Origin of the sequence: Chryseobacterium sp. Mn2064 (assembly GCF_049319685.1) — a bacterium.
Lineage (GTDB): Bacteria > Bacteroidota > Bacteroidia > Flavobacteriales > Weeksellaceae > Chryseobacterium.
In genome coordinates this window covers 1094938-1152608 of sequence record NZ_JBMOUE010000002.1, presented here as the reverse complement: position 1 = coordinate 1152608, position 57671 = coordinate 1094938, and the positions used below count along the sequence as shown (strand labels likewise).

Annotated in this window: 53 protein-coding genes, 3 pseudogenes and 1 riboswitch (2 of these 57 only partly in view); of the genes and pseudogenes, 26 read left to right on the top strand and 30 right to left on the bottom strand. The window is 35.5% G+C overall.

Going from position 1 to position 57671, the window contains the following annotated elements:
- Together ACL9RH_RS12295 and ACL9RH_RS12290 are read left to right on the top strand one after the other, a co-directional pair.
- Window positions 1-56: the 3' end of a biliverdin-producing heme oxygenase gene (locus ACL9RH_RS12295; protein WP_422693652.1), read on the top strand. The gene continues 496 nt to the left of window position 1, outside the view; only the last 56 of its 552 coding nucleotides appear in the window; the start codon falls outside the window, past its left edge; its stop codon occupies window positions 54-56.
- A 116-nt stretch (window positions 57-172) separates the two neighbouring features.
- Entirely contained in the window at window positions 173-1099 is a 927-nt protein-coding gene (locus ACL9RH_RS12290) for a malate dehydrogenase (protein WP_103293761.1), read from the top strand.
- 531 nt (window positions 1100-1630) lie between these two features.
- Here the strand turns inward: ACL9RH_RS12290 and ACL9RH_RS12285 are convergent.
- The 11 genes and pseudogenes from ACL9RH_RS12285 to ACL9RH_RS12235 all read right to left on the bottom strand — a co-directional run bounded on the left by ACL9RH_RS12285 (window position 1631) and on the right by ACL9RH_RS12235 (window position 15852).
- Complete coding sequence (locus ACL9RH_RS12285) at window positions 1631-2299, bottom strand: hypothetical protein (RefSeq protein WP_422693651.1); 669 nt, start codon at window positions 2297-2299, stop codon at window positions 1631-1633.
- Between the two features lie 187 nt (window positions 2300-2486).
- Window positions 2487-2778, bottom strand: a pseudogene (locus ACL9RH_RS12280) (RHS repeat-associated core domain-containing protein); the annotation flags it as partial.
- A 273-nt stretch (window positions 2779-3051) separates the two neighbouring features.
- Window positions 3052-3504: a hypothetical protein gene (locus ACL9RH_RS12275; protein WP_422693650.1), complete on the bottom strand. Its 453-nt coding sequence runs from the start codon at window positions 3502-3504 to the stop codon at window positions 3052-3054.
- A gap of 666 nt (window positions 3505-4170) precedes the next feature.
- A pseudogene (locus tag ACL9RH_RS12270) lies at window positions 4171-4510 on the bottom strand (RHS repeat domain-containing protein); the annotation flags it as partial.
- Window positions 4511-4665: 155 nt separating this feature from the next.
- Window positions 4666-5163: a hypothetical protein gene (locus tag ACL9RH_RS12265; RefSeq protein WP_422693649.1), complete on the bottom strand. Its 498-nt coding sequence runs from the start codon at window positions 5161-5163 to the stop codon at window positions 4666-4668.
- 637 nt (window positions 5164-5800) lie between these two features.
- Window positions 5801-5998: pseudogene (locus tag ACL9RH_RS12260) on the bottom strand (RHS repeat domain-containing protein); the annotation flags it as partial.
- A gap of 73 nt (window positions 5999-6071) precedes the next feature.
- Complete coding sequence (locus ACL9RH_RS12255; protein WP_422693648.1) at window positions 6072-6608, bottom strand: hypothetical protein; 537 nt, start codon at window positions 6606-6608, stop codon at window positions 6072-6074.
- A 2-nt stretch (window positions 6609-6610) separates the two neighbouring features.
- On the bottom strand, window positions 6611-9988 hold the full coding sequence (locus ACL9RH_RS12250; protein ID WP_422693647.1) for a DUF6443 domain-containing protein: 3378 nt from the start codon (window positions 9986-9988) through the stop codon (window positions 6611-6613).
- A gap of 6 nt (window positions 9989-9994) precedes the next feature.
- The gene (locus ACL9RH_RS12245; protein WP_422693646.1) at window positions 9995-12976 is read right to left on the bottom strand and encodes a hypothetical protein; all 2982 of its coding nucleotides are present in this window, start codon (window positions 12974-12976) and stop codon (window positions 9995-9997) included.
- A gap of 5 nt (window positions 12977-12981) precedes the next feature.
- Window positions 12982-14601 (bottom strand): T9SS type A sorting domain-containing protein, encoded by a 1620-nt coding sequence (locus ACL9RH_RS12240; protein WP_422693645.1) that lies wholly within the window; start codon window positions 14599-14601, stop codon window positions 12982-12984.
- Window positions 14602-15468: 867 nt separating this feature from the next.
- Complete coding sequence (locus ACL9RH_RS12235; RefSeq protein ID WP_422693644.1) at window positions 15469-15852, bottom strand: winged helix-turn-helix transcriptional regulator; 384 nt, start codon at window positions 15850-15852, stop codon at window positions 15469-15471.
- A gap of 124 nt (window positions 15853-15976) precedes the next feature.
- Between ACL9RH_RS12235 and ACL9RH_RS12230 the strand changes: the two genes are divergently transcribed.
- Entirely contained in the window at window positions 15977-16987 is a 1011-nt protein-coding gene (locus ACL9RH_RS12230; RefSeq protein ID WP_422693643.1) for a zinc-dependent alcohol dehydrogenase family protein, read from the top strand.
- Between the two features lie 126 nt (window positions 16988-17113).
- Here ACL9RH_RS12230 and ACL9RH_RS12225 read toward each other — a convergent pair whose 3' ends face one another.
- From ACL9RH_RS12225 to ACL9RH_RS12200, 6 genes are all read right to left on the bottom strand, one after another.
- Window positions 17114-17662 (bottom strand): hypothetical protein, encoded by a 549-nt coding sequence (locus ACL9RH_RS12225; protein ID WP_422693642.1) that lies wholly within the window; start codon window positions 17660-17662, stop codon window positions 17114-17116.
- Between the two features lie 121 nt (window positions 17663-17783).
- Window positions 17784-18944 carry a tetratricopeptide repeat protein gene (locus ACL9RH_RS12220; RefSeq protein WP_422693641.1) on the bottom strand — a complete coding sequence of 387 codons (1161 nt, stop codon included), beginning with the start codon at window positions 18942-18944 and terminating at the stop codon, window positions 17784-17786.
- 8 nt (window positions 18945-18952) lie between these two features.
- Window positions 18953-19213: a hypothetical protein gene (locus ACL9RH_RS12215; RefSeq protein ID WP_422693640.1), complete on the bottom strand. Its 261-nt coding sequence runs from the start codon at window positions 19211-19213 to the stop codon at window positions 18953-18955.
- Between the two features lie 154 nt (window positions 19214-19367).
- On the bottom strand, window positions 19368-19904 hold the full coding sequence (locus tag ACL9RH_RS12210; RefSeq protein WP_422693639.1) for a GNAT family N-acetyltransferase: 537 nt from the start codon (window positions 19902-19904) through the stop codon (window positions 19368-19370).
- Window positions 19905-19919: 15 nt separating this feature from the next.
- Window positions 19920-20312 carry a VOC family protein gene (locus ACL9RH_RS12205; protein WP_422693638.1) on the bottom strand — a complete coding sequence of 131 codons (393 nt, stop codon included), beginning with the start codon at window positions 20310-20312 and terminating at the stop codon, window positions 19920-19922.
- Window positions 20313-20351: 39 nt separating this feature from the next.
- Window positions 20352-21137, bottom strand: coding sequence for a hypothetical protein (locus tag ACL9RH_RS12200; RefSeq protein WP_422693637.1), 786 nt, complete (start codon window positions 21135-21137; stop codon window positions 20352-20354).
- A 104-nt stretch (window positions 21138-21241) separates the two neighbouring features.
- Between ACL9RH_RS12200 and pafA the strand changes: the two genes are divergently transcribed.
- Complete coding sequence (gene pafA, locus ACL9RH_RS12195) at window positions 21242-22888, top strand: alkaline phosphatase PafA (RefSeq protein WP_422693636.1); 1647 nt, start codon at window positions 21242-21244, stop codon at window positions 22886-22888.
- A 67-nt stretch (window positions 22889-22955) separates the two neighbouring features.
- Here pafA and ACL9RH_RS12190 read toward each other — a convergent pair whose 3' ends face one another.
- On the bottom strand, window positions 22956-24086 hold the full coding sequence (locus ACL9RH_RS12190; RefSeq protein WP_422693635.1) for a tetratricopeptide repeat protein: 1131 nt from the start codon (window positions 24084-24086) through the stop codon (window positions 22956-22958).
- Complete coding sequence (locus ACL9RH_RS12185) at window positions 24083-25720, bottom strand: helix-turn-helix domain-containing protein (RefSeq protein ID WP_422693634.1); 1638 nt, start codon at window positions 25718-25720, stop codon at window positions 24083-24085. Before ACL9RH_RS12185 ends, ACL9RH_RS12190 begins: the two co-directional genes overlap by 4 nt.
- A gap of 182 nt (window positions 25721-25902) precedes the next feature.
- Between ACL9RH_RS12185 and ACL9RH_RS12180 the strand changes: the two genes are divergently transcribed.
- From ACL9RH_RS12180 to ACL9RH_RS12170, 3 genes are all read left to right on the top strand, one after another.
- Window positions 25903-27198 carry a T9SS type A sorting domain-containing protein gene (locus ACL9RH_RS12180; RefSeq protein WP_422693633.1) on the top strand — a complete coding sequence of 432 codons (1296 nt, stop codon included), beginning with the start codon at window positions 25903-25905 and terminating at the stop codon, window positions 27196-27198.
- A 168-nt stretch (window positions 27199-27366) separates the two neighbouring features.
- Window positions 27367-27543, top strand: a riboswitch (cobalamin riboswitch).
- 33 nt (window positions 27544-27576) lie between these two features.
- Entirely contained in the window at window positions 27577-29403 is a 1827-nt protein-coding gene (locus tag ACL9RH_RS12175; protein ID WP_422693632.1) for a TonB-dependent receptor plug domain-containing protein, read from the top strand.
- Between the two features lie 19 nt (window positions 29404-29422).
- Window positions 29423-30475: a hypothetical protein gene (locus ACL9RH_RS12170; RefSeq protein ID WP_422693631.1), complete on the top strand. Its 1053-nt coding sequence runs from the start codon at window positions 29423-29425 to the stop codon at window positions 30473-30475.
- Window positions 30476-30646: 171 nt separating this feature from the next.
- Here the strand turns inward: ACL9RH_RS12170 and ACL9RH_RS12165 are convergent, their stop codons facing one another.
- The 9 genes from ACL9RH_RS12165 to ACL9RH_RS12125 form a co-directional block, all read right to left on the bottom strand.
- Window positions 30647-32065, bottom strand: coding sequence for a CCA tRNA nucleotidyltransferase (locus ACL9RH_RS12165; protein ID WP_422693630.1), 1419 nt, complete (start codon window positions 32063-32065; stop codon window positions 30647-30649).
- Window positions 32066-32098: 33 nt separating this feature from the next.
- Window positions 32099-32446: a nuclear transport factor 2 family protein gene (locus ACL9RH_RS12160; protein WP_422693629.1), complete on the bottom strand. Its 348-nt coding sequence runs from the start codon at window positions 32444-32446 to the stop codon at window positions 32099-32101.
- Between the two features lie 105 nt (window positions 32447-32551).
- Entirely contained in the window at window positions 32552-33100 is a 549-nt protein-coding gene (locus tag ACL9RH_RS12155) for an L-threonylcarbamoyladenylate synthase (RefSeq protein ID WP_422693628.1), read from the bottom strand.
- A gap of 249 nt (window positions 33101-33349) precedes the next feature.
- Window positions 33350-33778, bottom strand: a complete 429-nt coding sequence (gene tnpA / locus ACL9RH_RS12150) for an IS200/IS605 family transposase (RefSeq protein WP_422693627.1) — start codon at window positions 33776-33778, stop codon at window positions 33350-33352.
- Window positions 33779-34135: 357 nt separating this feature from the next.
- The gene (locus tag ACL9RH_RS12145) at window positions 34136-34648 is read right to left on the bottom strand and encodes a DinB family protein (RefSeq protein ID WP_422693626.1); all 513 of its coding nucleotides are present in this window, start codon (window positions 34646-34648) and stop codon (window positions 34136-34138) included.
- A gap of 34 nt (window positions 34649-34682) precedes the next feature.
- Window positions 34683-35129 carry a GNAT family N-acetyltransferase gene (locus tag ACL9RH_RS12140; RefSeq protein ID WP_422693625.1) on the bottom strand — a complete coding sequence of 149 codons (447 nt, stop codon included), beginning with the start codon at window positions 35127-35129 and terminating at the stop codon, window positions 34683-34685.
- Window positions 35130-35194: 65 nt separating this feature from the next.
- On the bottom strand, window positions 35195-36334 hold the full coding sequence (locus ACL9RH_RS12135) for a cystathionine gamma-synthase (RefSeq protein WP_422693624.1): 1140 nt from the start codon (window positions 36332-36334) through the stop codon (window positions 35195-35197).
- 128 nt (window positions 36335-36462) lie between these two features.
- Window positions 36463-36786: a gliding motility protein GldC gene (gene gldC / locus ACL9RH_RS12130; protein ID WP_422693623.1), complete on the bottom strand. Its 324-nt coding sequence runs from the start codon at window positions 36784-36786 to the stop codon at window positions 36463-36465.
- Between the two features lie 32 nt (window positions 36787-36818).
- A complete protein-coding gene (locus ACL9RH_RS12125) occupies window positions 36819-37802 on the bottom strand; it encodes a gliding motility protein GldB (protein WP_422693622.1) in 984 nt (327 codons plus the stop codon).
- A 233-nt stretch (window positions 37803-38035) separates the two neighbouring features.
- On the opposite strand from ACL9RH_RS12125, the gene ACL9RH_RS12120 reads away from it, so the two are divergent.
- From ACL9RH_RS12120 to ACL9RH_RS12095, 6 genes are all read left to right on the top strand, one after another.
- Entirely contained in the window at window positions 38036-38563 is a 528-nt protein-coding gene (locus ACL9RH_RS12120; protein ID WP_422693621.1) for a GNAT family N-acetyltransferase, read from the top strand.
- Between the two features lie 3 nt (window positions 38564-38566).
- On the top strand, window positions 38567-39097 hold the full coding sequence (locus ACL9RH_RS12115; protein WP_422693703.1) for a GNAT family N-acetyltransferase: 531 nt from the start codon (window positions 38567-38569) through the stop codon (window positions 39095-39097).
- Between the two features lie 12 nt (window positions 39098-39109).
- Complete coding sequence (nadE, locus tag ACL9RH_RS12110) at window positions 39110-39904, top strand: NAD(+) synthase (RefSeq protein ID WP_422693620.1); 795 nt, start codon at window positions 39110-39112, stop codon at window positions 39902-39904.
- A 107-nt stretch (window positions 39905-40011) separates the two neighbouring features.
- Window positions 40012-40518, top strand: coding sequence for a ribonuclease domain-containing protein (locus ACL9RH_RS12105; RefSeq protein WP_422693619.1), 507 nt, complete (start codon window positions 40012-40014; stop codon window positions 40516-40518).
- Window positions 40515-40712, top strand: coding sequence for a hypothetical protein (locus ACL9RH_RS12100; RefSeq protein ID WP_422693702.1), 198 nt, complete (start codon window positions 40515-40517; stop codon window positions 40710-40712). Before ACL9RH_RS12105 ends, ACL9RH_RS12100 begins: the two co-directional genes overlap by 4 nt.
- Complete coding sequence (locus ACL9RH_RS12095) at window positions 40709-41020, top strand: barstar family protein (RefSeq protein WP_422693618.1); 312 nt, start codon at window positions 40709-40711, stop codon at window positions 41018-41020. The genes ACL9RH_RS12100 and ACL9RH_RS12095 overlap by 4 nt, the downstream gene beginning before the upstream one ends.
- Before the next feature lie 342 nt (window positions 41021-41362).
- Here ACL9RH_RS12095 and ACL9RH_RS12090 read toward each other — a convergent pair whose 3' ends face one another.
- On the bottom strand, window positions 41363-41845 hold the full coding sequence (locus ACL9RH_RS12090) for a cytidine deaminase (protein WP_422693617.1): 483 nt from the start codon (window positions 41843-41845) through the stop codon (window positions 41363-41365).
- A gap of 99 nt (window positions 41846-41944) precedes the next feature.
- Here ACL9RH_RS12090 and namA point away from each other — a divergent pair, with 99 nt between their 5' ends.
- From namA to ACL9RH_RS12025, 13 genes are all read left to right on the top strand, one after another.
- Window positions 41945-42997, top strand: coding sequence for an NADPH dehydrogenase NamA (gene namA, locus ACL9RH_RS12085; protein WP_422693616.1), 1053 nt, complete (start codon window positions 41945-41947; stop codon window positions 42995-42997).
- Window positions 42998-43023: 26 nt separating this feature from the next.
- The gene (locus tag ACL9RH_RS12080) at window positions 43024-43302 is read left to right on the top strand and encodes a DUF2752 domain-containing protein (protein WP_422693615.1); all 279 of its coding nucleotides are present in this window, start codon (window positions 43024-43026) and stop codon (window positions 43300-43302) included.
- Between the two features lie 422 nt (window positions 43303-43724).
- Window positions 43725-44129: a type VI secretion system tube protein TssD gene (tssD, locus tag ACL9RH_RS12075; protein WP_422693614.1), complete on the top strand. Its 405-nt coding sequence runs from the start codon at window positions 43725-43727 to the stop codon at window positions 44127-44129.
- 140 nt (window positions 44130-44269) lie between these two features.
- Window positions 44270-46201, top strand: a complete 1932-nt coding sequence (locus ACL9RH_RS12070) for a type VI secretion system Vgr family protein (protein WP_422693613.1) — start codon at window positions 44270-44272, stop codon at window positions 46199-46201.
- Between the two features lies 1 nt (window position 46202).
- Window positions 46203-46373 (top strand): hypothetical protein, encoded by a 171-nt coding sequence (locus tag ACL9RH_RS12065; protein WP_422693612.1) that lies wholly within the window; start codon window positions 46203-46205, stop codon window positions 46371-46373.
- Between the two features lie 96 nt (window positions 46374-46469).
- Window positions 46470-48017, top strand: a complete 1548-nt coding sequence (locus tag ACL9RH_RS12060) for a phospholipase effector Tle1 domain-containing protein (RefSeq protein ID WP_422693611.1) — start codon at window positions 46470-46472, stop codon at window positions 48015-48017.
- A 362-nt stretch (window positions 48018-48379) separates the two neighbouring features.
- A complete protein-coding gene (locus ACL9RH_RS12055) occupies window positions 48380-49327 on the top strand; it encodes a DUF2931 family protein (protein WP_422693610.1) in 948 nt (315 codons plus the stop codon).
- 31 nt (window positions 49328-49358) lie between these two features.
- Window positions 49359-50393, top strand: coding sequence for a hypothetical protein (locus tag ACL9RH_RS12050; protein WP_422693609.1), 1035 nt, complete (start codon window positions 49359-49361; stop codon window positions 50391-50393).
- A 22-nt stretch (window positions 50394-50415) separates the two neighbouring features.
- The gene (locus ACL9RH_RS12045) at window positions 50416-51447 is read left to right on the top strand and encodes a hypothetical protein (RefSeq protein ID WP_422693608.1); all 1032 of its coding nucleotides are present in this window, start codon (window positions 50416-50418) and stop codon (window positions 51445-51447) included.
- A gap of 2 nt (window positions 51448-51449) precedes the next feature.
- Entirely contained in the window at window positions 51450-51938 is a 489-nt protein-coding gene (locus ACL9RH_RS12040; RefSeq protein ID WP_422693607.1) for a DUF4280 domain-containing protein, read from the top strand.
- An 11-nt stretch (window positions 51939-51949) separates the two neighbouring features.
- Entirely contained in the window at window positions 51950-54652 is a 2703-nt protein-coding gene (locus ACL9RH_RS12035) for an OmpA family protein (protein WP_422693606.1), read from the top strand.
- On the top strand, window positions 54652-55734 hold the full coding sequence (locus ACL9RH_RS12030; RefSeq protein WP_422693605.1) for a hypothetical protein: 1083 nt from the start codon (window positions 54652-54654) through the stop codon (window positions 55732-55734). Before ACL9RH_RS12035 ends, ACL9RH_RS12030 begins: the two co-directional genes overlap by 1 nt.
- Before the next feature lie 172 nt (window positions 55735-55906).
- Complete coding sequence (locus tag ACL9RH_RS12025) at window positions 55907-56620, top strand: hypothetical protein (RefSeq protein WP_422693604.1); 714 nt, start codon at window positions 55907-55909, stop codon at window positions 56618-56620.
- A 107-nt stretch (window positions 56621-56727) separates the two neighbouring features.
- Here the strand turns inward: ACL9RH_RS12025 and ACL9RH_RS12020 are convergent, their stop codons facing one another.
- Window positions 56728-57671 carry the 3' portion of an endonuclease gene (locus ACL9RH_RS12020; RefSeq protein WP_422693603.1) on the bottom strand. It continues 589 nt past the right edge of the window, so only the last 944 of its 1533 coding nucleotides appear in the window; the start codon falls outside the window, past its right edge; the stop codon is at window positions 56728-56730.

The window sequence follows — 57671 nt, the reverse complement described above, 5'->3', positions numbered from 1 at the left end:
ATGAAGTGCTTTCCGGTGCGAAAAAACTCTATACGTTTTTATTGAACGTGAACTAATTTATTTTAATTCTAATTAAATTCCTGAAAAATTGCGCATTTTTTCAGGAATTGTTAAATTTGGGGAGTTTCAAATTTAAACTTAACTAACAAAAAATAATTTAAAAAGTAACAATATGAAAGTAACTGTAGTAGGTGCAGGCGCTGTAGGTGCAAGCTGTGCAGAATACATCGCAATGAAGAACTTCTGTTCAGAAGTAGTTTTGGTAGACATTAAAGAAGGATTTGCTGAAGGTAAAGCAATGGATTTGATGCAGACAGCTTCTCTTAACGGATTCGATACAAAAATTACCGGTACAACAGGAGATTACAGCAAAACTGCAGGTTCTCATGTAGCAGTAATCACTTCAGGAATTCCAAGAAAACCTGGAATGACAAGAGAAGAATTGATCGGTATCAATGCGGGTATCGTAAAAGAAGTTACTGAAAACTTAGTAAAACATTCTCCAGAAGTAATCATCATCGTGGTTTCTAACCCAATGGATACTATGGCTTACCTTGTTCACAAAACATCAGGTCTTCCTAAGCACAAAATCATCGGAATGGGTGGTGCATTAGACTCTGCAAGATTCAAATACAGATTGGCTGAGGCATTAGAATCTCCAATTTCTGATGTAGACGGTATGGTAATCGCTGCTCACAGTGATACAGGGATGCTTCCATTATTGAGCAAAGCGACAAGAAACGGAGTTCCTGTAACAGAATTCCTTGATGAAGAGCAACAAAAATACGTTATTGAAGAAACTAAAGTAGGAGGGGCTACTCTTACTAAATTATTAGGAACTTCTGCTTGGTATGCTCCAGGTGCAGCTGTTTCTGTAATGGTTCAGGCTATTGCTTGTGATCAGAAGAAAATGATCCCTTGTTCTTTAATGTTGGAAGGAGAATACGGACAAAACGATATCTGCTTAGGAGTTCCTGCTATTATCGGAGCAAACGGAGTAGAAAAAATCGTAAACGTAACTTTGACTGCTGAAGAGCAATTGAAATTCGCTGAAGCTGCTAATGCAGTAAGAGAAGTGAATGGAGATCTTAAGTTTTAATGATTAACCGGCTTTAAAGCAGGTTACAATAAATAAAAAACAGGCCGTTTCAATTGGGAAACGGCCTGTTTTGTTTTCTTTTGCTATTCTTGCCATTTTACTATATTTTTTGATTACCTGAACGAATATATGAAGCAATTTTCAAAAGTCAATCACTCCTGAAAATAATGACCGGTTTTGACAAGTTTAAGACCCACTTTCTTCGATCGTTGTTCGAGTGTCCTTCGGATGAGCTTCGGAAAAATGATTCTTTTTCCGAAGAAGTCTCGAAGGAAGTCCGAAGCACATTCGAACCATTAAGGTATAAATAACTTTACATTTTTGGCGGGTAATCATTATAAAATTCTATTGTAAGCCACTTTTACTATGGAACAATGAGATGTGAAGCTTGATTTGACAGAATTACGCTTTGAAAATTTTCTTCTTAAAGTACTTTTTAATAATTACTAAAGATTCTCTGTATTTTAGGTTTAATCCACCAAAAATTTAAACCTACCGAATTAATTATTGAGCGATTAAATTGTTTTTAATTTACTTATCAACTAAAATGATATTGACCTTATTTGAACTAATCTCTCCCGAGAAAATTTTATACTTTTCTGGCTCTTTATTTAAAATTTTAGTATATTTCCTTACCATTTGCGAAGGAATATTTAAATGGAGCTGAAGATTATACTCTTTTTGATTTTTTATATCATAGAATAAAGATCCATCATCTGTAGCAGATCGATAAATGGGCAAACCAATTTTAGTACATAAATTCACGTTTCCTTTTGGAGGGATATTTACAATTCTTTTATATATATCATGATAAATGCTCAGCTCATAATCATGTTTGAAATTTAATTGGTGTAATTCTTTAAACTTTATTAGTTCTTGCGTAGATGTACTAATTTGTCTTGCGTTCTTTTGATAGCCGTAAAAGCCTGACGTAGGATATAATAGATTTTTCCCATCAAATATTCTGATATTTAATAAACCAAGAAAAGGTTCATCAATAGCTTCGTTTTCGCCAGTACTAAAGCCTGTAGAATCTGCCAAAACTTTATAGTATTTTGTTGAGTTATTTTTAATTTTATAACATAAATTAACTCTATTTTCTGATGTTAATTCTATTCTTTTATCAGGAATTTCTATTTCTAAATCCTGAGCTAAAATCCAATCGGTAAATAATAGAAATATTATAAAAAAGAATCTCATTAAAAAGCATTTGTAGGTTTGTAATTAAATATATGATATTTTGTAGCTTACTCCCTATAAAACCTTAGGTTTTCATCGGCCGAAGATCTCCCATTCGTTTCCTCATTAATAATCTCTAAGAACTTCTCTATCATCCGAGGTCAATAAATCTAAAAGGATTATTCATAACATAGTTATATAGTGATCATCTGTGATATTCTTCAGTCAGTAAATCTGAGCTAAATCAGCACACCAAAATCCGGCATATACATCCTAGCTCCGTAGTCATACATCCCCGTTTCAGTTTGAAGCTCCTTGCCATTGTACTTATATTGATACGCCGGATTTCCCACTAAAGGAGTATACCCTTCATGCTTCAATCCAAATGGATAGTAATTGTTTTCTTCCAGAACTTCTATGCTGCTTCCATTATTGAAGTAACTCAATCTCACATTTCCTAATTGATCGGTGTAATTGTACTTATTATTTTCAACATTAAAGCACAAAACGAAGCGGGCTAATTCTATTGGATAAAACTATTGTTTCTAAGATTTTAGATATACAAAAGCTAAAAGAGAACGACAGACAACATGTCTTCGCTCTCCTTGATGCTTTCCTTAAGCAAACTAAATCACAATCGATAATGTAAAAAACTCCCGCAAATTTAATTTAGACTGCCCCTAAAAAGTGTCTAACTTTTTGGGGGCAGTCTATTTTGCGAGTTTGTTTTTATTATCCACTACGAAGTTACAAACTTCGCAGAGCGGGGTTATTTACTTACATCTGCTTGTATTTATATAAAGACTACTTTTATGAAAATCTACTACATATGATTCTTTAGATCTGCAAAATATCTTTTTGTATTTTTTTACATCAAGATTGTATATCCTTATAATTAAAAAAGATGTATCATGAAATAGCTCTTTTTTTAAAAGCATCTTATAATTATAAAGTTTAGTTGGATCTTTTTTATCACTATATGCATCAAATTGTAATATCATATTTTCTTTAAATACATCATTAGTAGAAATATCAATCTCCCTTCCTGGAGAATAAATATATTCATATTTTCCTGCCGACGTTTTATTATGAAATTCTAAACCAATAGAACTCGTCATAATTTCATCATTTATAAAAATTATTAAATTAACTTTTTGGCTATAAATTGTTGTTGAGACAAACAACAACAACAAGAATAATATTCTATCAAGGTTTAATCTGACCATTTTCATAATTTGATAATATTTTGTTTACAGTCGATGATTCTATTCTTAAAGTTTCTTTAGCTTTACTATCATAAAAAACCGCTCCTTGTTTATTATTAGGATTCTGAGCAGAACCGTCAGGATTAATATATACGGGATTTCTTTCTAAATTACCTGCAATAATACTTGTTTCCCGTGTAGCAAAATCTACTTTATCAGCTTCCGATGGTTCAAATGCAACATGTGTATAAGTATCTTTTCCTCCATTTTCTACAATTGTTTCTGTTGGGTGAGTATGCAATCCAATATCAGTTTTTATATCGTTTTTAATACCATGCTGAACTGTAATATCAATACTCGTAACTTCTCCTTTAGCAAAGCCTCCATCAACAGTAGTTTTTCCTCCTGTTGTATAGGTAGTTCTATTACTTGATAAATCAATATCTGCTCTAACTTCGTGAAATCCGCCTTTAGAATCAGGACTAATATTATGATTAGAAGGGGCATTTGTCATTTTTAAAGCGGTAGAAATTGCTGCTAACGAACGGATTCCTCCCGCAACTTCTTTTTTACCTGCTGTCAAGAAATTACCCTTATTTCCTTGGCTGATATAAATTTTGCCATCTTTAACTCCATCACTTCCCAAATATTTACCATTAGAGCCAAAGAAATCTCCAAAAGGCGCTCTTCCATCTGGATCGATAAATCTAATAGGATTATCAAATGCGTAATTATAAGGAGACCACCTTCTCATCTTTTCTGCTAATATATCTACCACTCCCCATCTACCTAAATCCGGCATATACATTCTTGCACCGTAATCATACATTCCCGTTTCAGTCTGAAGCTCCTTGCCGTTGTACTTGTATTGATACACTGGATTTCCAACTAAAGGAGTATACCCTTCATGCTTCAGTCCAAATGGATAGTAATTATTCTCTTCCAGAACTTCTATGCCACTTCCATTATTGAAGTAACTCAATCTCACATTTGCTAAGTGATCGGTGTAATTGTAAATGTACTTATTATTTTTTCAATATATATTTCTACAATACAAAACCACCGCTTCAATAGCAGTGGTTTTTATTATTACTTCACCATACGATACAATCGGGTAGCGAGGGAGAGCGAAGGTATTTAACTAAGTCCAAATAAAAACAAGAGATTTTGTTCAATTAGCTTTTAAAAACAATTAAATTTAGACTGAGGATCAATTTTAAAATATTTTATATGCTTTGAATAATTAGAAATATTATCAATTATATTTTCTTTATTCTCATTCTCCAAATTATTTTCAATATAAGTTACAGCTTGTCTTATTTTTAAGTTATCTGCAGGACAGTTAATTGATTCAAATATTTTTACCTTCCCATTATCTTTTATATAAATATGAGTATATGCATATCTAATATCTTTTATATAAAAGATATAAACTCCATCATTTAGCAGCAATTGCTTTTTTAAAGAGTTTGATTCTATTGTTTCCATTTTATTAGAAGAAAAATTTGTAATATAAAATTTGGAACGAATTCCATTTTCCTTTAAAGTTTCGTAATATACCGTCCCTAAAATATATTTGTCTATCACATCTCTCATATTTTGATAATCATTACTATTGGTATTTGTCTGAGCTTTGCAACAAATAATCATAAATAAAAATATACATGTCAGTTTATTCATTTAAAACTAATTCTTAGTTAGAGTTTAATATTTTTTCCGCATTATCAGGATCTCTTTTTATACCAATTTGTACAGCTGTTTCTATTTCTACTTTTGTTGCTGCAGCTTCAGGGTCTCTAGAATTGGCTATGCCTTCTGAACGATTCTTAATACTACTAATATCATCTTTATTTAGATCGTGTTCATTTTCATGTGCAGTTGTCACCGCCATCGCATCATTTTTCGTAAAATTCTTAGCTCCGGTAACATTTGCAGCATCTACTTCACCTTTTGTGAAATTACCCTCAAAAACAGTAATAGTAGCTTCTTTATAGACAAAATTTCCTTTTGAATCTTTTATATATTCAGCTTTACCATCCCAAGTATTTGTTTTATCATTCCAGTTTAGAGCTTTACCATTTGCATCGTGTGCTTGATGTAAGCCTAACAGACCATTATCAACTTTTCCTGATTTTATTTGATAGTTAACTTTAGTCTCATTATTTGCAATACTCATAAATTTAGAAATAGCTTTTGAGCTACCAGAATCATTTGCCATGAAAATGAGGCGTTGCAAGTCTTTTGATGCATTACCTCCTAAAATTATCTTACCATTCACAAGATTAACATCAACTTTTTTGCCATCTGTACCTACTATCCATTCGGGCTTTCTGCCATCTGGATCTATAAAACGAATAGGATTATTGAAGTCGTAGTTAAAGGGACTATGTCTTGTCATCTTCTCTGCCAGCGGGTCCACAACACCCCATCTTCCTAAATCCAGCATATACATTCTTGCACCGTAATCATACATACCAGTCTCTTGCAGTTCTTTGCCGTTGTACTTATAATTATAAGTAACCTCATAAAATACAAGGTTACTTATTACTTATTATCCACCACACGATGCAATCGTGCGGGAGACAGGTTTATAAGTTTGTATTAAATGTTTTTGCGCTCTCAATAAATGTTTGAAGATTTTCAGTTTTTATATTATAAAACAATATTTTATATTTTCCATTTGTGTATAACTTCGATACTCTTCCATTATGTCCTTCATAGAGATAATTTTCGTTATATTTTCTTTCATCCCAATATTCTCCTATATATTTTAAAACTTCATTATAATCAATATCTTTTAATTCCCAATTCTCAGATTCCTGTCCTTCATTTTTATAAGAAGAGTAAATATAAAATATCTGCTTGTCATCATATTCAAAGAAAAAATTATTACTTCTTACATTCCAGTTAACAATATTTTTAGATAGCGTTATTGAAAAGTGCGTTGTGTAGTATATGTCGTGATCAGCTGAAGCATTAACTTTATTAATATATTTAAGTTTATTTTCATTGCTACCATAATCGAATATCATACTATTATTATTGATACTATTTTTTGGCACATCTATATAAGATGCACAAGAACTCATCAATAAAACCAATAAAACACAGATTGAATATTTCATAATTATTTATTTACTTTTTCCATTGCTTTTTTAAAGGCTGAATAATCTATTGTAATAATAGAACCTCCTGAATTATAAAATCCTACTGTAGGAGAATATGTATTAGGAGAAGGTGTTCCTCCTTTTTGACCTGGAGGCAATGATCCTGGGATTTCCGTCCACCCCAAAACCATAGATGGCTGATTTCCCTGCATGTTTTTAGGATCTGTATCTTTGCCTGCTCCCATTGAAGGTGTTGGGTTTCCGTAAGCAACCACATTACCTTCACTGTCATAATCAAGAGGGTGTAAGTGCGCATCAGAAGCAAGAGTATCACCTTTGTCTCGTAAATCTTTTTTAGCTTCTGCCCATGCTTTTGGTCCTACTTCTCCAGTCTTTTCACCTGTTACAGTTTTTGATGATTTTCCATTCTGCCCAAAATAAAACCCTTTCTCAGTACCTGTTTTGTCTGTTTTACCAAAAGCATATATGTCATCGATCTGTTTAATCTGGTCATTAGTTATCTGATTAACAACATGGCCATTGTTTATTGCAGCATCTGTATCAGCTTCCTTTTTACTAGTAGTTAACACTATTTTCTTATCCGTTTTACCATCTTCAACATGTTTTGTGAGTAGCCCTTTCAAATTATAGTAATCAGTAAGAGGAGCTCTACCATCAGGATCAATAAATCTTATCGGATTATTAAACGCATAATTGTAAGGACTATGACGACGCATTTGTTCAGCCAGTGGATCTACCACGCCCCATCTTCCAATATCAGGCATATAGAACCTTGCTCCATAATCATACATCCCTGTCTCTTGGAGTTCCTTGCCATTGTACTTGTATTGATATGATGGATTACCCACTAAAGGAGTATATCCTTCATGCTTCAATCCAAATGGATAGTAATTGTTTTCTTCCAGAACTTCTATGCTGCTTCCATTATTGAAGTAACTCAATCTCACATTTCCTAAGTGATCGGTGTAATTGTAAATATACTTATTATTCTCAAAATTAAAATATCCCTCAGAGGTAGGAACAAACTTTAAGCTTCCATCCGTGTATTGAAAACCATCCTGATAGTCTGTGGCAGAAATACCCGTCCCGGATTTTTTAATCTTAACACCATCTGCTCTGTAGAAATAGTTGATGGTATTGGAACTTTGGGTAACCTGTTTAGGCAAATTCAGATCATTGTATTGTATGGAAGAAATTCCTTTATCCGGATGAGAAATCATACTTCCGTTGCTGTCATAAGTAATAGGGTTACCTCCTACAGGATAGCCGGAAGGGTTCAGGTAGGCATCATATACTTTATCAAGTCGGTTTCCGGTATAGCTATAAACAAGATTATCAACAGCTAAAGCAGTGCTGTTTCCGGGAAGTACTTCCTGGGTTCTTATCAGATTCAGAATATTTCCGTTCAGATCATAAGTGAAAAGTTCATTGTATTCTTTTCCCGATGGGTTGGTATCTTTTTGATAAAAACCACCCACAAGTCTGTTCATTGTATCATACGAATACCCATATCTTCGAAGATGGCCATTGGGATCTGTAGAGGTTTTCCACGCTGTTTCTGCGATATTTCCATTATATCTTGGTTTTACCTGCAAAGAAGAGTAATCTGAGTTGGGAATTTCAAGGCCTTCTACCTGGTTATAGTTGATCTTATATCCAAACAGATCACTTCCTAAATTGGAAGGATCATTGATTTTGGTCATCCAGCCACGGATATTGTATTGATAATCGATTTGCTGAAGAGGAGTTGCAGCAGCAAATCCTCCTACCTTTTTAGATTCTAGCTGAGAGATCTCATTATATTTGTTTTGAGCAAGATATTCAACAGGATTATTGTCTATCTGGTGCTTATGAACCAATAGTCTGTTTTGATGATCATATTCAAATGTTTCAGTGATCAGCCTTTCAGAATCGATATTTAAGCGCTTGTGTTTGGTAATAACCTGTAGAGGGGTACCGGTAAAATCAAGTTTGGATTCGGTTCGGGTATAACCGCCCAGATAATTGATAGAATGACTACCTATTACCCGTGCTTTTTGATCATAATAGGTATAATTCTTGGTCCAGCTATCGTCTTCAACATTCTTTACAAAACTCATGACAGGAAGCCCTTTGGTACTTCTGCCATCTGAAGTGGGAGTGCCTGTTAAAACCGTCACCTCAGGAGTATTGACAGGAAATGCAGGATTGAAATCGTATCCAGGGTAGTTATCATAGTAATTGACACTTACGATAGATTCTGTGTCCATTGCGAAATTGATATTGGTATAGTAAATATTAATTCCATTTTTTGTAAAGCCTGCTGTATCGCGGGATTCGGTAATCGTCAAGTCTTTAATAAGGTTCTGCAGATAAGCTCTTTTCTCTGTTGTAGCGATGAATCCTGTATATATAACTCTTCCTAAGGCATCATATTTGGTCATCAACCATTTATTCTTTGTAGCCATTACTGCATCTTGGGTCAGGATAAGGCGGTCGGTCTTATCATACACCATATATTCCCAGCCTTTACCCGGAAGCTTCTTTTCTACAAGTCTGCCTCTTCCGTCATAACGGTACTGATAGCACAGATTATTGAGTAGTTCATCGGTAAATGGTTTATGCACCGCATTGGGAGGAATCACAAAGGCCAGCTGATTGTATTCATTATATACATAATAGGTATCAACCTGAAGAGTGGTACTCATGATTTTTCTTACCAGCAAGGTCTGTCCCTGTCCGTTTTTAAATTCTACCGTTTCATTACCATCCTCATCTTTGACACTGTTTTTGTAGAGTTGGTTAGGTGGGTAAGTCCCGTTGGATGATAAGCCTAACGTACTTTTAGTTGCCTCACCAGGCCATGTCGTAGTGGTAACATACTGATATACTTCATTGAAAAGATTGGTGTTATAATCAAACTTTACTGGCTTTGTAGCCCAATCTGTCCCCACCTGGATCTGTTGCTGAATCCTGTCTAAAGGAGAGTTTTCCAATCCCTTTTCTGAATAGATCTTTTCCTGCCCGTAAGGGGTACTGCTTAGGTTAGCCTGAGGGTTAGGGATAATTGCTCCGTTCAAGGTACTTCCCTGAGGGATAGGAAGGTAATCTTTAACCTGTCTTCCAAAATCATCATACTCAACAGGAACTACAACATCTTTTCCCAGAGGGGAAGCCTTTATATTAACAATTTGTTTGGGCCTTCCCAACCCATCAAAATATTGTACAGTTCCTATTTGTTTTGCCGTTGAGCTGCTTGCAGTCACAGGTTCAAGATAAGTACGGGTGTAAATATAGTTTTCTGCCGCGCTGCTACTCAACCCAGAGGGTAATTGCACCTGTGATTTTACAATACCCATCAGTAATAGGGTATTGATTGATATTACTATTTTTTTCATCAGTTGTTAGTTTTTATAGTTGTATTTAATTTCCTTCAACACTTTACCGTTCATGTCAATGACTTTCTGAAGTCTACCTGCAGAATCATAGATATAGTTTTCCCTAACTCCTGAGGGAGGAGTGATACTTCTCACCCCAATTAATGGATCATAGGTATAGGTAGTGATTTCGTAATTGGATAAACTGTTTCTAAAAATATTTAAAACATCCAATAAATTAGATTCATCATTGTTAGCACCTGCCGCAGCATCTATCTCATAAGCTTCCAGAAGAACAGTATATACGAAATCCCAATTAATATCTGTATATTTTATATTCTTAATTTTAGCAATAGGTAAGGTTTGATTATAGCCCCAGATAATTACCGTAGAAGTTCCATCTTTTGTAGTATATTGTGCTAAATTTCCATTAAAACCATATTCATAAGTAGCTTCTGTATTAGGAGCATTATTACCTAAATCAGTAGATACTAAAGAACTTGGCGATAGGGTGTAATTATGATCATATTTAAATTCTTCTTTAGAGAATAACTTCCCATTTTTTCTTTTCTCAACCTCTACAGGAATATCTAAAATATTAGCATTAATAAGTTTCTGGATACTTTTATCTTTGGCATTTCTATAAAATTCTTCTGTCGTATCTCCTCCACTTATCGTTTTTTTGGAAATTAGTCTTGCTCCATCGTAACTAAAATTATTTTCTTCTTTTACTGAACTTCCTGAAAAAAGCTCCTCCTTTGTACTATTTTTAATAGTATTAAAATAGGTTAATAAATAGTTAGAGGCAGAAAACTCATCATAACTGAGGCCATTTACGAAATAAAACGGTTTAGTAATTTTCAAAGAAGTTTTAATTTGATAGTCATAAGTGTATTCTTCTTTTTTTAATGGCGTAGTTTGTCCTTCTTTATAATAATTTACTGATAGTAATTTTCCTCTTCTGTCATCAAATGATTGTACATAGGAACTTGGAAACTTCATAAACTTCAAAAAATTCTTATGCTCTTGATTGGTAATATTTTGATCAGGTTGCATAAATTGATCAGGATAGTCATTAAAGTTGGTATATTTCTTTTCAACATATCCTTTTCCTGCAGTTTCTTCAATAATTCTGGAATAACCTATTACAGCATCTGTATTAAACCCAATACCTGATAAAATTTCTGATGTCGAAGTTTCTTCAGGGGGTTTTATAAAATTTATTTGTCCGGAAGAAGTATTATCTGCATTGATATACTTGTATTTTATTTCTTTACTTACGATATTCTGAGAATCGTATAATTTCATAGAATTAACCCTTGTACTTCCTAATATATATTTTTCTCCTTCATACATAAAATCATCATTCTCATAACTCAGATCTAGAGAACCTCCAGTCGGGTATACCATTTTTTTTAATAAACCTAATTGAGATACTGTAGAAGGAGTTCGGTCGATTACATTGGAAATTTTATTAGCTACCTTATTTCTTAGTTGAAATGGAAAAATATTATCTTTGGCTAACTCAGGATAAAAATAAGTCTTTGTTATTGGATAATAATTAAAGTCAAACGGATGATAATCGGTTTTTGAAAAGGTTATATTAGAGCTATTATTGTTAAAATAACCTAAAAAATCTACCTTAGAGGTATTTCTTGGGGGAAATACATTGTTGTCATAATAAAAAGAATATTTTCCCAATGAAGAATCATTCATGGTTTCAAGTCTCAGCCTTTTGCATTCATAAGCTCCTGCTGAACAAGTCCCATTATCGAAATATGAATACGTAAAATTATATTGCTTAACAATATTACCATTTTTGTTTTTTACTAAGACACCACTCAATGCATTCCCTCCATAATCAAGCCTTATGATGTCATAATTGAAATCTAAGACCTCTTCATCCGTTGTGATTCTTTTTAATCTTTTAGGAACCAATCTTGATGATACTAATCTATTAGCAACTCTGCCCAGCGTTAAATCACGTCCTGGTCTTGTAGTACTCAGATATGAGGTGGCATAGCTTCCAAAGTCAAAATAATTAAATAACGATAATAAAGATAAGTGATCATAAGTGTTGGTGAAGCTTTCATATTCAAAATTAATTTCTTTTCCTGAAAATGGATCTTTGATTTTAGTAAGATACCAGTTATTAACTTGTTGGGTGTTATGACTAGATAAATCTAAAGGATATTCCCATATAATTGAAGCATCATTATCATTAAATGTGTAGATGTATCCATTTTCGCCAGTAATTTCAAATTTATCCGGTTGATAAAAAACTGTAGCAGCCCCCTGATTTCCCCAAGCCGCACTTTCAAGACCAGAACAAGTTGTCTTAATTGTAAAGTTCAGATTGTTATTAAGTTTTGCATTTGAGGTGAAAAAATTAGCTTTTACCTGTGAATCGTTAATTCTAGTAAGATAAAATTTATCATTCAATCCAGGTACATTAAGATAGTAGAAATCAGGCGCAGTATCTATATTTCTATCATCACTACTCCATATTCTAGTATTAATACATAACTGGGAAGAAGATACCTGTGTATCGCTAAGGGCTTGTGGATAATCTGTAGATAAGTACCCCTTTGTTTGACGATGCCAAGCATAAGTTTGTTCTGGCTCAAATCCCCCTCCATCACTATAGAATGCATAATTTTCTGTAAGATCATTCATATCATTGATCTTCACAGTTAAGTTTCCACCGGCATTTAAATTCCAGCCTAATCCTACAGAAGTTGCTATATCAGAAGCCTTGTTACCTTTTGTATTATAAGAAAGACCAATAGGAATCTTAAGATTTCCAAAATTAATATCATAAATCGGTACTGAAATATTTGTTTTTCCTATAAAATCAGATTCTGGAAAATCCACATATCTCATCATAGTTGCTACTTCCGGAGTCGCAATATTATATATTTGTTTCTCTGATATGTTTGTTTGTGACTGGTATTGAGAAAAATTAAAAAATGATAATAAAAGAATGATTTTAAATCTATTTTTCTTCATCTGGTTTATTTTTTGATAAGTTTAGCATTTGCTGTTTTGTTCGTATCTGTTTTGATGACCACTAAATAAGCGCCCTGTACCAATCCCTGGGTATTAATCTTGGTGATCTTATTCTTGGTTTTTATATTCTGAAGCTGTCTTCCACCCATATCATATAGTACAATATCAGCTTCCTTGAAATCAAAGCCGATTTCTACATAAGCATAGTCGGATACTGGGTTAGGATAAATCTTAATGTCTTGTTTCTCGATCAGCTTATCAACCTGCTTGTCTCCAAGCTTTACGATCTTCCAGTTTTCTTTTCCAAGTTCCTCAGCGCTGGTTCCGGCCAGAATAATGGAGCCATCTCTGTTTAGTTTTAAGTCAGCTAACCTTTCTTCTCTTTTTCTAGATTCTCCGGTGATATGCTTTCTCCACTGTTCATTACCATTCTCATCTAAATAAAGCATCCAGAAGGTTTCATCGTCTTTTTCTATTCTTCCTTCGGCCTGAGTATAACCGCCCAATAAAATACCTTTGGAAGATTTATCATCTGCTGAATGAAGTACACTCATGCTCATCAGAAGATCTCTGTTTTTGAAATTGTAAGATTTCTGCCACTGCTCTTCACCTCTTTCGTTTAATGAAATCAGCCATAGATCGGTGCCTTCTTCAATTCCCACCGTTTTGTTTCCGGATCTTTCTGATCTTGATTCTCCTCCGACAATAAATCCATTAGATGTTAAAGCCAATGTTCTGATGTGATCGTCTCCTTTTCCTCCAAAGTTCTTATCCCATTCTACTTTTCCATTTTTGTCTAATTTGACAATCCAATAGTCACCTTCTCCAAAGTTGTCACTTTGTTTGGAGGTTGAAGAAGTTAGGTTGCGGGTAGCAGATTTTTCAGGCGAGGAAGGAGTTGTGCTTGTGGATGGTGGGGTATTTGTTTTAACAATTCCACTTCTTGAGTAGATTCCCAGTAAAGCACCTCCATCTTTTGTAGGAATCATTTTCTCCACTTCATCTAAGCCTTTTCCGCCTAAAATAAGTTGTGAAAGTTCTTTTCCGTCTTTATCGATTCTGCTGATCCAGACATCTTTGGAACCATATCCTTTGGAAGAGTTCTGAACATTTCCGGCTACAAAAAATCCTAAATCTGTCGTTTGAATAACAGACCTCGCTTCTTCATCAGAAGAGGTTCCGAGTGTTTTCTGCCACAATTCCTCACCAAATTCATTGATTCTGATCAGCCAGATATCTGAACCACCTTTAGAATCATCCTTTTTATCCAACCCTTTTTCTGAATAAGACGTTCCGGCTAAGAGAAAACCGCCATCCTGAGTGGTTACCGTAGCCGATAAATAGTCATGATTATTTCCTGAAAAATACTTTTCCCAAGCCTCTTCTCCTTGCTGGTTCAGTTTGATGAGATGGAAATCGTAACCATTGTTCTGCTTACTTCCCTGTTGAAGTTTGTTACTCTGAATAGAGCTTCCTGTAATGAGGTACTGCTGATCAATTGTGGTGGTCACCTGGCTTAGAAAATCCTGCGTTGAGGATTTGATATCTTTTTGCCATACAACCTCCTGAGCAGAAATACCTAAGGCCGTGCATAAAGTAAATGCACCGAGATAGAATTTTTTCATCCTTATTTTTTGAGTTAGTAATTAGCTTTATTAAAACATGGTAAATTTAATGATTTTTAATGCTCGAAAATCACATGAATGAGATTTAATAAAAAATTCTCATCTTTTATTATTCATATTATAATTTACATTTTATTACACAAAGCTAGATATGTGATGCGACAAAACATGTCGTAGTATTCTATTTTTTTTGATTAATAATATAAATAGGAGGAATTTCCTGCAATCATCGGAGGAAATGAAGTAGAAAAATCGTAAACATAACACTTACTGGTGGAGCTGTTCATGCAGTAAGAGAGGTGGATGGAGATTTTAAATTTTAATGATTAACTGGTTTTAAGATTTAATTTTAATTATAAAAAATAATAGTGAAAGGATTAAGGAACATAAGAAGACATCGTACAGGTAATACCTAAAATAATCCTGAGAATGATATATATTCTCTAAATCATAGAAAATAAATGTTTACATCTATTTTATAGCTTTCTATACCCCCTTACCTAAGGGGGTAGACCCAGTTATCTAACAGGGTAGAGGTAGTTGGCAAAGGGGGGGTAGCCTCTATGATAAGGGGCATTAGGTACTTATGAAACTGGTGATAGGCCATTCATGAAGGGGTTGGAGCCCGTTATGAAAGTGGTTATAGGTACTTATTGTAGTGGCTATAAGGGGGTAAGAAGCGGGTAGAGACACTTTATGAAGTGCTTAAAGGTTGTTATATAAAGAATAGAGGTATTTTATAAATCTTTGGTAATGGGGATATATTTGAGCGCGGCCTACGGCCGCGCTCAAATATATCTAGGAATGGTAAAACAAGACTTTCGTCATTTTTCTTCTAAGTATATAGGCTATTAAAGAAGCTCATTTTTATTTCATAGATCCCGGAAGTATTCTGACTTCATAAGGTATGTTATCTTTCCCCCAACTGCAGAGCTGGTGCATCACTTTTGTTAGCTCCGATCCGCTTGGTGTAATATGATATTCTACTTTTAGAGGAACTTCGTTGAATATTTTCTTGGTGATCAGATTCGATTTTACCAATTCGTTGAGGACTGAAGAGAGTACGTTATCTGAAATTCCTACTAACGTTTCTTTCAATTGGGAGAATCGGGAAACATCATGAGTGATCAATAGCAATACTTCCGCAACCCATCGTTTGCCAATGATCTTTAATACTTTGTTCAGGGTACATCTGTCATCCAGGTAATGTTCGTTGATCGTATTGGTAGAACTCAGCTTTTTTTTACTCATACTCATTTATTTATTAGTAGCTCACAATGGGCTGTAGATTATTTCCTGTACTCTTTTCACCATACATTTGTATCATAAAATTACGGCTTTTAGTTTATAGTTTAACAATTTTAAAATAAGTACAATGAAAGCATATCAGGTAAGCAAAGATTACAGTATATCTTCTCTGGAGCTGGTGGATACCTCTTATCCAAAGCTTTTGCCCAATCAGGTATTAGTGAAAATGAAGGCGAATTCTCTCAATTATAGAGATCTGATGGTGGTAACAGGTTATTCTTCCTGGAAACCTCCGGTGGGGAGAGTTCCGGTTTCTGATGGAGTAGGTGTTGTTGTAGAAAAGGGAAGTGAGGTCACTAGTTTAACTGTTAATGACAGGGTTGCCGGATTATTTTTACCCAAATGGATAGATGGAAAGCTGACTGATGAAAAGGTTGGTGGCTCTCTTGGGGGAGCAAAAACAGATGGTCTGTTACAGGAATACGCTGTATTTAATGAAAGCGAAGTGATTAAGGTTCCAGACTTTTTAAGTGATGAGGAAGCTGCAACGTTACCGTGTGCGGGACTTACTGCCTGGCATGGCGTGATTGAAAAAGGAGATCTTAAACCGGGGAGTATCGTGCTTATTCAGGGTACGGGAGGGGTTTCTTTATTTTCTGCTCAGTTTGCTTTAATGGCTGGTGCTGAAGTAATTTTATTATCGAGTAGTGATGAGAAGCTGGCTTTGGGTAAAAAGATGGGAGTTAAACATCTTATCAATTATCGTCAGGTTCCGGCTTGGGAAAAGAATATTATGGAGATTACCGCTGGAAGAGGGGTAGATCATATTGTGGAAGTGGTAGGAGGAAGTAATATTAACCGGTCTATGAATGTAATTGCTCTCGACGGTACTATTGCTGTTATTGGTTTGATCGGCGGCTTGAGTGCAGAACTGGATACTGTAAAAATCATGTCCAGACAAATCAGAATGCAGGGAATAGAAGTAGGGTCTAAAGAAATGTTTTCTCGTATGAACCAAGCGCTTCAAAATTATCAAATACATCCCATCATAGATCAGGTATATCCATTTGAAGAGGCAAAATCAGCCTTTCATCATCTTGAAAAAGGAGCAACAGGTAAAATTGCAATACAATATTAATTTTTGTGACCAGTAGAAATTCATTAGTATCAATGAAAAAGAACAGGTCATCATAAGGTCACCTGTTCTTTACTTATAATCGAAAATCTGAGTTATTGATGAACTTCTAAGACTTATTTTGGTCTTTTATGCTACCTTGTTCTTCGGAATCCTGATCAGAAGAATGATGATCCAAAGCTGCAGAAGAGTCTGTATAATACTGATAATTCCCAACAGAGGATAAAAAGCCAGATTAGCCAGCATGGAAGGAATACCGAAAAGCCCCAGTATAAAAGTGACAATAAGAATATATTTCGCTATTTCATTGCCTTTACCTATAAGATATCCCATTCCAAAAATAAACGCTAAGGTTGCCATTCCAATGAAAATAGCCATTCCGGAACTGAACTGTTCATAATTTAAGATTATGCTTCCAATTCCTAATGCCCCACACAAATACATGATTTGAGAAGCTCTGGTATGATTGGGGTGTATGACGATTGTTTTCTCTTTATTGATGTCTGTTGTTCTGGAGGTAATATCTGTCAATTCTTCATCAGAAAATTTTCTGCCTCTTGCTTGTAGAATTTCATATGCAAACTGAACGGCCTGTGGTACAAATTCAGATCCCGGTTTAATATATTTTTCAAGTTCCTGACTGGACATTTTTTCCAGAACACTTTTTTTAGTATCCATACGTATTGTAAGTCTCTTTTTTCTGCGAAATTAATGAAATGGTCTAACTAGGAGTTAGATTTGTGTAGATTGTTTTTTAATAGAATGCTTCATTTTTATATTTTGAAGTCAAAGTTTTTATTTATCTGATTCTTACCTGATCAGACAGATACACATTGTCTTTGTTTATTTTAAGAAGATTCGCGTCTTTAGTATACCAATCTACAAATTTGTCATATTCTGTTGTATTCTGGGTTTGCCATTCTTTAAAAGCGTTTTGATCTCCTATCTGAAAAATGTAATGATTGTAAGCATTGAATACATGTTGGTCTTCCATCATTTTATGATAGCTTAATAATATATTGGGAGGGTAATTATCTTTCTTAAAATATTCTTCTATAAATTTCCTTCTGATTGAAGATAAAGTTTCCAGATTAATTTCTTTTTGACCTATAGAAGCCAGCGCGAAGTTGGCCGCGAAAGTAATACAGAATGGGATTGTTTTATTTTTATTATACTTTTCAGCATCTATTACAGCTTCACAAAAATCAATACTTGTGTTTTCAGCATTGAAGTGTACCGCTTTTTTATAAGTATCATATAGCAGTTCACTCATTTTCTGAGATCGGGAAGTGGTTCGCTCAAGGTTTAGAAAGATTTCACCATAGATAAGACCATATAAAACATCTTTAGAATTCAGATATAATTGAGAAACTCTATAGTAATTTGAGGGATACATTGGTTCTGCTTTTATTCCCTTTTCATAGAGTTCTACAGCGTCTTTAAGTTTGCCCTGAGATTCCAGAGCGATGCCTTTTTCGAGGTGTAATCTTCCGGAAGCAGGAAATTTTTTTAATCCTTCATCATAAGCTTGTATGGCCTGAGCAGTATTGCCGGACTCATCATACGTATTGCCAAGAAGTGCATAATAATAGTCATTGATATCTGGGGACGTTTTTATTTTTTCCAGTTCGGAGATGGCGTTTTTGTAGTCTGTTTTTCGGGTATAAGCTAAGGCGATTTCGTAAGGGTAAGTGTAATCTTTCGGATCTTTTTTCTCACAATCTCTCAAAATAAGAATAGCCTGATCATATTTTTCTTCATCGATCAGCTTAACAGCATCATGTACTTCCTTACATTTAAATGTTTTCTGCTGGGCATTTATTACTGAGAATACAGACAATGCAGCGATGCTATAGATTGTTCTTACCATAAGTTCTCTGGGATTAGTTTTGTTGCAAATATGCATCTTTCTACCTGAAATAAAAAGAGCGGTCATAAAACCGCCCCATGTATCTAACAATATTTTTTTTATCCATAAACACAGCCACATCCTGTTTCCCATTCCTGGCAGAAACGCATAGGCTCATTACAGAAGCCGCCACCGCCGCCTCCAGGGTTACCTCCTCCGCCATTGCCCCCTCCGGAGGAGGTGTAGCAGGTACCATTACTACAATAATATGAACCTGGTACCGGAGGACAATATCCGTCGGCAGTACAAATGGCATATGCACTGTCACCGCCGCTGATCAACACGAGTTGCCTTCTTTTTAATTTTTTTAAATTTTTCATAGTAAATGATTTTTAATTTGCTGATTACTAATGTAAAAAAATCTTAAGACACTTGCAAGTGTTTAATTGAGAGTTGTTTGGATGACGAGTTGATCTTTAATCCTTTATGAACTTTTATTCTTTCGCTTTCAATGAGAATTTTCGTCCCTAATAGCTAGTCCAGATCTAAGGTCATGAAAAGAGCAATTTCTTCGGAATGATTGTAGAGTCTCGTATTTAGACCAGTAATGTTGAACCCCATTCTTCTGTAAAACTGAATCGCAGGGTAGTTGGTGTTCTGGGTTTCAAGCTCAATGACTCTGCAATTCAATTTTCTGGCTTCTTTAATGATGTTTTTGATCAGCATGATTCCAATTCCTTCTCTTCTGTATTTTTCGTCTACCAGAATATTTTCAATATAAAAACTGTTGTTCCATACTCTATGCTCACTGATGATCCAGCCAGCCAGTTTGTCATCTTTATAAGCACCAAAAGAATTTCCTTTTTCAATGAGACTGTTAAGTTCTTCCAGTTCCTCAGGACTGTTTTTCCATGTTTTGCTGTATGGTAAAGATTTTTCTTTTAAAATAAATTCAAAAGAACCTGCAAACTCAATGGATGAAACCGAATAGATCTTCTCTGTTACATAGCCATTATGGCCCCAATGCAGGCTGGGATCAATGGATAGTTTTTCTAGTTTTCTTATTTCCACAATGCAGTTTTTGAATCATTGAATTTCTGTACAGATTTCTACCAGATATTGATCCAGATCCTTGATATAAGCTGTTGTTTGTCCCCATGGTTTTACTGTAATATCTTCGTAAAGAACAGCTCCGTTTTCAATGGATTTTTCTACCAAAGCTTTTACATCATCCGTTACAAATCCCAGTTCTATTCCGAAAGGTTTAGCACTTTCTTTTGACGCTAAAAAGCCTTCCTTTATATTGGAGCTGGCTAAGCTTATGGAGGCAAATGATAAGGTTGTTTCTCCGGTAATCAGTTCTCCGTAATCTTTTTCGGGAGTGATGAATTTGATCTCGGTGTTGAATGTATTCTTATAAAAATTCATAGATTTTTCTACATCTTCTACATATAAAATAACATATTTGAATTTGATCATACTGTCTGTTTTAATACTAATTATTGAATTTAAATGGTTTTATGGTGCTATAATATACTCTTCATCTATCATCAGTTCTACATAAGTACCATTGCGTGGATAGTAGGTGAGACCTTCAAGATGACCGAAGTTAAGCTGTGAATATTTTTCTGTGAGCTGTCTTATTTTACTCCCGAAAGCATTAATGTGAACCTGTTGAACAGAATCGTTTTGTTGTCTGCCATTGGTAAAAAACAGCATGAGATTACAATGATCTTTGAAATCACAATCGTGATAATAAAATACATGGAGATTCTCTTCCCTGCAGATTTCAGCTACATCTCTGATCAGGTTTTTTTTATCATGTAAAGGCAGATTACAGTCAATTCTTATCGAATAATTTTCCGCATTGTGCTTTTTAAAACTGGAACCAACCATTTGAATAAAACGGTGTTCTATACTTTCAAAAGCTTCTTTTTCCGGGCGGTACAGCGTATTGGAAATAGGTTTAAAAGATACATTAGAATCCAATGGTACTGCCTTTTCAAGGATGAGTAGTTTTTCTATTTCCAGAGCAAATTGAAAATAATAGTCAAACAAAAGATGATCTCCTAAACTGATGATCAACTGATTTTCATTGCTGCTAAGTTGTAGGTAAGTACTTTTGAATTGGGTTTTGAGGGTTTCCAGTTTCGAAATAACGTTTTCAATATGATCAACCTGAACTCTTGCAATCAGCTCAGCATCGTTGTCGGCATGACCCCCATAGCCTTTAAAGAAATTAAAAAACTTAAAATGATATAAATCTTCCGGAAATTTGAAATACCAATATACACCTAAAATCATGGTTTGTTGGATTGATGAATTGCATAAAACTCAAATTTAAATAAAATTTCACACTTCAAAACTTTCAAAACCCTTAAATTTGTATCCAATAAAAATTTACTTGGATGCTTAGGAACATTTCAATTGCGGCAGCTACTTTCCTGTCCGTAATTACAATTAATGCGCAGAAGAACAAAAATACCCAACTGGAAAGACCGAAACTGGTAGTAGGTTTAGTCGTAGATCAGATGCGTTGGGATTATTTATACCGTTTTTACGGTAAGTATGGAAATGATGGTTTCAAAAGGCTTTTGAATACCGGATATTCTTTGAATAACGTGCATATTCCTTATGTTCCTACGATTACCGCGCTAGGGCATACGTGTATCTATACAGGTTCTGTTCCGGCCATTCACGGGATTGCAGGGAACGACTGGACAGACAAGGAAACGGGTAAAGGAGTATACTGTACTGCAGATGAAAGCGTTCAGCCTGTAGGAACTACAAATGCTAAAACCGGAAGCCACTCTCCGAAGAACCTTTGGTCTACAACGGTTACCGACGAGCTAAGACTGGCAACCAACTTCCAGGGAAAAGTAGTAGGAGTTTCTTTGAAAGACCGTGCTTCTATTCTTCCGGCGGGACACACTCCAAACGGAGCTTTCTGGTTTGATGACAGCACCGGAAACTTCATTACCAGTACATGGTATATGAATGATCTTCCTCAATGGGTAAAATCATTCAACTCTCAGAATTTACCGGAAAAATTGGTAGCAAACGGTTGGAATACATTACTTCCAATCAACGAGTATACAGAAAGTGCTCCAGACAACTCACCATGGGAAGGACTGTTGGGAAGTGCGAAAACGCCTACGTTCCCGTACAGTAATTTAGCAGCGGATTACCAGGCTAAAAGAGATAATATCCGTTACACCCCTTTCGGAAATACTTTGACATTGAAATTGGCAGAGGCTTCTGTGGAAGGTGAAAAACTGGGTGGAGATAATATTACAGACTTCTTGGCCATCAATCTGGCTTCAACGGATTATGCAGGACATAAATTCGGACCTAATTCTATTGAAGTAGAAGATGTTTACATCAGATTAGATCAGGATTTGGCAGAATTCTTCAAATATCTGGATTCAAAAGTAGGTAAAGGGGAATATACTGTTTTCCTTTCTGCGGACCATGGTGGCGCACACTCTGTAGGATTTCTGAAAGAACATAAGATCCCGACTGGTTTCTTTGGTGAAGGAGCAGAGAAAAACCTTAATCAAAAGCTGAAAGAGAAATTCGGAGCTGATAAACTGATTAATGCGATTGATAATTATCAGATCTATTTCGATAGAAAAGTATTGGCAGACAGTAAGCTTGAACTGGATGATGTAAGAAACTTCGCCGTGAAAGAGCTGGAAAAAGATCCAACAGTTCTATATGCTGTTTCTGTAGATAAAGTTCAGGAGTCAAGCATTCCGGAGCCTATCAAACAAAGAATTATCAACGGAATCAACAGACAGAGAAGTGGTGATATTCAATTGATCTCTCACGACTCTATGCTTCCTCCATATTCTAAAACAGGAACTACCCACAGTGTATGGAATTCTTACGATTCTCACATTCCATTAATCTTTATGGGTTGGGGCGTGAAACAAGGAGAAAGCAATAAGGCATATAACATGACCGATATTGCTCCTACCGTTTCTTCATTACTGAAAATTCAGTTCCCGAGTGGAAATGTAGGAAACCCTATTACTGAAGTTATTGGTAAATAAATAGAACATTTTATACATCATAAAAAAAACATTCCGCAACCCGGAATGTTTTTTTATTGTAAGCTAATCAGGAATTTCTGATGATGTGCTGTATTCTTTTTTGGAACATTTTATTCTGCTTTCTTATTTTGATGATGCAATAGGAGAGAAGAGTGATAAGAATACTCCCTATGATCATAGAGATCATTTGGATATTGTTGTAGTAAGATTTTAGCGCTTCACCTTTGACAAGAGTTTCTTTATTATGTTCATTGATGACATGATTGATAGAAACCAATTCGTTTTGCTTTCTCTGAAAGCGCATTTCAAAAAACTTTTTGTTATATAGCTGGAAAGAATCCTGTTTCCCAATAGCCAGATAATTGTCTGCCATTTCTTTGTAGATTCCTTCATTCAGGGTAATATCTCCCGTATTTTTAGAAAGAGCCTCAGCTTTTGTCAAAAAATCCAGCGCTGCCTTATTTTTGTGCTGTTGTTTGTAGAGTTCTGCCATTCCTTTCAGGGCGAATGCTTCCAGACTTTTAGCATGATTTCTGTGGGCATAATCTATCGACTGTAAAAACGACTGTTGGGCTTTGTCAATTTGATTGAGATTAAGATAGCAGTAGCCAATATTATAATAAACCACACTCATATTGGAGTAAGCGGTTCTTTTTAAAGGTACTTTTTCAAAATTCTGTATCGAAATCAAAAACTTTTCCAGAGCAATCTCAGAATTGGACTGGCTTTTATAGATCATTCCTCTGATGGCATAGCTTCTGGCTGTTTCACCATATTTTTCAGAACTATGTTCAGGTAATTTTTTCAGATAGAGAGCAGCTTCATTCAATGTTTCAAGGCTCTTGCTGAATAGTTCCATTTGTTGATACTGTATAGCAGCGGCAATAAGGACGCTTACCTGGCTTTTGGTGTCGTTGGTTTTCTGTGAAAGTTCTTTAGCTTTTAAAATATATTTTAAAGATTCATCAAAGTTTCTCTTGGCAATATTAGCCGTAGAAAGCAGCATATAAATATCAATAGTAGTTTTGATGGTATGCTCTTTTTTTAAGAGCTGTTTTCCAATGGCAATGGTACGGTCGGGATTGTCATAAATTTGAAGACGGGCTTTTCTGATCAGAGCACTATCTGAGATATTCTGAGCTTTTATGGTAAAAAAGGGTAATAGAACCAGGAACAGTATTTTAAAAAAGATATTCATAAGGTTTTGCTTTTACTGATTTCCTGAATATAAGTGTTGGGAGACATTCCGGTAACCGATTTGAAAACCGTTGTGAATGCGCTGTGTGATGAAAAACCTGCATATTCCGCAAGATAGCTTACTTTATAATTGAGGAAAGTAGGGTCATTCTTTAATAGCTGAGCAATGTGGTTGATTCTTAGTTTGTTAATGTAACCATTGAAGTTTTTTTCCTTATTATTATTGATAATTTCAGACAGGTATTTTGTATTCACTTCCATCTGTGAAGAAAGCATCGATAGTGACATGCTTTTATTAAGATATCGGTCTGACAGTTCAAATTCTTCAAGTTTTTGTAGAATTTCATCTTCCTTTTCCTTTGATATTCTGGGAGCTCCAGGCTCTTTTGTTGTAATTTTTTCAGGATCAGAAGAGTTTTTAGATACAATAGGGATTGAAGGCGGTTTTATATTCTGTCTTTCAAAGAAATCGAATTGTTTCTTTAAGTCCTTATTTTTATTTTTTTCGACAATAAAATAAACAAGCAATCCTATAACGATAAGGGACAAAAAGATCATTAAAGGGAGTAGGGTTCTAAGCGAGGTTTGCTTTTGAAATTCAATGCTTTTGTTCTGATTATTTTCTACAAGCTTTACAATATAACGTATTCCTTCTTTTGTGCTGGAATCCGTTTTTGTTTTCAAATCATTGTATAATTTGTAGTATTGATGGTATTTTGTATCATCATGAAGCGCAAAATAATTTCTGGATAATGATTCGTACAATTTAATTTTCAGATTATTGAAAGGAAGGTCTTCCACCAATGAAAGCCCGATTTCCAACTGCTGAATAGCTGTTTTGTAATCCTGTTTCAAAAAATAATACTGGGAAATATTTTCATAGGCCAAACCCAGCAAAAACGGCTGACTTTTCTGATTGTTAAGTTCTTGGATGATATTTTCTATCAGTACTTTATATTCAGACAGTCTGTTTTGCTTCATCCAATAAAAAGAACGGAAAATCCTGTTTTCCATCGCAATTATTTTATTTTCTTCATTATGATGATCCAGATACCGATCACTTTTGTCAAGGTCTTTTAAGGCTGAAGAATAATCTTTATTAATTCCAAAATTCAGGGCTTGCAGCTGATAGAGTTTTGCGGTGGTAATCCTGAGTTTAAGATCACTGCTTTTGAGGAGTTTCTGCTCCGAAAGAAGGTTGGTTATAATTTTTTTTGACTGATTGTACAGCCCAAGGTTTTGGTACTGATCTGCAAGATTATAAGCACTGAAGACCTGCATAAAGTAAGAAAGCTTCCGGTTCTGGTCGGAATCTTCTTTTTGTGAGAACGTATTCACAGACTGTACATAATCTCCTTTCATCGCAAAAGCCTGAGAAATGATGTTCTGAAGTACGATCTGGTGCTCTGAATCCTGATCATTTACAAGTATTCCCTGAGCATAGCTGATGCATTCGTCTGAGTTTTGGTAGAGCTTCTGAAACGCTTTATCTGATAAAATACTGAAGTCCTGGCTTAGCTGCCCATTCATAGTAACAGACCAAAATGCGAGTATCAACAGTAGAATTTTCCCCTTATTTTCAATTGCGTCTATAAATAATAAATTGTTTTTTGTGTTTTTTTGAATGATTTTCATGAAATCCATCTTCAAAATGAGGTTTTGTTATATGTTTGATTATTAGGTTTTTAAAATTTAAATTCTTTTAAAATTCACGAATTGTGAAAGTCAATTTCTTTTTGTTAGGTAAATATAATATTAATATTGTTTTCGCTAAATCAAAATACTAAATATAACAATATATGAAAAACTTTTACAAAATGTCAATAAAAGTAGTAGCGTTCTGTTTCTTCTTAAAAGGTGGGATGGCAGAAGCTCAGCTTACTGTAATGGGACTTGGTAATTATAATGTAGGGGCAGTATCCAATAATGGTGTTGTAAGTATGCATACCAGTGCGGGCGCTATATTTAAATGGTCTGCTGCTGGTGGATTGGTGCAGATCGGTTCCATATCAAACGGATATCCGGCCTCAGGAAAAACCGTAGTTTCTAATGACGGAACCAAAATAGCATCTACGATTACAAATTCTGCTACGGGTTTTAATGAAATATCAACGTATGATATTACCAATTCTACCTGGACGAACAGAGGCGGTCTTGTTCCAACAGGCTGGGATGGTAGTGTAAGTTCTACTTGGGGAATGTCGATAGATGGAAATACCATTGTAGGTTTAGGATACCTTACGGCAGCCAATGCTCATGCCGTAAAGTGGGATGCGGTAAGCGGAGTCATCGATTTAGGCAGTATGGTTACTGGAAGAAGCTCCAGAGCAAATGCAATAAATGCTGCAGGGACAGTAGTTGTGGGATGGCAGGATGAGGCAACAGGAACAAGAAGCGGTGCTAAATGGATAGATGGAGTAGAAAGTTTTATTACAGATAACAATGGCAATAATGTAGGAGAAGCAGGAGGTGTTTCTGTAGACGGAAATACAATAATAGGAGCGGCAACTCCTAATCCTTACGTATGGAATACAGTGACCGGACTTACCTATATCACGCATCCTAATGCTTCATTCAGTTTTAAAGGAGGAGCGACTGGAATTTCGGCGGACGGATCTACCGTGATCGGTTTTTACAGAGCATTTGGGGCTCCTCCAATGTCAGGGGAAGGCTTTATCTGGACTCAGGCCGGAGGTCGTATTAATCTGAACGATTATGCCACATCATTAGGAATAGCAACCAACGGTGTTACTATGGGACTTCCTTTGGCAATTTCTCAGGATGGAAAGAAGATAGCAGGGGTTGGTACTAATGCTTCCAATCAGATTGTTGGGTTTTACCTTGATCTTTCAGAGTTTTTATCTGTGAATGATATTGTTAAAGAGAAAGCTGTTGCAGGCATCTATCCAAATCCTGTTTCAGATATTTTATACATCAGAGGAACAGAGAAAATTGAAAAAGCAACAATCTATAATATGGTAGGGCAAATCGTGAAAACTTTCACTTCTGTCCATAATCAGATTGATGTTTCATCTTTATCTAAAGGAAATTATATCCTTCAGTATTCTTTGAAAGAGGGAACAATGGAATCTTATAAATTCATTAAAAAATAAATTCGGATATAGTTTTAATTCATATCATCAATAGTAAAAGTGGGATTTTACATGGCTGTTTTCGATATTGAAAACAGCCATTTTTCTATATGATGTTGAGACGGAATGAAGGGATAATAAAAGTATTGATCAGGATCTCAGGGCCTTTGGCCAATAGATATAAAAAGCTATCTTTGCAAGAAATTTGGTTTCCAGTATATTGGAATGAAAAGGGAATCGGGTGTAACTCCCGGACTGTCCCCGCAACTGTAAATCGCAACAAAAGTTTCTGCAAACAACCACTGTATACCACGGGAAGGTGCAGAATGCGAAAGTCAGGAGACCTGCCAGAATGATAATCATAAAAAAATATTGCTTTCGGAGGAAAAGTGAATTAATATGGATATAAAAAGATCTTTAGTACTGCTTTTTTCATCGTATGGCTGTTTTCTTTTCGGGCAAGAGAAAGTTATTGATACGATTTACATCTTCGATAATCAGATGAATAGAGTGAAGCTCTTCCATCCTGTGAAAACTATTTCTCCCGAAGATACTGAGAAAAATTCCACCAATCTTTCCGAACTGCTGAGGTTTCAGTCCCAGGTTTATATTAAGGAAAATGGCCGTGGTGCTGTTTCTTCACCGTCTTTCAGGGGAACTACTGCACAGCAGACCGCCTTTGTATGGAACGGAATTAATATCAATTCTAATTTTTTAGGACAGGGAGATATCAACAATATGCCTTTGTTCGGATATGATCAGATTGGAATAAAAGCAGGTGGTGGAAGTGTCATCTACGGAAGTGGAGCAGTGGGCGGGAGTATTCATATGAATAATACCCTGGATTTTAATAAAGGGTTCCATGGTTCATTATTTTCAGAAGTTGCTTCTTTTAATACTTTTAATAACTTTCTTAAAGGTTCTTACAGCAATGATAAGTTCAGCTTTAAAGCTTCAGGAAATTATTCTGTAAGTGAAAACGATTATAAAGTAAGTGATCTGAACTACATCAACAGAAACGGAAACTATTACAATACATCCTTCAACGTAGGGGCTTCCTATAAAATAACCAACGAGCACAAGGTATCGTGGCAAAGTCAGTTTTTTGACTCTTCGCAGCATTACCCAGTATACGAAGAAACAGCAACAAAGACAAAGTATAAAACGCAAAGTGTAAGAAGTCTCATTGCCTGGGACTGGAATAAAGCAAAATTCAGCAACGCATTCAAAGCAGCATATACCGAGGAGAATTTCCAGTATTATGGAGATTTAAATCTTCCTAAATCCAGTGGTGGTACAGGGAAGAATTATATTATAAAAAATGATTTCAATTATTTCCTGAATTCAAAATGGAATGTGAACCTTATTGGAGAATTTCAGGTGAATAAAGGAGAAGGTTACAAAAGCGGAATAACAGATGTAAGCAGAAATATAGGCTCTGTTTCTGCCTTATTGAGGTATTTTGCAACGAAGGATCTGCGCTTTGAAGGTGGATTCAAAAAAGATTTCGTAGAAGATATCAATTCTCCGGTTTTGTACTCATTTTCCGGAAAATGGAACACTTCAAAATGGTATAATGTAGGAATCAATTTGTCTAAAAATTTCAGATATCCCTCATTTAATGATATCTATTACGAACCGGGAGGAAATAAAGATCTGAGACCGGAAACATCTGTTCAGATAGACATGAACCATGAATTTAAAGCAGGAAGTTTTAAACTGAATGTGTCTCCTTACTTTTTGGAAGGAACTGATCTTATTGTATGGATGCCAACAGCTCTGGGATATTGGCAGGCTTTTAATGTCAACAAAACAGAGTCTTACGGATTGGAGTCTCAGCTGTCTTTTAATAAACAATTTGGGAACCATAAAATAGGAGTAAGTGCAGGATATTATTATACCAAATCAATTGATAAGGAATCTAAGAAACAATTAGCATATATTCCAATGCACCGTGGAACAGCCAATTTGGATTATGAATATGGTTTTATCAAATTGTATGCTCAGGCACTTGTAAACGGCCTTACTTATACAGGAACAGATGAAAAAAGAGATACGGCAATAGATCCTTATTTTATATTAAATACAGGAATTTCAGCAACAGTTTCAAAGAAATATACTCTAGGTGTTAAAGTGAATAATATAACAAACACTTATTACAAAACGGTTTCTTTTTATCCTTTACCTAAAAGAAATTATGGAGTATATGCAGCGATTAATTTTTAAAAACTAAAATTAATATATTATGAGAGTAACTAGAATTTTAACAGTACTATTTGCATTTGTACTATTATTTAACATTTCGTGTAGCAATGATGATAGCATAGAAATATCACCTATCACTTACCAGAATGGATATTTAATTTCCAATGAAGGAAAGTTTACCTCTTATGGAGCTAACGTAATGTTCATTACAAGAGATTTAGGTCTGATGCAGTATAATATCTATGCTTATAATAACAATAATGAGATTTTGGGAGATGTTCTTCAGACAATTGGTCTGGACGGAAACAAGGCATATCTTGTGATGAACAATTCTAATAAAATTGTAGTAGTAGATCGTTATACTTTTAAGAAATTAGGGACCATCACAGACCAGATCAACAACCCAAGAGGGATTACCTTTGCGAACGGATTTATTTATGTTGCTAATATGAATTTTTCTTCAGGCGCTAAAAGTGTAACAAAATATAAAATTTCTGACCTTTCATTGGTGAAGAAAACCGATTTTACTGAAAATATAGATACTGTTGTACAAGCCGGAGGAAATGTATTTGTACAGAATGCTACATTTGGATCAGGAAATAAAGTAACTTATATCAATACAGCGACTGATACTATGACGCCGATCACTGTTCCGAATGGTGATATCAACAGAATTGTGTCAGATAATACGAATGTATATACTATTTCTTCAACAACTACAGATTCTTATATCTATAAGATTTCCAGCACGGGTACTATTACACCTGTTATTACTTTAACAGGAATTCCTAATGCTACGAATCTTCAGATCGATAATGGTAAATTCTATTTCAGCTCAGGAGCTAAAGTATATGCTACAAGTGTAGCCACTCCTACTGTTCCTACCACTGCTTTATTAACAACTTCAGATGGAGCAGATATTGGCTTTACGTTATACGGCTTTAATGTTGTTGATGGAAGAATCTTTACTTCTGATGTTAAAAAATTTGGGGCAGAAAGTGAAATGACGGTATATTCTGCAGCGAATGGAAGCAAGATCTATTCTTTCAAAACAGGAGGTCTAGGAGCCAATGGAGCCTATGTAAATCCATAATGCACTAAACAGCATATGAAAATATAATTTTTTATTTTTTTTCATCATTTGTGTTTTTTGTCCGGGCGGTTTCTTCGAAACCGCCCGGGTTTGTTTTTATAGAAAGGTGTTAATAAAATAAGCCCGGCGGGATCGAAGATCCCGCCGGGCTTTGTATTATCTCTAATAGGATTATAATGTTAATCCCAGTTTTTCTGCTTCAGCAATCACAAATTTGGTCGCTTCTTCTTTTTCATTGGGAATTTCGCCTTCAAGAATGGCTTCTTTTACCTTTTCTTTTAAAATTCCGATCTCACGGCCTGGTTTAAGATTAAACATTTCCATAATCTCTTCTCCTGTGATCGGAGGTTGGAAGTTTCTTACCTGATCTTTTTCTTCAACTTCTTTAATTTTTACCGCTACATATTCAAAGTTTCTTTTGAATTTCTCCTGCTTTTTAGAATTTTTAGTGGTAATATCTGCTTTACAAAGGGTAAATAGATCTTCAAGATTTTCTCCGGCATCAAATAAAAGTCTTCTTAGTGCAGAATCTGAAGCATCATCTGTAATCAGAGCGATAGGACGGGAAGATAATTTTACCATTTTTTGCACGTACTTCATATCACTTCCTAAAGGCAGTTTTAACCTCTGAAAAAGAGTTTTTACCATTTTTGAACCTAAAAATTCATGACCGTGGAATGTCCAGCCTGTACCTTCTACAAATTTTTTGGTTGGAGCTTTTCCTATGTCATGAAGTAATGCAGCCCAACGAAGCCAAAGATTGTCCGTATTCAATGAAATATTGTCTACGACTTCAAGAGTATGATAGAAGTTATCTTTGTGAGTCTGTCCTTCCACTTCTTCCACCCCTTTCAATTCTAGAAGTTCAGGGATAATCAGTTTCAGAAGGCCTGTTTTTTCCATTAAGCTTAAGCCTACAGAAGGTTTTGCAGAAAGCATGATTTTGTTGAACTCCACCATTATTCTTTCCATAGATACAATTTTGATTCTTTCGGCTTCCTGTTTGATGGCGTTCAAAGAATTTTCTTCAATCGTAAAGCTTAATGTAGAAGCAAAACGTACAGCTCTCATCATTCTCAACGGATCGTCAGAATAAGTTTGAGCAGGTTCTAATGGCGTTCTTAAAATTTCTTTTTCAAGATCTTCAATCCCATTAAACGGGTCGATGAGTTCTCCGAAATTATGATGATTTAAAGAAATCGCCATGGCATTGATGGTGAAATCTCTTCTTTTCTGGTCATCTTCCAGACTTCCGCCTTCTACTTCTGGCTTTCGGCTGTTTTCTGTGTAGCTTTCTTTTCTTGCGCCAACAAATTCCAACTCAAGATCTTTATACTTGATCATAGCTGTTCCATACGTTTTGAAAACGGAAACCTTTAATTTAGGATCAATATCCTGAGCAACATTCTGAGCCAGCTCAATACCGCTTTGTTCCGTTACAAAGTCAATATCGGTGGAAGCTTTTCTTTTCATCAGAAGATCACGAACATATCCGCCCACAATATATACGGACTGATTATTCCTTTCTGCCGCTTCAGAAATGATTTTAAATAGTTTTAAATTCTTATTTTGAGTAAGATTAATTTTCATCGTTAATAATAGTGTCTGTTTCTACCATGCAGCTCATTCATCATAATGGGCATACATTTTATTAATTTTCCCTTCTTCATTAAAAAACATAACCTCAATGGCATGTTTATCCATGATCGACTTATAAAATAATGCTACAGAATTTACTCCTGCCGTGGTATGAATCAACTCAAAATGAAGATCCGGAAATTTATCCAGGGCCTTTTGCCAATATTTCCGAATAGATGCTTTCCCTTGTAAAGAACTTTCTTTACCTCCTGTAGCAAGGGCTATCATTGGAGTTGTAATCTCAATATCTTCAGAATAATGGGAGAGGATATCCTCCAAATCATGAGAGTTCCAGGCATCTACCCATACCTGAGCAAATTCTTGATGATTCATACAGTATATTTTATGAGATGAGTTTGCAAAGATAAAATTAAAAAAAAGAAATCCTGCCGATATATACCGCCAAGACCCTAAAAAATACGAATTATCTCTGTATTATTATTCTCTAAGAACTTTAATCCTGTTATCTGCCCATATTTTGATTACCGAAGAACCTGAGTATTTTGAAACTTTTTCTCTGTCTTCTTCCACCGCGTAGTCTACAAGGCTGATCATCTCTTCAGAAATGTCTGAAAATTTCAACGGACTCTTTTCGCCACTGAAGTTCGCAGATGTTGAAACTAATGGTTTATTCAGCTTTGAAATCAATCTTTTACAAAAATCATTTTTTACCAATCGGATACCAATACTGCCATCTTCAGCAAGAAGTTCTTTAGGAAGCCCTCTTGGATTTTCATATACAATGGTTACCGGTTTTTCGCTAAGATCAATAATTTCCCAGGCCATTTCCGGAACATCTACCAGATCCTGAAGCCTTTTTTCAGATTCAACAAGAATGATCATCGATTTATTTTTCTCACGCTTCTTAATGTCAAAAATTTTATTGACAGCCTCTATATTGGTAGCATCACAACCGATTCCCCAGATGGTATCGGTAGGGTAAAGAATTGTGCCGCCGGATTTTAATATTTCAATAATGTTTTCCATAATTTTTCTTGAATTCTAAAACAGTTGATAAAGGTAGAAAATATATGAAATTTGGGCAAAAAAATGAGATATAAATATGTTCTTGGTTTTATAAGTTTTGGCTAAAACCAATGAAGAGCAGAGATTATTTTTAAGTGAGCTTTAGCCCAGTCCCATTAATGGATACTATAAAATATTATTCAATAATGATGTTGTCATTTTTCCAATTAAACAAAAAAATAAAAAATAAATTTCGGCTTTAGCTAAAACCTATATTTTAAAATTATATTTTTCAATAAACTCTTTATATTCATCAGTATAACTTTTTTTCTGATGATGTTTTTCCTGATTTTTAATATAATTCCTTACAGAGTCTACGATTGATTCAGAAACCGAAACCGCAAAATACTCATCCTGCCAGGCAAATTTTTCTTTTGTAAGTTTGTTTTTATTAATCCAATAAGAAGATTCACCTTTTAATAATTGAACAGTTTTTTCAATATTCTGATTGGCTCCAAGAGAAATTAAACAGTGGCAATGATCCGAATATCCATTAATCATATCTAAAAAGATTCCTTTCTCTGTAGCGTATTCTTTAATATGTTTCCAAACCTTTATTCGTATATCGAATGTGTTAAGAATTGGAGCTCTGTTTCTTGTTGAAAAAACAATATGGATATAAACTTTGATAAATGACATTTGTGTTGTTTTTATCAAATATATAATATTTTTAAATTACGTTTTGGCTAAAGCCAATGGAGGATTTCTATCAATGAAAAACGGGCTAAAGCCCGTTTCTATTGATGTTTTTATCGTAATGTGTTAATTGATTAAAGTAATGATGTAGTGCTTGTGAAATTTAATATAAATTACATTTCGATATGGATATAATTTGTACGTATAAAATAGCAACATTATTTTTAATGAATTCAATATAAGCTATTAAATATAATATGCTTAATATTATAATACCAACACACTTTATCAAATTCAATAGAAATGGGCTTTAGCCCATTTAAAAATTAAGGAAAAAATCCTTTGGCTTTAGCCAAAACTTTACATCCATCCCAGTTTCAATAAATATCTTTCCTCAATAATGTTCAGGTGGTGATAATTGTGTCCTACAATAAGTTTTCCTATAGTTTCTACAGAAACCTCATTCCCGTTGGCAATACCGGTGTTTTGTAATGCTGAGGGCTGAAGGGTTTTCAATAATATTTGAGAAGATTTTCTTACCAGTTTATATTCGTCCAACAAAGATTCTAACGATCTTGTATCGGCAAACGACTTTTCAGCGTATTCGTTTTCATCAAAGCCGGGAAGATTGCTTTTTTCTCCTCTGGCAAAAGCCAATATTCTGTATTGAAAAACCCTTTCCGTATCAGATAAGTGAAGAAGTACTCCTTTTAATGTCCATTTTCCTTCTGCATAAGCAAATTTAGACTGCTCTTCAGTAAGGTTGGAGTAGATACCGATGGTTTTATCTTCTGACTTTTGCAGTTCTTCTAACCAGTTTTCAGAAGGGATCAAATCTAAATATCTTTGAATATATTTTTGGAAATCTGTCATGTTTTTTTGTGTGTTATAAGTTGTAACTAGTGTTTTATGAATTGCTCCATTCATAAAAATTCACAGAATTGTAAAGCTCAAAGCCGCAAGATGGATACAATTGATTGCCAACATCATTACTTTTTCCTGTTTCGAGCAGAATTCCACAGGCTTTTGAAGCCCTGCACAGCTCTTTGGATTCTTCAATCAACGCCTTAGAATATCCTTTTCCTCTATAATTTGTATTGACATAGAGATCGTTCAACAGCCAGTAACGCTGCATTCTTGTGGATGAAAAAATAGGATATAACTGTACAAAACCTGTCAGTTTTCCATTTTCCTCAGTAACAAAAATTTCGGAATCACCATTTTCGATTCTTTCTTTCAGAAAAGTCTCTGCGGCAGCAAGGTCAGATTCTTTATGGTAGAATATTCTGTATTCGTCAAACAGCTGTGCCAATTGAGGTAAGTCGGAAGCAATTGCTTTTCTTGTGTTTTTCATGTCTGTTTTTGGTGATAATAAAATGAGAAGGATAAAATACCCTTCTCATTTCAGTTTATTGTTTATTAAGAAAAAGCTTTCTCAAGATCTGCAATAAGATCTTCTGCATCTTCAATACCTACACTTAAACGAACTAAGTCATCGGTAATTCCCAGTTCTGCACGTTTTTCAGCAGGAATTGAAGCATGTGTCATTAAAGCCGGGTGGTTGGCTAAAGATTCTACACCTCCTAAAGATTCGGCTAAGGTAAATACTCTTACTTTTTCTAAGAATTTGATGGCATCTTCTTTCTTACCAGATTTGAAAGTGAATGAAACCATTCCTCCAGCTTCCTTCATTTGAGATTTTGCAAGGTCATACTGAGGGTGAGATTCCAATCCGGGATAAATTACTTTATCTACTGCAGGATGTTTCTCAAGGTATTGGGCTACTGCAAGACCATTGTCAGAATGTCTCTGCATTCTTAAAGCCAAAGTCTTGATTCCTCTCAATACAAGATAAGAATCGTGTGGACCTAAAATACCACCGCTGGCAAACTGAATGAAGTGAAGTTTTTCTCCTAATTCAGCATCTTTAGCAATAAGAGCTCCAGCAATAACATCTGAGTGACCTCCTAAATATTTCGTGGCAGAGTGCATTACAATATCAGCTCCCAAATCAATCGGTCTCTGAATATAAGGAGTAGCAAAAGTATTATCTACAGCTACTAAAATATCTTTTCCTTTGGCAATTTCTACCACTGCTTTGATGTCTACCAGCTTCATCAATGGGTTTGTAGGTGTTTCTACCCAGATCAGCTTTGTTTTATCTGTAATAACGTCTGCAATTTTAGAAACATCATCAAAATTCACGAAAGTAAATTTCAGCTGATATTTTTCAAAAAGTCTTGTGAACATTCTGTAAGTTCCTCCATAAAGATCATCTACAGCAACTACTTCATCGCCTGGGTTTAATAATTTCAAAACACAGTCGATCGCAGCAAGACCAGAACCGAAAGCTAATCCTCTCGCTCCATTTTCAATACTTGCTAAAGAATCTTCCAATGCCTGTCTTGTAGGGTTGGCAGCTCTTGAATATTCATATCCGGAATGTACTCCCGGGCTCTTTTGTGCAAATGTAGAGGTTAAAAATACAGGAACATTTACAGATCCTGTAGCAGACTCGTGGTGCTGACCTCCGTGAATTACTTTTGTATTAAAATTCATAATTTTTTGCTTTAGCATTAAGCAACAGACTATCGTAAATATTGCTTAAGCTGGTTGTTTTTTATTAAAATTGCTTTAAGCTGAATACAAAAAGCTTACCGCTTATTGCCCTTTGCTTATACCATTTTTTACTTGATAGCAGATTTTACAGCAAATTCTTCAGCGATCTGTTCCATCCACTGTGCCACATCTTCTTCACCTGTTGCTCTTTGATAGGTGTTTCCTAAAGATATTAAAATCTGGTGGATAAACATCTTCATTTGGTCTACAGGCATTTCTTTTGTCCAAAGGTCGATTCTTAAAGCTTCCATTGTTTTTTCATCCCATACAGAGATCATGGTTGCTTTTGTTTCTTCCTTTTCAATTCCTCCATCCTGAGCATTCCAGGTAATACTTTCCGGGACATGATTTTCATCAAGCTCTACATCTATCGTAATCTGAGTCTTTCTCATTTTTTCTATTTTTCTAAATTCTAAATTTTCTATTATTTAAGTTTCGGTTTATAACCGGACTGATTGAATATGCTTGTAGCATCCATTTTCAGGAAATCAGTAAGTTTGGTTTCGGGTTTTTCCTTAAGGTAAGCTTTACAAACCTGCCATCCCGTAAAAATTCCGATTTGCGGTGAAGATTCATTGTCAATTTCCGTATAAAACTTTGAGAATGGCCCCGGAGAAATAAACCGTTCACCAAGTCTCGGATCATCTCCGAAAATCAGATTGCTTTCTACAAAGTAATTCCAGATGTTCGCTTCGTTACTGGTTGCCCATTCATATTGTTTTTGGGTATAATTCATTTTCAGATAATCGGGGAAGTCGGGAAGAAATGCATCCTGAAGAATCATTACTTTTCCGTTTAAAATAATCTGATCAATAAATTTCTGGTGTTCAGAAGATTCTGTTACGATACTTTCGGCAAATAATTGGGAAACCTTAGGAACAATGTTTTGAGGATTCATGGATTTTTGGAAATATAATTCCAGCCCTTTATAATTTGGATTTCCGTCCCCCATAAAACCTGTAACATCTATAAACAGAAGATTCCCTTTCTGATCATAAAAAATAGGATCCTGAACCATCTGTAAGGCCGATGAAAACAAATATACTTTTGGCGTTTTAAACTGTGGGAAATAATGTTTGATATGCGAAAATAAGTCTCCAAGCTCTTTTTGTAATTTGGCCTGATCTATTTTTCCAATAGCCTCTTTATAGATTTTTATTTCCTCTGCATCTCCTCTTCTTTTTCCGAAATCTGCATCTGAAACACTTCCTTGAAACCATGGGAATTTGGCTTTAAATTGATCCAACGGAACACCGGGATTATAGAATTCCTTTGAAATGTCTGTTATTTCAACTTTTTCGGCAGCGGTTTTTATTTCTACCTTCCATTGATTTTCAGGTTCTTTTTTGCAAGATTGAAGTCCTGCAACTAAAATAGAAGAAAGCGCAATATATCTAAAAATCTTCATTATTTTTACATGGAATTTAAGTTTACAAAAATAAGGATTAAATAGACAATTCATGATGAAAATTAAAATATTTACAGCTCCCGGTTTTATTTTAATCATCTTTTTTGTGTAAGCAGGAATTTTAAAATTTTAAGTAAAAAATAAATAAAGTCATTCACCGAAATTTGTTTGAAAATAAAGAAAGAATACGGGTTGGAATGGCTGTTTTCAAAAACTAATAAACAAATAATAAGATGAAAATAGAAACAAAAAGATTGATTTTAAGAAAGCTGGAAGATACTGATGTTGAGCAGATGTTTAAGATGGATTCTGATCCAGAAGTGATGAAATATATAGGTGTACCACCGCTTACGGATATCAATGAGTCTAAGGAAATGATCAAAATGATCCAGAAACAATATGAAGAAAATGGAGTAGGAAGGCTGGCCGTTGTAGAAAAGGAAACCGGAACCATGGTAGGATGGAGCGGATTGAAATTATTAACTAAAGAAGTAAACGGCTATCAAAATGTTTTAGAACTGGGATACCGTTTTGTGCAGGAAGCCTGGGGAAAAGGCTATGCCGTAGAATCCGGAATTGCTTCTCTTGACTATGGTTTTAACGAACTGAAAGCAGATACAATCTATGCCTATGCTCATTCTGAACATGATGCTTCTAATTATATACTAAAGAAATTAGGATTTGAAAAAACAGGCGAATTTGAAGAACCAGACGGTATTTGTTTCTGGTATGAGGTAAATCGCGAAAAATATGTACAATAAATGATGACAATAAGACAGGAAGACGAAAAAGATTACAGGCAGGTTTTTGAACTGACGGAAGAAGCATTCAGAGATATGGAACATAGTGACCATCAGGAACATTTTCTGGTTGAAAAGCTAAGAAAATCTGAAGCCTTTATTCCCGAACTGTCATTGGTTGCAGAAGACGAAAATGGTAAAATTGCAGGACATATTCTGTTTACAAGAATACAGATTGTAAATGGTTCAGAATCGTTTGAGTCTCTGGCATTAGCTCCTGTTTCCGTGAAACCTGAATTTCAGAATCAGGGACTTGGAGGTCAGTTGATCCGAGAAGGTCACCGTATTGCCAAAGAGTTAGGATATCAATCTGTAATCCTTATTGGGCATGAAAAATATTATCCACGGTTTGGTTACGAAAAAACCAGTAATTTTGGAATTTCTTTTCCGTTTGAAATTCCCGAAGAGAATGGCATGGCTATAGAACTGATAAAAGACGGATTAAAAAATAAAAAAGGGATGGTAAAATATCCCAAAGAATTTGGAATAGACTAAAAAAATATAATAATGCAGACACAAAAAGTAATAGATCATATAGTAAGCTGGTTAAAAGATTATGCCACAAAAGCAAGGGTAAACGGATATGTAATAGGGGTTTCAGGAGGAGTAGATTCAGGAGTGGTTTCTACGCTGGCAGCAATGACCGGGCTGAAAACTTTACTTATTGAAATGCCAATACGCCAGAAAGCTGATCAGGTAGACCGCGCAAAGGATCATATGAATGATTTGAAATCAAGATTTTCCAACGTAGAAATAATGTCTGTAGATCTTACTCCCGCTTTTGAGGAACTTTACAAAACATTTGATGTAAAAGATGATCTTTATCCTAACGAAAAACTGGCTTTTGCCAATACAAGATCACGTCTTAGAATGCTTACCCTTTATTATTACGGGCAGCTGAACGGTCTTCTGGTATGCGGAACAGGAAACAAAGTGGAAGATTTCGGAATTGGATTTTATACAAAATATGGCGACGGTGGAGTCGATGTTTCTCCTATTGCAGACCTTTATAAAACTGAAGTGTACACTCTTGCCAAAGGACTTAACCTGATTAAAAGTATTCAGGAAGCCATTCCAACTGATGGGCTTTGGGATGTAGACAGAACAGATGAACAGCAGATTGGAGCTACTTACCCGGAACTGGAAAAAATCCAGAAAGAATATGGTACCAAAACAGCAGAAGACTATGAAGGAAGAGACAAAGAAGTGTTCCTTATTTTCGACAGAATGCACAAAGCAGCAAAACATAAAATGGATCCTATCCCTGTTTGTGATATTCCGGAAGATTGGAGAAGTGAATAAAATCATATAATGTAGCTATATAATGATGAAACAGCTTATCAATATTCTGTTATTTTGATATACTTACATTATCTTATCGGTAAATTGTTACATTAATTCAAGTTATTATGAATGGTAAAATAAGATCCGTCTTTTTTATATGTTTAGGACTTCTTTTCGGAATGTCTGTAATGTATATCTACAAGAATTTTATTGCAGATAAAAATCCTGCAAAAACAGAAACGGTACACTATGGAAGTACTTCCACAGAAAACCAATATGGCTCCGGTAACTTTGAAGGACAGAACTCTATCGAGGAATTGACAAAAGAAGGAACCGTAATAAACTATGTGAAAAAGAATCATCATTTACCCGACTATTACATTACAAAAAATGAGGCCAGACGTCAGGGTTGGGATCCCTCAAAAGGAAATCTTTGCGAGGCTGTTCCTGGCAAAGCTATTGGTGGAGACAAATTTGGGAACAGAGAAGGAAGACTTCCGGATGGTGAAAAATATTTTGAGGCAGATGTAAATTATCATTGTGGAGGAAGAAATGCAGACCGTATCATTTATACAGAAAACGGTGATGTATATCTTACCAAAAACCACTATAAAAGTTTTGAAAAGCAATAGGATATCATCATGAGCTATTTTATAAAATTGCCATCCATGAATTAAGGCATACACAAGGGCTACCACATTGCCCTGAAAAAACATGTTTTATGAGAAATGCAGAAGGTAAAAATCCAACTAATGAGGAAACAGACTTCTGCAAAAAATGCAAAACTTTTTTAATCAATAAAAATTGGAAATTTAGTTCAATATGAAGACAGTATATATAGATTTTACAGACATAGGTGATTATGAAGATTTCTACACCCAATTAAAGGAAAAAATTCAGCTTCCTGAAAATTTCGGAGACAATCTTGATGCACTTTTCGATACCGTTACCGGGAACTTAGAAATGCCGCTTCACCTGGAATTCGTTAATATGACAGTAGATCAGTTGGAAATTTTTGAAGACCTGCTGACTACTCTGGAAGATGCCGAAGAAGAAGTTGAAGACTTTAGCTTTACGTATTATCTGGAGCAATACGAAGATGATGAAGATGAGGATGTAGAATCTGAAGAATAAAAAATAAAACAAGGCTGTTTCTAATAGAGGCAGCTTTTTTATTTTGAACCAGAGACAAAATATTTTGATTATAACCAGATCGGGAATAGATAAGTTTAAAAAAATATCCTCAGTCATCTGTGAAAATCTGTGTCATCTGCGGTCAAAAAAGAAATTGTAACCCATCAACAAACAATATAATATTCTAGAAAAATAAAAACCTGCAGAAATTCTACAGGTTTTAAACTAATTACCATCCATAACCCCCTGAGAGATTAATAAACAGATTCTATAATATCACAGCAAAAGCTAAATATTAAACTTTACAATTACCAATCTCACTGGCCGTTTTGAAATATCCTTTTACAAGAACGTTGAATCAAAATAAAACGGAAGCAGATCTTTTACCGCATGCACTTTTACCACCTCCTCGTTCATACTTGAAAAATAAAGGTCGATGTTTTCATTTTGCTTCGTTTCATACTCTATTAAACTTTGTCGGCAGGCTCCACAAGGAGGAATAGGCGGGTTTTTCTCATGGAATTTTTTAGGACCTCCTACTACGAAGATCTTTTTTACCTTCACATTGGGAAAATTAGCGGCCACCCAAAACAATGTTGTTCTTTCCGCACAGAGCCCTGAAGGAAATGCTGCATTTTCCTGATTGTTTCCGGAATATATTTCTCCGTTTTCCAACAACACCGAGCATCCTACAAAAAACTGAGAATAGGGTGCATAAGCATTTTCGCGAGCCTCTTTGGCTTTTTCGAATAGTTTTTTTTCTATATCGGTCAGTTCGCTGCTATTCTTAAAATATTCGTAACTGATCTGTATGTCTTTTTTCATATATTGTACACTAAAAAAGGGGGGTAAAAGTAGTTCTTTTTAATGAGGTGGGCAATATTTTATTCTCCAATAATAAAGTTCAATTTTTAAAAGAAGAAAATGTTATATACACCAATAAAATTCAGAAATGTAGAGCTAAAAAACAGATGGGTAATGTCTCCTATGTGCATGTATTCATGTGAAAACGGACTAGCTAACGACTTTCATTTCGTACATTACGGAAGCCGAGCGCAAGGGGGAACCGGATTACTGATGGTAGAAGCTACAGGAATAGAACCCAGAGGAAGAATTACCAACCATTGTATGGGAATCTGGAATGATGAGCAGGCTGAAAAACTCCAGCGGATTGTAGAATTTGTTCATCATCACTCGGAAAGTAAAATAGGAATTCAGTTGGCACATGCCGGAAGAAAAGGTTCCACATGGAATAATCTCCAGATCTCCCTAGAAGAAGGCTGGGAAACAGTTGCTCCAAGCCCCATTCCTTATCATCCCTCAGAAAGAATTCCTCATGTATTAAGTACAGATGAGGTGAAAGAATTGGTTCAGGATTTTAAAAAAGCAGCGAGGAGGGCAGTAGACGCAGGCTTTGATATTATTGAACTTCATGGCGCTCACGGTTATCTTATTCACCAGTTTTTATCACCACTTTCCAATATCAGAACAGATGAATACGGCGGAAGTTTTGAAAACCGAATTCGATTACTATTGGAAATTGTAGAGGCAGTGAATGAAGAGCTTAATGAAAACACAGCCCTTTTTGTAAGAATTTCCGGTACTGAATATGCTGAGAATGGTTGGGATATACAAAGCAGTGTAGCATTGGCAAAAATTTTAAAAGAACATGCAGTGGATTTGGTAGATATATCAAGCGGAGGAAATATTCATGGTGCCAAAATATCTGTTTTCAACGGTTACCAGGTTCCTTTATCTTCACAGGTAAAGAATGAGGCAGACGTAAGAACAGGAGCTGTTGGTTTAATTACTGAAGTGGAACAGGCAGAGGAAATTCTTCAGAGAGGTGAGGCTGATCTTATCTTTATAGCCCGTGAAATTTTGAGAAACCCTTATATTGCCGTTCAGGGCTCGTTTGAGATGAAGGAAGACTGCTTTTTCCCGCATCAGTATACCAGAGCAAGAATATCATCATAACTTCCGAATAATCTAACCCGGTAAAAATGAATATTGAAGACTTTATGCTAACCTGTCCCATTAAAAAATTTCTGGGTGTGGAATGTCTTGGATGCGGAGCACAGAGAGCTATAGTCCTCGTTTTTGAGGGAAAGTTTTCTGAAGCTTTTCATATGTATCCGGCAGTGTATACTTTATTATTGTTTTTTTTTACCCTTGGTTTAAGTTTTATTGACAAAAAAAGAAAATACGGAACCTTTTTAATGAGTCTGGTTGCCATCAATCTTATTATTATAATCGTTAGCTATATTTACAAACATTACTAGTCGGATTTTCTCTGATTAATTTCTGAATTTGACTGGATAGATTAAAGATAAATCTCGTAGAGAAGTACACTTAAGACGTGAAATCAATGATTTTCAAAAATCTTAAGTGTACTTTTTATTTATAATGTATTATTTTACATTGACTTAAGTCCTTACATCCTTCATTGTATGATACAAAATACTTTTTAGGAAGACTGAGTTTTTAATTATTAAAACATTGATTATCAGTATTTATTTCTGTAAAAATGGATTTTTTAAAGAAAAAAATAATCAAAATATCGTTTCTGGCTGGAAATTGTCGTAGAACTACTACAATTTCTGAAACTCTTGTTTAAAAACTTTTTCAATTAGAACGCGAAGTCTATCTTTGTTATTCAAACCTTTTATACGGGAGTAATCACTAAAGATTAAAATGTAAGAATATGGCAGGAAATTCAAGAGGAATCTTAAAATTCAATGGAGGTGAAGCTCAAAAGCTGTTGAAAATGAATTACAGCGTATCAAGATCTACAGACGTTTCAGGACGTGTCGCTTCAGATCCGTCAAATGCACTGATTAAAGTAACAATAGAAGCAACAGAAAAATCCGACATTCTGGAAAGTTTACTTAACAGTAAATATAAACCGACCAACGGAGAAATCAACTTCAACAAATCTCATGAAGAAGGAACACTGATCTCTTTGAAGTGGGAAAACGGATATGTGATTCAGCATGAAGTAGACTTCGATGCTATAGACAGCAATAATATGCTGATCAGCTTTATTATAAGCGCAGAAAGCATTACATACGGAAATTCATCTTATGACGGACTTTGGCCTTTAAGCTAAGCCTTCAGGAGTAAGATATAAAAAGACTGTCCTTATAAGACGGTCTTTTTTACCCTTTATGATACCCAAATCTTAAGAATTTTTTGTCTGTTTTAAAAAAATCCCGTTTTATTGAATAATTAAACAGCTCACCACAAAATATGTCAAATAATCCTGAAAAATCAAGAACAACATCCTTCCGGCCTACCCAGAATGCAGATGGTGTATCTGAAAATCACCATACAGGAATCAACAGATTGGTAAAACTTTCTCTCGTGATTGAAGGGAAAATTATCAAATATTATAAACACTTTAAGCTTAAACAAAGCACTGTACGTCATCACGAATTTACGCTTACCTTAGCACACGATACGCTTGGCGACAGGCAAACTCACTCTCTTGAAGAAGCTAATAAATTCCTTGGGAAACGTCTTACAGCTGTTATTTCATATAAAGATATAGACAACAGTCCTGAGAGAACTTTTGTAGGGGTAATTACAGGAGTAGGTTTCAGCCAGGAACAGATGAGCCTTGGAAATATTATCCTGACTGGGTACAGCCCAACTATCCTTCTTGATGGCGCTCCGCATATCCAAAGTTTTGGAGGTTCTCAACCTGTGAATATAGGAATTATTGCAGAAGATGTTCTCAAACAGGGAATTGATAAAAGCCGTTTTGACATCAGGGTGGATGCCAACAACTATTCCCAAATCATTTACAGCAGTCAGTATGATGAAACCCATTACAACTATCTGGCAAGAATGGCTGAAGCTTATGGCGAACAGTTTTATTATGACGGTGAGGTTCTTCACTTCGGAAAACTCCCCCCTCAGAACAAACCTATCACGCTAACGTATGGAAGCAGTGCCCATGACATCAAAGTAGAATTGAAAGCCGTACACACCAGACCACAGTTCTACGGGTACAACAGCAATAAAGATGAAAAACTGATTTCAGGTTCAACACCTATTCAGCATGTTGGAGATCTTGCCAAAACAGCATACAGTCACAACGATTCTATTTATAAAACGCCAGCTTTACAGGTCGCTCCTATTAAAGCAAACACCCATCTTGATGTAGAATACTCACAAAAAAGTGCATCAGGAAGCGAAGCGGTTAATGTCTTTTCTATTTCTGGAAATACAACCGTTCCATTTCTGCATCCAGGCTGTGTAGCAGATGTACAGATGCGGAAAACTGATTCTAATGAAACATCATACTTTACCAAAATTATGATTACAGAATCGGAACATGAGATTGATACCAGAGGGCATTATACCGGAAGCTTTATGGGAATTGCTGCAGACACCGGGTTTTTACCCAAACCGGATTTTACTGTTCCTAAAGCAGAGCCACAGACAGCAACCGTAATTTCCAATACAGATCCGGAAGGCCAGGGAAGAATACAGGTGAGATTTGACTGGCAGACTAATGATAGTACTCACTTCATCCGTATGATGAGCCCCGATGCAGGAGGAACCGATCAGATTACCCAAAATAGAGGATACGTTGCTATTCCGGAAGTTGGAGATCAGGTAATGGTTAATTTCGTTCACAGTCATCCAGACAGACCTTTTGTAATGGGAGGAATGTTCCATGGCGGAATCGCTTTAGGAGGCGGAGTGAACAACCATTTGAAATCTATACAGACAAGGAGCGGAATAAGAGTTCTTATGAATGACGAAGAAGGAAGTGTTACCATTCTTGACCCTAGCGGAAATAAATATTTTATGGACGGTAAAGGAAATATCAGCATGACCGCTCCCAAAAACTTTACATTGAATGCAGGTGAAAACATAAGCATTACAGCAGGAAAAGAAATATCAGTAGGAGCAGGAGCAAGTATTACCAGTACAGCCAATGAAGATATTGTATCTATTGCCGGAAAAGATATGAGACTTACTGCCTCAGGAGACATCATGGAATCTTCTGACACAAGAACCGAAATGATAGAAAAAGAATTCAAAAGACAATCTGAAACCTCTCATGAAATAGCTGGTGAAATATCCATGTTCAGCGAAATGGAAAACATGACGATGCAAAGCGGAAAAATTGTAGAATTCAACAGTGCGGAAAAATCTAAATTGTTCTGATATGGCTATTATAAAAACAGCAACCAATATTACAATCACTGTTAAAGCTTCCTATCATCTGAGTGTAGGAAAAAAGGTGGAGAAAATAGCAAAGAAAATCAATGTAGAAGCACAAAAAGAAAATTTGGTTTTAGCTAGTAATAAGAAAATCGTTTCTCAGGGAAATAAGTAAAGCAACCAATGCAAAAGTATCCATCATAGAAAAGAACGGTAAAAGATATCCGTAAAACAGATGGATCAACAGGTAATATAAAATAAACAGGAGCACATGTCGAATATTGTTTTTGGAAATTATTCACCACCTCCACCACCAAAAGGAGAGATAAATATTAGAATAGGTATTTTTTTTGACGGAACACAAAATAACAGAAGTAATACCAAAGCAGGAGGAAATGAACCTGATTATAAGAGAACAGAAGAAGAAAAAAAGAAGTACGATAAATATTCTAATAAAGATGATGATAGCTATGAAAATGATTTATCCAATGTTGCAAGAAAAGAATATTGGTACAATACAGAAGATTATGTTACAAAAATATATATAGAAGGAATAGGAACCGAAAATCTTAAAGCAGATAGTGATGATCTTACAGACCATCTTGGAGTTGCCTTTGGAGCCGGTAGTATGGGAATCCGTGCCAAAGTGAGAAAGGGCTGTGAAGAGATTGTGAAGAAAGTAATTGAACTGAAGAAAGACAAACGTGTAAATACCCTAGCCCTGGATGTTTTTGGATTTAGCAGAGGGGCAGCAGCGGCAAGAAATTTTGTATATGAAATAAACAAATCAAAATACTATCCGCTTTCTTATGTGCCACCTGTACAAGGCGCCAAAGCTGTTCCAACGGATAGCGATGGCTACTATACCGCCTTGAAAGAACTTCCGGGCAGAGGACATTTGGGCTTGAAACTCCAGGAACAGAAAATAAATATTGAAACTATTGCCGTTCGGGTATTAGGATTATATGATACCGTTTCTTCCTATGATCCCAATGCCACCAATAAAACGATAAGTCCTGATTTTAGTAATGATGTTGAGGAATTACATTTAAATACATTGAAGGCTAAGAAAATTATCCATTTCTGCGCATCAGATGAACATAGAGAAAACTTTATGCTTACCCTCACCAGAAATGCAGGCGGAAGCGACTTCTTTCTGCCTGGGGTACATTCAGATGTTGGAGGATGTTATACCCATAACATGAAAGAATTGGACAGACAAATCATGGATCTTGACAATACATGGGGAGATGGATTAAGTGATTCAGACTATGACAAAATTTTGAATAATGATTTAAATGATCTTATTGAACAGGGATGGTTTAAGAGAAGCGAAGTAGTCGCCCCGAACTCATGGCACGAAACCCACATCAATAGACAAGGCATTAGCAATAGATATAGTTTTGTTACATTGCAACTCCTTACCGAGATGATTAATGAAACGTATGGAGGAACTTTTAACTTAGCAAAAATAGCCGAAAACTATAAAATACCTAACGGAGCAGAAAACAAATATTATCCTCTGGATTTAACCAAAGTAAAGACCCGGCTTCAGGAATATATCAAAGGAACCAAACCCAAAATGTCTTATTATACAAATAAAGAGATTGAAGTCTTTAGAAAGCAGTGGGAACAGAAAAAAATGACAACGGAAAAATTCAACACCATTGTGAATGATCATAATATGCTAATGGATTTACGAAACCGTTATATTCACTGGAACTCAAGATTCGGGGAAATTGGTTACAGACCCAATTATACGTTAGATAAAAAAAACCTGAAAGTAACCAGATGGCGTAGAATTGCACCTAATTCATAAAAATATGATAAAATATACAATAACAAGATTTATAATTCCATTGCTGCCTTACCTCGTGTTTTTTTTAATGTTTGCTGAAAATAATTTTAAAAGACAAAGGTATAATATAGATCTATTGCCGCTGTTTTTATTCTTAATAGGCCTTATTTACCTTTTAATAGAAGCATTTTTCAGACAAAAGGATAAAAATAAAATGATGACAAATTTGGTGATAATTGTCGTTTGGATAGTCATTTATTTTGCTCTTCCTCATAGAACAAATTTTAATTAAAATAATACAATGCAATAATTGCTGAGATATGAAAAAATTATTGACCTACTTACTGATATTTCAATATCTCCTAATCTCTTGTCAGAAAAATATGAATAAATATGAATGGCTTCCTACAGAAAGCTCTCCCAAAATGTATCCTATGAATATCTATAAAGGAACATTGTTTTTGGAAGATGGAAGCACAGTATATATACCGTCTTCAGGAATTTCTAATGAAACGTGGGGGCATATTGGTTCCACACACATACAGGGAAAAGATGCAAAAGCAATTCCCGTAAAATTGGAAATTAGCTGGGCTTCTTTTATGGAAAGGAAATTCTATAAAGGAAGTTGGGATTTGCCGGTAGAAAAAATAAAAGAACTTTTTAATAAAGGAATGATAAATTGGCGCTCCGGAGAAAAAGAGAACTACTCCTATATTATTACAGGATGCGCTCCCGGAGGTGTGGTTGTAGTTTGGATGTACGGAGGCGATCAGCAGGTTGAAATCGCCAGGTTTCAGGCTAAAGAAACAGAGATCAGCATGGCAGATTATGTCCCTGGAAATCCCACCATTTCGCGTGATGCTTTTTTTGATATCAGTAGCTCCGTACCCGAGGCCTATGAAAATCTAAAGAAAAAAGGAATTCCATATGGGATATGGGATACATATCGTGAAAAATATATATGGAAACCGGAAATTGATATTTCCAATTATAAACTGGAGCATGTCATCATAGAAATGTTTAATGGGGAAATGGAAACATTATTCGGCGCTACACTCAATGACAATCAATTTAAATTAAGAGCTGTACCAAGATACTTTTCTTTTTTATTTTCAAATTCGAACGGAGAAAAATATGTGTTTGAAGTAAAATATGCAGATGAAGAGGAAATGTTTGAATTATTTAAAAATGTTGACAAAACTAAGCCGGTAGAAATTATACTGAAAATGAATGGAGATTTGAGTGGCAGACAGTTGATTTTTAAACAGGAAAATAAAGAAGTTTTTATAAAAAAAATAGATTTGGATAATTTCTGGAAATATCAGGAATAAGAATATTACTGTAGAGTAATACAATAAGATCATGCAGAAGTATAACAAACACATCATTCAGAAAGACGAAACCCTAAAAACCATAGCAGCGCTCTACCATCTGGATACAGATGCTTTAAAGTTATTTCATAATAACCTGTGCCCTGTAAAAGATATGATCCTGATAGAACTTACCGTACAAAAAGAAATATTTATTCCGAGAACGGCAGTTGCAGATAAAAATCTTTTGGTAAAATTCGGAAGAGGAAACAGTCTGATTTTCCAGCCCTCTCACTCGTCCTATAAATATGGAGTGATCATCAATATGGAAACAGGAGATCATCACAATGAATTAAAATATGAGGTGTCAGTACGTTGGGTAAAGCATGAAAACAATCTGCACTTTTTTGAAATAGACCGAATTTCCAACCTGTATCTGAATGAAGAAGAGATTAACGAAATAGCAGATATGCTGGCTTTCAAAACTTCCAAAGTTCTATATCCCTTACAGATTAGCGTCAACGAACAGGGAAAATTTAACGGAGTGGAGAACCTCAGTGTTTTTAAAGAAAGATGGCCTGCGGTTAAAGATGAAGTATATAAGGAATTTGATGGTGAAATTGTAGATGAGTATTGCCAAAAGATCGAGCAAATAATAGAAGAACCGGACACCATAGACCTTTATCTTAAAAATGACTATCTCATCAGAACCTTATTTCTGGGAATTTATCAAAGTTTTGGATCTGCCTTCGAGATTGAAAGAGCAGAAACCTTTCCAATAGTCAATAATCCGATAGAACCCCATTATAAAATTCAGATAGAAGTTGACCCTCTGAAGAACGAATATGATCTGGTAAATATTGAAGGCAAAGGCAAATTATATGATGAAAGAACAACACACGATTTTATCTCTAGATCACCCTTTTCACTCATTATAGAAGAAAATCCAATCATGAACGAAAACGGAGATTTCAGAATCCAGTATTATCTGAACGGGAAAACTTTACTCCCGGAATCCCTGTATCTGGAATGCTCCATCATGTTGAAGGAAAAAAAGAAAATATCAGTAGCGATTGCCGCTGTTTAAAAAATAAAAAAACCAAAGCAAAATGAAATTTACATTACAACAACATATTATCACACTCACCTTACTGCTGAGCTTCAGTCTGTCTTTTGGGCAGAAAGTCGAATTTACAGTACCTCAAGATATAGAAGCCTTACAGAACATTATTTTTAGTTTCAAAAATGAATTTACGAATGATGACCCTAAAGCAGCAGCGGCCGACGATGATAATTTTTCTACCACAATAGATCTTTATAATCTGAAATACGATAAAAATATTCAAAATCCCTATCTCCATTTGGCATTGAAAAAAGGAGCCAAGCCGAAACAATTCATAGAACAGGCCAACTGGAAGATCACGTTTGATAAAATTTCTAAAAAAAGTACCAAAGTCAGTATTTTCCTTGAAAGAGTAGTTCCCGACCGTTTTTCCCAAAAGGAGGTAGATACAAAACTCACAAAATCTACAGGAAAAGTGGAGCAGGAGATCAAAGAATTTCTTTTGAATGGTAAAGAATCAAAGGCCATAGAAAACTCGGATGATATGATTGTGAATATTGTAGAAGGAACAGCAGACCCCGCAGTCGATTTTGAAAAAAGAAACGCTATTGAAAAAGTAGCTTCAAAAAAACTACAAAACTTATTCAATAAGAAACAGTTTATTCCTCTGCCCACGACTCGAGATGTCATCACAAAACTTTTACAGATACAACCCAATGAATTGGAATGTAAAGACTGTAAAAACGGAACATATGCCAGTTGGGACATCGATGAGGTTTTTAATCTGATCCTTACAAAACTGAATGATGGCCAGGAATATTACGCATTGCAATACTATGGCGATAAAAAAGTAGCTGGCTTACCTTATGGGCTTGTTTTTAATGAAAGTTCACCCTCAGAATGCAAAGCAAAATTTGCAAAATACAATGCTCAGCTTTATCAGACAACGGTAGATACGGGGGAAAGTTCTTCCACAGCACTTACGGTAGTTACCTTTAAAATAAATACATCCTTCATCCGTCTGGAATTTGGAAATGATTTCCTGACCAGAATTTTTGTTTCAAATAAAGACCAGTAACCATGGCAGAAAAACATATTGTAGTACAGGGAGCCATGTGCAAATGTCAGTTCGGGCAGGCTCCGGACAAACTCAAAGTACTTACCCATCAGAAAGAATATGCCAATGATAAAAGTGCTTCAAAAAAACTCATCGTAACAACAAAAGAAACAGGAGGTTCCACCTTTGAAAAAAATACCTTTGGAAACTGTACAAAACAAGGAAGTCCGCCGCCGCCATGTAAGATTATGGTTACAGAATGGCAGAATTTTTACGACAAAGTACAGCTCAGTAATGGTGGCTTTATGATTGTTGAAGACAGCAAAGCTATTTGCGCCATAGCAGGAACTCCATGCATTGAAATCATAGATCATGGTCAGAGGGCAGAAGCCAGTCAGCAGAATTTTAAGAATTCAGATAAAGATGTACAACAGCAGATCAACCCTTTGGTAGATACAGAATCAATCTATAATGAAGCACCTTCACACGGTGGAGAAGATGATGTAATTTAAATGAAAATACAATGGCGAAAGGCGTTAAAAAAATAAAAATTACAAAAGGACTTTACTATCCTAAAATGTCGGTTTTAGGACAGAGAATTACCATAAAACCAGATCAGTGGGTGTATTTTGGAGTGGATGACTGGTTGCCGGGAACTACCGCAGAAGACAAAAAGAAAGAACTGATATGGATGAGACAGAGCAGTGATAAACAGGTGATCGTTGCGCAGCTGCCCTCAGCTAACGGTTATAAACTTATGATTCCCAAAAGAATTTGTGGAAGCTATCATTATTATATAGAAGCCAGTCTTTCAGGAGTAAGAGATAAAAAAAATGCGACCGGACTGTATGTAAAAGGTTGGTGTGAACCTAAAATTATCAGTAGTAAATGGACGCTCCAAAGAGGGAGCAGCAACAGTATTAAAAACAACAAAAAAGACAAATATATCGCCTACGGACAAACCGTTTATCTGAACTTGCTTACCGAAGGCCTTAATGGAAATATTCTTACCATAGAACTTTGGAACCAGCAATTGGCCAAAGATGACAAAAAGATCTTTGTCTATAATAACGTTCAGGTAATAGATGGCGAGGTGAATCTTAAAATAGATAATACTTATGCATGGATGGCTGCCGTGAATCGCATTACCGATGTAGAAGAATTTTATATTAAAGTAAAGGATGACGCTTCCAAAACATACATTAAAGATAATCTGGGAGACGATCTTCATGCCATTTATCTGAATGTAAAAAATAAGGTTAGCTCTACCAACGTTAATGTAAGCCAAAATCAGACTCCTACAAAAGTATACAAGCCGGACGTAAGCACTGTACGATACGAGCCCTGTAAATTTGAATTTATCAAGATTACAGAAACCGGAAAGAAAGAAGGGAAAGCCGATAATACCACCGTTGATGTATTCGATAATGGTAAAGGCTTAAAAAACATCAGTGCTCCTCAGGAACATATTCAAAGAACTATTTTCTTTAAATTCGATTCTACGATCATTGATAAAGATGGTGAAGCAGTACTGAACAATATTTTAAAATTTCTTTTAGAGCATAAAGGCGCAACGATCAGCTTAAGTGGTTACGCCTGCGTGATAGGTAAGCAAAACTATAATAAAAGCTTATCACAGAGAAGGGCGGATGTTGTTAAAAAGTTCTTCGGAGATGGCGGGCTGGACAGAAGCAGGATAACCGCTTCCGGAAAAGGAGAAGTAGATCCTACCGATGATAAAATGGGAAGAGATAATATCAAGTACCGAAACGAAGAAAGCTATGAGAATAACAGAAGAGTAGACATCTCTTTTGTATTCAATGCCCATAATGCCCAAACCATTAGCTATGAAGTGGTAGCACCTACCGTTTCTACCAAGAAAGAACTCATCATAGATGTAGTCGGTTTTGATACCAAAATTTGCTTCAGAGACAGCAAAAATAAACACAAGAAGGAAATATACATGGTAGATGTAGGACAGACGATTGACAGTGGAGATACCAGGCAGACTTTCGACAAACCTTCCTTCCCTTACAAGGTATATTCTAATTTATCCAGATTTAATGCTGCTCCGTTAGCCTATATATGGCCAATGGCAACCAACCCCAATCAGTTTCACCTGCATGTTCACAGCTGCAGATATTTCAGTAGTGAAAAGACGACTCCTGTTTTAATTAAAGCCTATCCGGATATCAAATGGACCCTTGAGTTCTCATTTAACTTTTCAAATGCAGCAGCCTACACTCACGGAAATCTCCCTGAATACAGCAGACAGAATCCCCTTCCTGACGATGTGAAAGACATCACGCGTGAGATGAGAAAAGCTCAGTCTAAAGCAGTTTCTTCAGGGAAAGAATCCGCCAGACTGAAAAACAGCCCTGAAATGCTGACCAAATTCGGATTAAAACTTCAGGCTGAATGGGATGGTGGAGCACAAAAGACTGACTATGGTGGTGAATTCGCCGAAAAATTAAGAAGAATCCTTGGGATTTTTATCAGATATAAAGAAATAGCAGACCGTGTGAAAGGTACTTTAGGCGGTGCCGTGATGAAAAGCTCCAGCAAACCTCCCTTTATGTTTGAAGTGGAATCTCCTTCCTTGAGTACCTCCGTAAGCTGGTATCTGGAAAGAGGTGCAGGCGATTATGATAAACAGATTTCCACGGTAGGAACTTTAAATTTTAAAGCAGATCCACTGGTAGGAGCCAATTTTGTGATCGATCTATTAGCTGTAGGAAGCAGAATGCACCCTTTTGTGGCCGCTTTCGTAGCCGGATTGCAGGGAACACTTGCTCTTGCCAACGGAGGAATCACATTAGAAGCCAAATTTTACGGACAGTTCAGTGTAGATTTTAAAGCCTTGGAAATTAATACCCTCAATGGTGGAATAAAAGGAGGGAATCTCGATCTGGGAGCAAAATTAGGCCTTAAAATACTGCTTAAAGTAAGTGCGTCAGTCGTCTTGAAAGGATTTTCTGCAAAACCTTTAATAGAGATTAATGTAACGGGGCAGTTTGATGCTTATTTCTCTGCCAAACTCTCCATAGATTCGGAAGAAAAGAAAGGCCTTTATGTAAAACCATTTGTAGGATTCTCAGGATTGATTGTTACCTTTGAAGTAGAAATCGTGATCCGTGGAATAAAAACAACCCGAAAATTTGGTAACGAAAACGATCCTTTCCTTAAAGCGGACATTGATGATCTACCCAAATTCTATTTAACATAATGAAAAAAATACTTTTTTTAAGTGTATTTCTGATAATGGCTTCCTGTAATCAATCCATATCACAGGAAACCATCAATGAGGTTAAGAAAAATGAAAACTTTTGGAAACAACGAGACAAAATGAGTACAGACAACGAAAAAGATAAAGAATACCCGATTAAAAAAGACAGAATTGTCAACGAAAAAAGAGTCAATTCCATTGATATTCACAGCCAGAGCATACAATTTGAAGTATATGTAGACGATGTGCTGTTGTATAATTTTAAAGGAGAAGCTTCACAACACCAGGGCGGGGCAATAGGCGCTCATGAGATCAACCCGCTTTTGCTAACCAGCGGAACTCATGAAGTGAAAGTGAGAATGTATCCTGCATTGGGCCAGAATGTCTTTGGAGATGCCGGAGGTTTAAATCTGATCTTTTTCCATTATCCTTATCCAGACCTTAAAAAAGTAACCTACAACCCTGCTATGAATGGAGCAGAAGGTATTTTCCTTGATCAGCAGAAAGAATATTGGGCAGCAGAAAAAGGAGAGTACGGAAAACCAGGGTATGTAGAAGCCCGCTATGAGCCCAAAATAGCTTTACCACTTAAAGGACTTCCTGTTTATGAATGGCGTTCTACCTTCGAAGCAGACGTACCTTTTGATCTTGTAGGATGGAGAAATTCTGTTAATCTGAAGAAAGAATTTGAAGATGATAAAAAACTGAAAGATGAGGTTATAGCAGAATATAGAAAGATTTATGAAATCATTAAAAATAAAGATAAAGAAAAGTTCCTTCAGCTGATCAAAGATCGGGAAGAACTTACCTCACAGACTCTTTATTATGGAGCTGCTGAAAAAGCTGCCAGAAGCAACGAATTCTTAAAGCTCTTACAGAATGATGAATATGAAATAGAACCATTATTTGAAGAGACATTTTATCTGGAATTTCAGGGATATGGAAAACTGGTTTCTATCCTCAATAAAGCAGATAAAGAAGGAATCATCAGACTGAAAAATAAAAAAAAACCTGATGAGAAAGTATATCTGGACTTTTTGTTTCAGAAAAAGAAAAAAGGAGATAAGCTAAGTGTGATATAAATGAATAAGCTGCTTTTCAAAATGGGAAGGCAGCTTTTATTGTATTAACTTGAAAAAAAATTATTCTTTAATTTAACATCAAAAGAATTGGTGAATCTTACTTTAAAATTGTCCTGATTTGTGATCAGAACCGGATATGAACAAAAGCATAAAAAAAACGAAATATCTCCTCATGCCAATCATTTTGGCGGGATTGGTATCCTGTGGCCAGCACAAAAAGAAAACCTGTGACGCTCATAACGAAGTTCAGAACAGCATCCAGACAGAGCCCTTTAACCTTGCAGCGCTTCATATCGGTAAGAATATCAATAATATCTTAAAATCTGCAGGAGCAATGGCTGCCAGTGATACCATAACAACGGATGAGGGTACTCTTGTAGGAAATGACAGGCTGGCCTTTTCATCAGAAAAATTACTGCACTTTAACGGAATAAGCCTAGACGGTAGAAACAGTAAAAACACCAATAAAGTGGTTTTGCATTATGGAAATGTAAACCCCGAAATCGGAGCTCTCGCCAACGAAAAGAATGATGAATTGGGAATGTATCAGCTTGATATTTATACCGAAAAAGAACAGAAAGCACTTATCGAAAATCTAAATAAAACCCTTCATACTCCTATTTTTGATACCATAAGGGAAAGTTTTGAACCTGAAGGCAAAGACGGTGAAATCATTAAATCACCCAATAAATTCCGCCAGGAAGTTTCTATTTGGAAAAGCAATGATCTTATCTATTATTACTGTGAAACTGAAATAGAAAATAAACCCGATGAATCCCGTTGCAATCTGTTTGTTTTCAAAGATAAAGAATGGGAAGAATTTCTTAAAGATTCAGGATATCCGGATGCAGATAAAATATCTTCGGAATGGTTGAAGGATCAGTGATACTATATATGATCAGCAGTTAAAGAAAAGATCAATTACAACTCTAATAAACTAAAAAGGTTGGTCTCTGTAATAGAAACCAACCTTTGTTATATACTTTTTTACAATTATTTTACTAAAAACTGTAACGTTGCCTGGTCCAGTTTTAAAATATAGACTCCCTGACCGAGGTTTCCGGTTCTGATAGAGTTTCCATTTCTGAAAGGCTGATCAATACTCTGAAGAACTTTCCCCTGGAAGTTATAAATCTCCGCTTTTTTAACATTCTTAATATCTCCCTTTACAAAAATTTCCTGGTTGGTTACCGGGTTAGGAGAAATCATAAAGCTAGGGGCAGCCAATTCCTGAGCAGAGTTCTGAGCTTGTCTTGCTGAAGAACCCGAGTAGCAGGTCCATGAAAGATCATCAACAGCAACCCTGTTACTTGATGAGCTGTTCACCAGGCTTACCGATACATTTCCTGAAATATTAATATTACTGATCGTTGTTGTAGTGGCAGAAGTACTGTACGGAATAGTTCCAACTTTTGTTCCATTCACTTTTACATCAAAAGTTCCATTAGTTCCTGAAAACTTAAGCTGCGTTGTTACTGTTAAAGAACCGATTCCATTACCGGAATTTCCAGAAGTTAAAGAACCATTTCTTATGGTAATTGCTCTGTTATTAACCGTTTGATCTGTTCTTGCATCTGTAGCCGTCCATGAAATCCCGCCGTTGCTCCATGTTTTGTTATCATAAGAAGCACTGGAAGCAGGAATATTTTCAAAATTTTCATTCGCACAGCTGCTTGAAGGATTAGTAGGAGTGGTTGGAGTAGTTCCTGTATTGCCCGTACCAGATCCCCAGATAAGATTTACATAGTTTGGGTTATCGATAAAAGGATTTCTGTTTCCCTGATAGGTGTAAGAAGCATTATTTCTTTTGATCTCTGCCGGAGAAACAGGATCCTGATTATGCCAGGCAAGAAGAACATTAAGCTCCCATGTCTGTAATCCCGGGAAAGTAGAGCTTCCCAACATATTTCCTGAAGAAAAAGAAGATAATTTACTTT

Coding starts and splice junctions, on each gene's coding strand:
- ACL9RH_RS12290 (WP_103293761.1), top strand. CDS start 173: ATGAAAGTAACTGTAGTAGGTGCAGGCGCTGTAGGTGCAAGCTGTGCA.
- ACL9RH_RS12285 (WP_422693651.1), bottom strand. CDS start 2,299: ATGAGATTCTTTTTTATAATATTTCTATTATTTACCGATTGGATTTTA.
- ACL9RH_RS12275 (WP_422693650.1), bottom strand. CDS start 3,504: ATGGTCAGATTAAACCTTGATAGAATATTATTCTTGTTGTTGTTGTTT.
- ACL9RH_RS12265 (WP_422693649.1), bottom strand. CDS start 5,163: ATGAATAAACTGACATGTATATTTTTATTTATGATTATTTGTTGCAAA.
- ACL9RH_RS12255 (WP_422693648.1), bottom strand. CDS start 6,608: ATGAAATATTCAATCTGTGTTTTATTGGTTTTATTGATGAGTTCTTGT.
- ACL9RH_RS12250 (WP_422693647.1), bottom strand. CDS start 9,988: ATGAAAAAAATAGTAATATCAATCAATACCCTATTACTGATGGGTATT.
- ACL9RH_RS12245 (WP_422693646.1), bottom strand. CDS start 12,976: ATGAAGAAAAATAGATTTAAAATCATTCTTTTATTATCATTTTTTAAT.
- ACL9RH_RS12240 (WP_422693645.1), bottom strand. CDS start 14,601: ATGAAAAAATTCTATCTCGGTGCATTTACTTTATGCACGGCCTTAGGT.
- ACL9RH_RS12235 (WP_422693644.1), bottom strand. CDS start 15,852: ATGAGTAAAAAAAAGCTGAGTTCTACCAATACGATCAACGAACATTAC.
- ACL9RH_RS12230 (WP_422693643.1), top strand. CDS start 15,977: ATGAAAGCATATCAGGTAAGCAAAGATTACAGTATATCTTCTCTGGAG.
- ACL9RH_RS12225 (WP_422693642.1), bottom strand. CDS start 17,662: ATGGATACTAAAAAAAGTGTTCTGGAAAAAATGTCCAGTCAGGAACTT.
- ACL9RH_RS12215 (WP_422693640.1), bottom strand. CDS start 19,213: ATGAAAAATTTAAAAAAATTAAAAAGAAGGCAACTCGTGTTGATCAGC.
- ACL9RH_RS12205 (WP_422693638.1), bottom strand. CDS start 20,312: ATGATCAAATTCAAATATGTTATTTTATATGTAGAAGATGTAGAAAAA.
- ACL9RH_RS12200 (WP_422693637.1), bottom strand. CDS start 21,137: ATGATTTTAGGTGTATATTGGTATTTCAAATTTCCGGAAGATTTATAT.
- pafA (WP_422693636.1), top strand. CDS start 21,242: ATGCTTAGGAACATTTCAATTGCGGCAGCTACTTTCCTGTCCGTAATT.
- ACL9RH_RS12190 (WP_422693635.1), bottom strand. CDS start 24,086: ATGAATATCTTTTTTAAAATACTGTTCCTGGTTCTATTACCCTTTTTT.
- ACL9RH_RS12185 (WP_422693634.1), bottom strand. CDS start 25,720: ATGAAAATCATTCAAAAAAACACAAAAAACAATTTATTATTTATAGAC.
- ACL9RH_RS12180 (WP_422693633.1), top strand. CDS start 25,903: ATGTCAATAAAAGTAGTAGCGTTCTGTTTCTTCTTAAAAGGTGGGATG.
- ACL9RH_RS12175 (WP_422693632.1), top strand. CDS start 27,577: ATGGATATAAAAAGATCTTTAGTACTGCTTTTTTCATCGTATGGCTGT.
- ACL9RH_RS12170 (WP_422693631.1), top strand. CDS start 29,423: ATGAGAGTAACTAGAATTTTAACAGTACTATTTGCATTTGTACTATTA.
- ACL9RH_RS12165 (WP_422693630.1), bottom strand. CDS start 32,065: ATGAAAATTAATCTTACTCAAAATAAGAATTTAAAACTATTTAAAATC.
- ACL9RH_RS12160 (WP_422693629.1), bottom strand. CDS start 32,446: ATGAATCATCAAGAATTTGCTCAGGTATGGGTAGATGCCTGGAACTCT.
- ACL9RH_RS12155 (WP_422693628.1), bottom strand. CDS start 33,100: ATGGAAAACATTATTGAAATATTAAAATCCGGCGGCACAATTCTTTAC.
- tnpA (WP_422693627.1), bottom strand. CDS start 33,778: ATGTCATTTATCAAAGTTTATATCCATATTGTTTTTTCAACAAGAAAC.
- ACL9RH_RS12145 (WP_422693626.1), bottom strand. CDS start 34,648: ATGACAGATTTCCAAAAATATATTCAAAGATATTTAGATTTGATCCCT.
- ACL9RH_RS12140 (WP_422693625.1), bottom strand. CDS start 35,129: ATGAAAAACACAAGAAAAGCAATTGCTTCCGACTTACCTCAATTGGCA.
- ACL9RH_RS12135 (WP_422693624.1), bottom strand. CDS start 36,334: ATGAATTTTAATACAAAAGTAATTCACGGAGGTCAGCACCACGAGTCT.
- gldC (WP_422693623.1), bottom strand. CDS start 36,786: ATGAGAAAGACTCAGATTACGATAGATGTAGAGCTTGATGAAAATCAT.
- ACL9RH_RS12125 (WP_422693622.1), bottom strand. CDS start 37,802: ATGAAGATTTTTAGATATATTGCGCTTTCTTCTATTTTAGTTGCAGGA.
- ACL9RH_RS12120 (WP_422693621.1), top strand. CDS start 38,036: ATGAAAATAGAAACAAAAAGATTGATTTTAAGAAAGCTGGAAGATACT.
- ACL9RH_RS12115 (WP_422693703.1), top strand. CDS start 38,567: ATGACAATAAGACAGGAAGACGAAAAAGATTACAGGCAGGTTTTTGAA.
- nadE (WP_422693620.1), top strand. CDS start 39,110: ATGCAGACACAAAAAGTAATAGATCATATAGTAAGCTGGTTAAAAGAT.
- ACL9RH_RS12105 (WP_422693619.1), top strand. CDS start 40,012: ATGAATGGTAAAATAAGATCCGTCTTTTTTATATGTTTAGGACTTCTT.
- ACL9RH_RS12095 (WP_422693618.1), top strand. CDS start 40,709: ATGAAGACAGTATATATAGATTTTACAGACATAGGTGATTATGAAGAT.
- ACL9RH_RS12090 (WP_422693617.1), bottom strand. CDS start 41,845: ATGAAAAAAGACATACAGATCAGTTACGAATATTTTAAGAATAGCAGC.
- namA (WP_422693616.1), top strand. CDS start 41,945: ATGTTATATACACCAATAAAATTCAGAAATGTAGAGCTAAAAAACAGA.
- ACL9RH_RS12080 (WP_422693615.1), top strand. CDS start 43,024: ATGAATATTGAAGACTTTATGCTAACCTGTCCCATTAAAAAATTTCTG.
- tssD (WP_422693614.1), top strand. CDS start 43,725: ATGGCAGGAAATTCAAGAGGAATCTTAAAATTCAATGGAGGTGAAGCT.
- ACL9RH_RS12070 (WP_422693613.1), top strand. CDS start 44,270: ATGTCAAATAATCCTGAAAAATCAAGAACAACATCCTTCCGGCCTACC.
- ACL9RH_RS12065 (WP_422693612.1), top strand. CDS start 46,203: ATGGCTATTATAAAAACAGCAACCAATATTACAATCACTGTTAAAGCT.
- ACL9RH_RS12060 (WP_422693611.1), top strand. CDS start 46,470: ATGTCGAATATTGTTTTTGGAAATTATTCACCACCTCCACCACCAAAA.
- ACL9RH_RS12055 (WP_422693610.1), top strand. CDS start 48,380: ATGAATAAATATGAATGGCTTCCTACAGAAAGCTCTCCCAAAATGTAT.
- ACL9RH_RS12050 (WP_422693609.1), top strand. CDS start 49,359: ATGCAGAAGTATAACAAACACATCATTCAGAAAGACGAAACCCTAAAA.
- ACL9RH_RS12045 (WP_422693608.1), top strand. CDS start 50,416: ATGAAATTTACATTACAACAACATATTATCACACTCACCTTACTGCTG.
- ACL9RH_RS12040 (WP_422693607.1), top strand. CDS start 51,450: ATGGCAGAAAAACATATTGTAGTACAGGGAGCCATGTGCAAATGTCAG.
- ACL9RH_RS12035 (WP_422693606.1), top strand. CDS start 51,950: ATGGCGAAAGGCGTTAAAAAAATAAAAATTACAAAAGGACTTTACTAT.
- ACL9RH_RS12030 (WP_422693605.1), top strand. CDS start 54,652: ATGAAAAAAATACTTTTTTTAAGTGTATTTCTGATAATGGCTTCCTGT.
- ACL9RH_RS12025 (WP_422693604.1), top strand. CDS start 55,907: ATGCCAATCATTTTGGCGGGATTGGTATCCTGTGGCCAGCACAAAAAG.